We start from the raw sequence: 57,671 nt of genomic DNA on the forward strand, positions 1-57,671 counted from the left end.
CCCCCCCCCCCCCCCCCCCCCCCCCCCCCCCCCCCCCCCCCCCCCCCCCCCCCCCCCCCCCCCCCCCCCCCCCCCCCCCCCCCCCCCCCCCCCCGGGCGGCTCAGTCGGCGGTGCGCGGCTCGTCGAAGCTGGCGAAGTACGCGGCGACCATGTCCTCATCGGCATGCCCCTGCGCGGCGGCCCGGCTCAGGCGCTCGGCGCTCGCGGCGGCCACGTCGAGACGTACGCCGTTGCGCTCACCGGCCTCCACGATCAGCCAGGCGTCCTTCGCGGCGGTGGCCACGGCGAACTGCGGAGGGGTGAGGCGGTCGTCGAGGACGAGGCCGGCCTTGGCGCGCAGGTAGCCCATGTCGAGCGGGCTGCCGGAGATCAGCTCGAAGAAGGACTGCGGGTCGACGCCGAGCGCCTGCGACAGGGCCAGCACCTCGCCGGTCGCCGCGGTCGCCGCGATGACCCAGCTGTTGGCGACCAGCTTCAGCCGGGTCGCGGTGCCGGCCGCGCCGTCCTCGCCGGTCCACACCGTGCGGGCGCCGACCGCGTCGAAGACCGGCGTGAGCGTGTCCCGGCCCTCGACGGGACCGGCCGCGAGCACGGTGAGCTGGCCGGCCTCGGCGGGCTGGCGGGTGCCCAGCACGGGGGCGTCGTAGAAGAGCAGGCCGTGTTCGCGGGCGAGGGCGGCGAGGCCGCCGATCGCCTCGATGCCGGCGGTGGTGGACTGCATCCACGCGACGCCCGGGCGCAGTTCGGGGGCCGCCTGTCGCATGACGTCCAGGGCGGCGTCACCGTCGTAGAGCATGGTGAGGACGACATCGGCGCCCTGGACCGCCTCGGCGGGGTCGGCAGCGATGTGGATGCCGTCGGCGGCCAGCGGTTCGGCCTTGGCGCTGCTGCGGTTCCAGGCGCGGACGGTGTGTCCGGCGCGGGCGAGGTTACGGGCCATCGCGGCGCCCATGATGCCCGTACCCAGCACGCTCACGGTGAGCTTGTCGGTCATGTTCGTCAGCTTCCTGCTTGTCGTGCGTGTGGTCGCTGTCCTCGACCGTAGGGGCACGCCCCATCGGCAAACCCAGAGGAATCGCGATCTCCGTCATCGGTCATCCGATCTGCCCGGCCCGTCGGGCGAGGGGTGTCGGCCGTGGTCGGGGGCAGTCCCGCTTAAAGTTATCCGGTGAACGGCGACTGGCTCATACGCGGCCGCGACGGGCTGCTCAGTGTCTATGTGCCTGCGGACGACGGCGTCGTGTGCCGGGCGGAACGCGCACCCGGCGGCCCCTGGGACGCACCCCGCAAGGTGGGCGGCGACCAAAGACTCCACCCCGTCCTGGCGATCGGTCAGGGCGCTGACGGCTACGCCCATCTGGTGAGCTGGCGGCCGACCGTGCCCCGTGAGTCGGGCCTGGTGCACTCCACCCACTTCCGGCCCCGGCTCGCGGCGCTGGACTGGCACCCGGTAGGGCACCCCAACCGGACGGGCGACCGCACCGGCACCCCGGCCGTCGCCGTGGACGCCCAGGGGCGGGCGCATCTCTTCATCCCCAACAGGGGCGGCGGGGTCAGCATGCTGGGGCAGAAGGAGAAGGGCGGCTGGGGACCGTGGCGCGACCTCAAGGGGCGTGACGTGCGCGACGGTCTGGCCGCGGTGACGGGGGAGTCGGGCCGGGTCGAGCTGTACGCGGCGGTGCCGGACGCGATCCTGTACTGGCGTCAGGAGGAGCCGGGAACCCCGCCGGTGCTCCAGGAGGAGACGGAGGCGGCGATCCGCCCCGGCACGCTACGCGCGTTGGCGACGTCCCCGGACCGTACGACCCTCTTCTTCACCGACGACTCCGGCGACCTGTGCGCCTGGCGCCCCGGCGCCAAACCGGTCCCCGTCCTCGCGTCGGCCGGCCCCGGCCCCGTCTCCGCGATCCGCTGCGAACTCGACGGCTACGACTGCACGTTACTCGCCCAGCGCTCTTCGAGCGGCCGCGTCGCCTTCGCCGCGTATCCCACCGAACAGGAGGACGCCGGCGCCTGGTGGACCGAGTCCGGTCCCCAACTCCCCGCCGACGCCGAACTGTGCCTGGCCCTGGACGGCGACGGCCGCGTGGTCGCCGCGACTCTCTCCCCGTCGACCGGCCAACTCCTCATCACCCGACAAAAGAACGAGCCGGGCCTGGCGCTGACGGCTTGGCAGGAGGTGTGAGAGGGAGATTCCTTCATGCGTGGACGCTGCGTTAAGCAGTTGTCCACACGTTGCCAAGGACAGAAGCCAAGAGCCCCTGAAAGAGTGGAGAAGAATTCAGAACCAGTGCAGTCCCTCGGGATCGGACTGCCGGATCAACTTCGGCGTCCGCCGAAAACACACCGGCTGGAACGTCGTCGGCCACACCGACACGGCACCGAGGGCCAGCCCACGTTGCGACGCCTGAAAATCCGCCCGGTGCTCACTGTGCAGCTCCAGCGGCGCATGCGTCCGACTCACCAACTGACGCCAACAGTCGAACCGATCCGCCGCCGGTAGCTCATCGCTCCGGAACACGGTCTCGGTCAGCACGCACCCCTCCTTGACGTCACGTGTGGTGTCAGGCGTCCCGAGGCACGATGCTCACCGCTCGGTAGTCGTACCCGTCCTGCTGGAAGCCGGGTGCTTCCCATGTGAGGTCCACCTGTTGTCCCTGCGACAGCGTGCGGAACCCGTCCATCTCGATGCTGGAGTAATGCCCCCAGCAACCACCGGGAGTCTCAGCCGAGTCGAGCACGCCCCAGCCTTCCTCGTCATGCCATGCGCGGACCGTCGCAGTCACCATGGGCGGAACCTTACGGGTTCTGTCTGCGGGGCGTTGCGTGGTAGGCCGTCAGTGAGCAGCGCTCACTTACACAGCCACTCCGACTACATCTGGGTCAGGGCCAGGACCCCAGCGTGTGGACCGCCAGGAAAACGCAGAGCGTCAGCTGCACCGCCCCGATACCTCGGTGCCCGATCCGCAGCAGCACGACGGCCGTTACGCCGACCGCCAGGGCCAGAGCGCCGAAGCCCAGCACTGGCGCCCAGTCCAGGGGCGGCACGCTGGTCGCTGTCTGTCCGGAGCTGGCGTCCATCCGGCCCAGTCCCCGGACGGCGAGCACGATGACGACCAACAGGCCGGCCGCCACGTCCGCCACCAGTACGAGAAGCAGGAGACAACCTGCGGTGAGGGCACCCTCTCCGCTGGAGGGCTGCTTGTCGGCAAGTTCGGGCATGGCTCAACGATCGCCCGGAATCCACCCTTCCGAACGGCCCGTCGCCGACTCGCAACCCAGGCGTACTCCGCTCTTCAGGGGCCTACCCGGTCCCGGAGATCACTCAGATTCGGCCGCTGCCGCCCGGGCGGGCGCACATGGGGAGGGTGGCTCCCGGCCCAGGGGGCACGGGCCGGAATCCGCCGAAACGGGGTGGGCGATCAGGGACGGAGAAGCATCAGCAGCTGACGAGGCCCTGGAACTTCCAGTTGGTGCCCATGATCGGCTGGTCTTTACGGAACTGCGCCTCTTGCCCCGGCTGGAGCTCGTAACAGTCGGGCGCCGGCACCATCTCGAGGTTCCACGTCGGCTTGACCCGCTGCGTGGTCGTACAGTCGTTGGTCATCCAGACGGTCACGATGCGGAAGAAGATGACCGCTCCCGTTCCCTTGACACAGCTCGGCGCGGGGGAGGCCGCTGCCGCGGGGGCAGACGGCGCGGAGGCCGCGTGGGCCTGGCCGACGCCCAACAGTGCCGTACCTGCCAGGGCCGCCGCGGCGATGCCTGAAGCGAATTTACGCACGTTCTCATCCCATCTGTCTGCGGGCGATTACCTCATCTGCACTCTCACCGAGGCGAACGGTCCGCTCAACGCTGGATCAGAGACTTCGAAGGCACCGGGGCAGCCGCGCTCGCAGCACCCGCACATGCCGCCCGGCGGCGGCCTCAGCCGGCAGCACCCGGCCCCGCCGGAGAAGCCCAATGCCTTTGGCAGAGGTTGAGAAGGCCACCTATGGAGGTCGTAGGTGGCCTTTGGCGCGCCGGACGGCGGCGTCCCGCCACGGGGCGAAACCGGCGCCCACCCATCCGTCCCATCCCTTGCTTCACCTATCGATATTCGATAGATTCCCATCGTGACTCGATGGGAGGAGGGGGCATGGGAAAGCTGACCGTGGGTGCGCTGCGCGTCGTGCTCGTGGTGGTGCTCGTCGGCACCGTGTTCGTACAGGCATTGATGGTGTGGGCGTTGGCCACCGACCCGGAGGACGGGTCGCTCCCGCTGACCCCGCTGCGCGTGATCACTGTCCTGGGCCTGGTGTCGGTCCAGGTCGCCGTGGTCTGCGTAGGGCGGCTGGTGACGATGGTGCGACGCGGAACCGTGTTCTCCCACGCCGCCTTCCGGTACGTGGACGGCGTGATCGGCGCGATCGTGGCGGCTGCCCTCGTGTGGTTCGCGGTCACCATCCTCAATGCGCCGGGCCAGCGGGACGACCCGGGCGTCACCGTCATCATGGGCGGGGTCGGCGTGGCCATCCTGGGGGTCGCGCTCATCGTGCTCGTGCTGCGGATGCTGCTCGCCCAGGCCGTCGCGCGCGACGTCGAGGCGTCGCAGATGCAGGCCGAGTTGGACGAGGTGATCTGATGCCGATCGCCGTCGACATCGACGTGATGCTGGCCAGGCGGAAGATGTCCGTGGGCGAGCTCGCGGACCGCGTAGGGATCACGCCCGCCAACCTGGCGGTACTCAAGAACGGCCGCGCCAAGGCGGTGCGCTTCGCGACGCTCGCCGCGCTGTGCGAGGTGCTCGAGTGCCAGCCGGGCGACCTGCTGCGCTGGGAGGCCGAGGAAGCCGCGGGCGGATGACGTGGCCGGGGCGGGCGTGAAAACGCCTGGCACCACTGGCCCGTGACACGGCACGTGGATCGCCGATCAGCCGCAGCACCGTCCCGACCCCGTTGGGCAGATTCCGGTTGACCCGCACCGCACGGTCCTGGTCGACGATCGCGCTGCGCACGTGACCTCCCACCAGCAAGCCCCCGTCCTTCCAGCGCGGAAGGGCGGGGGTTCGGCGATCCCGACAACGCGGCGGGCGCGTGTGCCGGGCGTCGCAGGCAGGCGGGGGCTTTCGCCACACGCCCCTGGGCCGAAGCCCTGGTCAGAGGCGCGAGTCAGGAAGTGCCGCCCGTCGCCGGGGACTTCTTCGCTGACTCCGGGATGTCCGAGTCCGTGCGGATGGCCTTCCAGAGGGTGGAGGCCTGGGGCTCCGCGGCCACCACCCGGTTCGGGTCGACCTTGTCGTAGGCCACGGGGAGCATGATCGTGTCCATGTTGGCGGGGTCGATGCCGTTGAGGCTGCGGCCGAAGTCGGTGAGCTTGGTGAGGGAGGCGAGGTCGGAGTCGGTGGTGAGGGCCTCGGTGAGGTTGTCGGCGATCTTGTAGGCCTTGGTGGGGCTGCCCAGCAGGTCCTGCTTCTTGATCTCGGAGAGCAGGGCGATCATGAACTTCTGCTGGAGGCCTATGCGGCCGAGGTCGCTGCCGTCGCCGTAGCCGTACCGGGTCCGCACGAACTTCAGGGAGTCCGTGCCGTTCAGCTTGTGCGTGCCGGCGTCCAGCGTCAGGCCGGTCTTGCTGCCCTTGATGGGCTCGTCGAGGGTGACGGTCACGCCGCCTATCGCGTCCACCAGCCCCTTGAAGCCGGCGAAGTCGATCTCCATGTAGTGGTCCATGCGGACCCCGGACATCTCCTCCACGGTCTTGACCGTGCAGGCCGGACCGGCCAGCGAGTAGACGGAGTTGAACATCACGCGCTTCGCCGAGGCGACCGTGTCGCCGTCGGACTTGGTGCACTCGGGCCGGGTAACGAGGGTGTCGCGCGGGATGCTGACGGCGACGGCCTTCTTGCGGCCCTCGGGTATGTGCACCACGAGCGCGGTGTCGGAGCGCGCCCCGGAGACGTTGCCCTTGTCCAGCTCGCCGTTGGCGCCGGCGCGCGAGTCGGAGCCCAGGATCAGGATGTTCTGCCCGGACGTGGGCAGCTTCTCCGGCCGGTCGCCACCGATCGCCTTGTCGATGTCGACGCCCTTGATGTTGTTGTTCAGGTCGCTGTAGAGCCAGTAACCGGTGCCGGCCGCGGCCACGATGACGACGCCCAGGCCGATCAGGATCTTCCGGCCGATACGGCGGCCACCCGCCTTCTCGCGCTTGCGCCCTCGGCCGCCGCGGCGCCGGGACGGGGACGGTGCGTCGGAGTCGTCGCTGCGCTGGGGCGTCGAGACGTGGCTCATCCTGGTCCGAGTCCTTGTTGGTCGAGCCCCGCAGGGCGGTAGGTGTGGAGCTGGGGACTCGGGTGGGGGGAGGCCGGTCCGTATGCTGCCCGATCAGTCCCGCACTATAGGCAGCCGCACTATAGGCAGAGGATCGACCGATCATGCACGTAACGTGATGCATTTGTAAACATGAACCGAACAAATAGGATGCGGCTGCGTCTTGACCGATCAGGCCGACGATCAGTGTGACCGATCGGGACGCGACGGTCGGGCGCGGCCCGGCCGGGGCGCGTTCAGCACATTCAGCACGTTGGTGGAGAGGACTACGACGGACCATGCGGGCCAGCACCGCGCGTGACGACGGACGACGGCAGCGGCCGGCGAACGGCGAGGCCACGGACCTCACCGGCCGGTCTCCCGCCGTGCTGTCCGGACCGTGGCTGCTGCCCGGGCACGACGGCCGGCTCGTCGTCTACGCGCATGTGGACCAGGCCGTGCTGCGCTGGACCGAGAGCCGCCCCGGCGGCCCCGACTGGCTCGGCCCGGACATCCTGCCCGCCAAGAACGTGACCCGTCTCACGGTCGCCCAGGGCCGCAACCGCTACGCCCATCTGCTCGGCCGCCGGGTGCGCGGCGGCGACGGCCCGCTCACCGTGGACCTGGTCTACGCGATCCAGTACCAGGCGGGCCGCCCGATGAGCGAGTGGAGCTCTGTCGGCAACCCCCTTTCGGGGCCGGGGCGTTCCGCGTCGACAGGGCTGCCGGCCGCCGCGGTGACCACCGCGGGCACGCTGTACGTCGTCGCGCCCACCGCCCACGGCCATCTCGCCCTGCGCCGCGAGGACGCCCAGGGCCGCTGGGAGCCCTGGCTCGACCTCAAGGTCGCCGCCGCCCTCGACACCCCGGCCGCGGTGGCCACTTCCACCGGACACGTCGAACTCCTCGCCCCCGCTCGGGGCGGAGCCCTGACCTGGTTCCAACGGCAGCCCGGCGCGGCCCTGGAGCGCGGTCACGACCTCGGTGTGGTGCCGCTGCCCGGGTCCGTCACCGGCCTGGAGACCTCACCGGGCCGCGTGACCTACTACCTGACCGACGTCCAGGGCGGCCAGGTCGTCGCCGTACGCCCCGGGGAGTGGCCCGTGCCGGTGGGCGGGAGCCCGGGCGACGGACGCCACGCGGCGCTCGCCGCCACCATCGACGGCTACGCCTGCACCGTCCTCGCCCACCGCGACACCGAGGGCCGGGTCGTGGTCGGCCTGTGCCCGGCGGAGGACGAGCGGTACGGCGTGTGGTGGACCGACACCGGCACCGCCTGCCTGGGCGACCCGGTACTCGCCCTCGACGCGTTCGGACGCGTCGTCGTCCTCGCCGTGGCCGCCGACGGCACGCTCACCCTGGCCCGCCAGGACGACGGCTCCGGACTGACGCTCGGCGACTGGACTCGCATATGACCAGGCCGGGAATCGTCATCGCCAGGCCGGGAATCGTCACGACCAGGCCGAGAACCGTCCTCGCCATGTGGCGCAACGCTCCCGCACGAGGCGGACGTGAGGAGCGAAGGGGCGTGACGACATGAGCCGTAAGCCCGACCGAAGAACCGGAACCGCGGCCGATGTCGCCGCCGGCCCCGGGAGCGGTCGTACGCATGTCGTCGCCGTCGTCGTCACGGAACCCGCGGACGCCGTGCCGTTGGTCGCGCTGGAGCTGCCCGGTGCCGAGATCGCCGTCGTGTGTCTGCGGGCGGGCGGCAAGGACGGGCGGGCGGCGTTGGACCGGGCCCTCACCGGTGCCGCCGACCGGGGCTGCCGGGTGATCGGCGGTCCGAGGGTGCTCGGTGTCGACGGCACCGACGACCCCGCCACCGTCGCCGCGCTGCTGGACGTCCTGCGCGACCTCGAACCGGAGCGGCTGCACACGCTCGACCCCGATCCCGCGCACACGTCGTACGACCAGGCGAGCAGCATGCCGACGTACGACGTCCCGGCAGCGCACGGCGAGACCGCGGTCGGTGCCCTGGCCGCGGCCCGGGCCTGGCAGGCGGAGAGCGGGCGGCCGCTGTACGTGGACTGCCACCGGGCCCACGGGGACCCGGAGTTGGGCGCCACCGCCTGCCGCCGCTACCCGGCGCCCGCGAACTGGCTGTCCGCCGGGTTCGACGGCCGGCTGACCGCCTTCCTGCCGACGGCCGACGGGGTGGTGCGCCGGCACCAGGACACCCAGGGCCGGTGGATCGCCCCCGAGCCGGTGGAGGGGCCGGGGCTGCTGCCGGGGCTCCTCGTGGTGCGCGACCCGCACGGCTTCCCGCACTTGTTCGCACTGCGCAGGACCGCGCGCGACGACGGCGGGGCGGACGTCGAGGTCGTGCACGCGGCGCAGTACCGTACCTCGGAACCGCCCACCCCGTGGCAGTCGGTCGGCGGGCCGAACGCCGTCGACTGGCGGCGGGGACGTGCGGTCGGGTTCCCGGCGGCCGCCTTCGACGCGGCGGGCAACCTGTTCGTCTTCGTACGCAACTTCGGACACAGCATCAGCTGGCGCTGCCAGTCGGCCGACGGCGGCTGGACGAAGTGGCAGCACCTGAGCGGCCTGCGGGTCGCGGACGACCTCGTCGCGGTGACGGGCCCGCACGGCGGGGTCGAGGTCTACGGCCGCGTCCGCGACACCCCGGGCGTGGTCCGCTGGTACGCCGGACAGGGCGGCGCCTGGACCGAGGACCGTACGGTGCCGTTCGCCGCGCGTCCCGGCACCCTGACGCCGGCCCCCGAACCGGGTGCCGTCCTCTTCCGCGACCTGCGCACCAACGAGGCCTGCGTCTGGCGTCCGGGCGCGCAGGCGCCTTTCCCGCTGGGCGACGCCGGGGGGAGCGGGCCGCTGGCCGCGGTGCGGGGCGTCGAGATGGACGGCTGGGCCTACTCGGTGCTGGTGGCCCAAGGGGCGGGCGGCACCTGCGCGGTGGGCGCGTATCCCGAGGGCCGACCGGACACGGGCGTGTGGTGGCAGGACCTGGGGGCGCCCTCGTACGGCGCACCGGCCGCCGCCGTGACCCGGACCGGGCTGCTCACGCTGGGGGCCCGGACACCGGACCGACAGCTGCTGACCGCCCGCCGCGAGGAGCGCCCCGGCGCCCTCACGTTCACCGACTGGCGCCCCGCCCGCGGCTGACGCAAAGCAGTCGCCGACGGGCGGAACGAGCCCCAGGCGGGCCACCGTTGGTCGGAATCGAGCCATCGTTTGCCCTCTGCACCGGCCCTGACCACGGGTGATCCGTCCACGTGGGATGTACTTCGCCCGATCGCGAATGGTTGTAAGGAAAATGTGTGATCAAAGTCGCGGCCGGGCGCAAGTCAATGCGCGTCGACACCCGAATGAAGGATTGTTAAAGTTCAGCTCGCTCATGTGATCGGCCTGTGAAAGAAACCGTTCACCTTCGAGCACCCTGCGGCGCACCGAGGCGACCACGGGGCATTGTGTCCTGTCTTGCGTGTGACTGAGGGGTTATGGCCAGGCTATCGTTGCGGGCTGTCCAAAAACTGACCTGCAAGAAGCGCGACGCCTGGTGGACCGTCTTCCTGGTCGACCCCACCGCGACCCGCATGCTGCTGCTCTTCGCCCGCTTCCGCTTCATCACCCCCAACCGCGTCACCTGGGCCGCCCTTTTCATCGGTCTCGGCTCGGCCGGCTTCTTCCTCGAGGGCGACCGCAAGTCCCTGCTCATCGGCGCCGCGCTGTACCACCTGAGCTTCATCCTCGACTGCATCGACGGCAAGCTGGCCCGCCTCAAGGGCAACGGCACCGTCTTCGGCGGCTGGCTCGACTACGTCTTCGACCGCATCCGCGTCCTGTTCTGCGCCCTCGCGCTGATGGGCGGTCAGTTCCTGCGCACGGACGACGAGCGCTACCTGCTCGCCGCCCTCGTCGTGGTCTTCCTCGACATGCTCCGCTACGTCGACGCGCTGCAGATCTACAAGATGCGCATGTCGATGCGGACGAAGATCGAGAAAGTCACCAAGGAGCGCGCCGACGCCGAACGCGCCGAACGGGAGGCCGAGGCGAAGGAGCAGGCCCAGCCCCAGGGGGAGTCCGAGGGGCCGCAGATCGTCTTCATGGAGGACCTGCTCCGCGACAACCCGGGCACGCCCGCCGAGGTGCTCCGCGAGGAGGCCGGCGGAGACAACGTCGTCGACCTGCACGAGCAGTTCCGCGACCAGTTCCCGTGGTACACGCGCCTGCGCCGGGCGATGCTGCGCACCCGGATCCGTCCGCACCTGATCAGCGGCATCGAGTTCCAGATGTTCATCTTCATCGTCGGCCCGATCATCGGTCAGATCCTGTGGACCACGGTGGTCTCGGCGGCCCTGCTGATGCTCTTCGAGCTCGTGATCATGTACAAGTTCTGGCTCTCCACGCGTGACTTCACCCGCGTCATGGAGGAGATGAACGCGACCTCGGACACCGCCGGGACGATCGCCCCGCACCTGTACAAGGGCCGCCATCGCGGGGCCGCGCAGGAGGCTCTGCTGGCCGACGAGCGCTACCGGGCTCCGGAGCCCGAGGAGGATCCTTTCTTCCAGCCCTATCCGCAGCCGCAGTTCCACCAGCTCGACGAGCAGGACGCCCTCGACGTCTCCGGCGCGCAGGGCATTCCCACCCCGCGGGGTCATGAACCCGAGCCGCTGACCATGCCGATCCGGGTCCGGCGCTTCGACGCGCAGAGCCGCGCGGAGCAGGAGGGGCACTGGCGATGACCAAGCCGACCGGCTCCGACGCGTTCGACGAGGCGTCCGGGTACGGCGACCCGTCCGGCCACGACGAGCGATCCGGACATGACGACCCCACCGGCCTCGACGAGCAGACAGGCTTCGACGACCCCACCGGCCTCGACGAGCAGACAGGCTTCGACGAGCGGACGGGCTACGACGAGCAGTCCGCGTACGACGACTCCTCCGGCTACGACGACCGGCTCGGGCGCTCGACCTCCTCCTCCTCCTCCGCGCGGGTCGACACCGTCTCGTACCCCGACCCCTCCGCGTACACCGTCACGATCGTCGTCGCGGCCTACAACGCGAGCGCCACCCTCGACCGGGCCCTGCGCTCCACCCTGAACCAGACCCACCGAGGCGTCGAGGTGCTCGTCGTCGACGACGCCTCCACCGACGGCACCCTCGCGGTGGCCCAGGGCTACGCGCAGAAGGACTCGCGCGTACGGGTCGTCAGCCGTCACCAGAACAGCGGCGGTGTCGGCGCGCCCCGCAACAACGGCATCGAGGCGGCCACCGGCGAGTACCTGATGTTCCTCGACGCCGACGACGAGCTCCCGCACAAGGCGTGCGAGCTGCTGCTGGCCTCCGCGCTGGCCACCGGCGCCGAGATCACCGCGGGCCGGGCGCTGCGGGTCAACCTCGCCAAGGACGAGATCACCGTCTGGCAGCCGCAGCTCTACGGCACCGACCGCACGGTCACCGGCGGCCTCACCGCCGCGCCCGAGCTCTTCGAGGACCCGATCGCCGCGGCCAAGCTGTACCGCGTCGACTTCCTGCACGACAACGGCATCCGCTTCCCCGAGGGCGTCTTCTTCGAGGACACCTACTTCTCCACGGTCGCCAATCTCTGCGCGCACACGATCACCCTGCTCACCGCGCCCGTCTACCGGTGGATCTGGGAGCGGGAGACGGACACGCCCTCCATCACCAACCGGCGCGGCGAACTGCGCAGCATCCGCGACCGGGTGCTGGTGCACCAGTGGGCCGACGAGTTCCTCGCCCAGCACGGCGCGCGCGAGCTCGTCGCGCACAAGGCCGCCAAGTTCCTCTCGCACGACCTCAGGCTCTACACGCCCGAGCTGCGCTCCGGTGACGACGCGTTCCGGGACGGCTTCGTCGGGGTCGTCGCCCCCTACCTGCGCTCGCTGCCCCCGGAGACGTACGACCTGTGCGGCCCGCTGGAGCGGGTGCGCGCCTTCGGTCTGATGCACGGCCGGACCGACGTGGCCGTGTCCGTCGCCGACTACACCCAGCGGCGCAGCGTCCTCAGCTCCGACCTGGTGGAGAAGGACGGCAAGGTCTACTGGTCCGGCTCGCTGCTCGGCCGCCCGCACGCCGAGCGCTTCCTCGACGTCACCGACCTGGACCTCACCGGCACCTCGCTGTCGGACGCCCGCCTGTTCAACCAGGCGACCCGCGTGGAGATCAAAGGCGGCGAACTCCACGTCACCGGCTACATACGCAACCAGTTCGGCCGGGTCGGCCCCAAGGACAAGGTCGAGCTCATCGCGGTCCTGCGCCGCCGCAGTCCCAAGACCGACCACACCTTCAAGGTCACCGGCGTCGAGGTCGACGAGGAGCACATCCGCTTCCACACCACCGTCGACCTGGACGAGACCCTCGGCAAGGCCGGCCGCGCCGCGATCTGGAACCTGTTCGTCCAGATCCGGCACGCCGGACAACGGGCGACCACCACGGTGTGCGTGCGCGGCCTCGACCTGGAGCGCGAGCGCTACACCGGTGGCGGGACGACGTACGAGATCTACGAGACCGTCAGCGGCAACCTCGCGCTGCGCCAGGAGACCAGCGAGCAGCGAGCGAAGGCCGACCCGCGCGGCGAGCCGTGGCTGTGGTGGAAGGACCGGCAGCTGCCGGACTCGTTCGCCCCCCAGGAGACGTACGGTGCCGCCGTCGTCGTGCACTGCCACAACGACGAGTACAACCTGTACGAGTTCCTGCGCTCGCTCGCCGTACAGCGCGACTTCGAGCAGACGCAGGTGGTCCTCGTCGACGACGGTTCGACCGACTCCACCGCGGGGCAGCTGGAGAAGTTCGCCGCGCACTACCCGAACGCCCAGGTCGTCCCGCAGGTCTCCATGGGCATGCGGGCCGCCTTCGACCACGGCCTGCGCCACGTCCGCGCGCCCTACGTGATGTTCGCCCGCGCCCGCGACATCCTCGGCGCGGACAGCGTCAGCCATCTGCTGGCCGCCGCCCGGAAGGCCGACGCCGACGTCGTCGTGGGCAACCCCGACAACTTCCCCGGGCCGCGCAAGGGCGGCGACGAGCCGTGGAAGCGGTACTTCGGCAAGAAGCCGACCGCTGTTCAGCGGCTGCACAAAGCCCCGTACCTGATCTTCTCCACCGGACTCGGCGCGAAGCTGCTGCGGACCGAGCTGGTGCGCGAACAGCGGCTGCGCGCCGGCGGCGGCCCCGGCTTCGAGGACGCCTGGCTCGCCGTCCCCGCCCTGCTGCACGCCGACCGTGTCACCACCGCGCCGCGCGCCACCTGCTACGAGCGCGACCAGGAGCAGAGCGACTCCCTGTTCGACCTGCCCTGGAACGACCCGGTCAAGGCGCAGGAACTGATCCGCCTCGCCCGGCACCTCCTCAGGCGCACCGCCCCGCTGGACGAGCGCACCCGCCGCCTCGCCCAGCGCTTCGTGGTCCGCACCCTCCAGCCGTACCTGCGCAACCTGCACCGCATCATGAGCCGGGTCGAGCTGGCGGCGATCTTCCCCACGCTGCACGAGGTCTACACGGAGATACCCGACGACCTGATCCTGCAGTACGCCGTCGCCCCGGGCTCCCGGCTTCAGCACCACGCCGTGCGCACGGACAACCTCGACCTGTTCTGCGAGCCGCACGGCAAGCAGGCGTACCTGCCGCACCTGTACATCGACGACGAGGGACTGCACCGCAGGCTGACCGTCGACCGGGTGGAGACCGCGCTGCTGCGCGTGGAGCGGCAGAAGTTCGTCCTGGAGACCTGTCACGTCGATCCGCAGCAGGTCACCTTCGAGGGCCTGATGGTCCTGACCGGTGCCGACATCGACCAGGTCTTCGACAACCGCATCGAACTCGTCCTGAGCGACGGCCGCACCGAGCGCGCGCTGAGGGTCGAGCAGGTCTACCGGCGCGACCGCTGGCGCACCCGCAAGGAGCAGGACTGGTACTCCGGCTGGCGTGCCGTCGCCCGCCCCGAGGACTTCGCGTCCATCGACAACCGGGACCTCTCCCTCACCCTGCGCGTCCACGACGGCGACCGGCACCTCGACACCCCCGTCGACGCCCGCCAGATGCTGCACCGCTTCAAGGGCGTGCACCGGGCCGGCCGCGCCCGCGTGATCCTCTCCATCGACAAGAACGAGAAGGTCACCGTGCGGCGCGTCGCCGGGATCGTCAGCCGGCCCGCGCACAAGGTGAAGCGGTTCTTCCGGGAGCTGCGGGCCGCCCTGCCCGGCCGCCCCGGCTGGCGCACCCGGCTGCTGTACTGGCTGTTCCACCTCTGGCTGCGCGGCAAGGACATCTGGATCATCGGCGAGCGTGAGGACACCGCGCAGGACAACTCGTACCACCTGTTCACCTGGATCAGGCAGAACGAGCGGGGGCGCAAGGTGTACTACGCCATCAACGGCAACGCCGCCGACCGGAAGAAGATCGACCACCTCGGCAACGTCATCGACCGCCTGTCGTGGAAGTACCGCGTCTACCTGCTGCACGCGACCCGGCTCATCAACGCCTACGACCTGGAGGCCTATCTGGGCTTCCCGGGCCTGTCCAAGCGCGCCTTCCTCACCGGCTACGGCGACCTGATGCGCTACAAGCGGGTCTTCCTCCAGCACGGCGTGGTCTACAACGACGTGGCACCGTCCATCCACGCCCAGGTCACCAACGTCGACCTGGTGCTCACCACGGGCCGCAGCGAGCGCGCCTACTACGCCGAGCACTGCGGCTACGGCTACGACCGGGTCGCGGCCACGGGCCTGCCCCGCTTCGACGCGCTCGAGCCCGTGCCGGGGCTGCGCCGCATCCTCGTCATGCCGACCTGGCGACGGGACATCGTGGCGCCCTCGTACAACAAGGCGGCCAAGCCGGAGATCCCCTTCGCGGCCTCCGAGTACTACCGCTTCTTCTCGGCGCTGCTGCGCGACGAACGGCTGCTCAAGGCGCTCCAGTACCACAACGTGGAGCTGGAGTTCATGCCGCACTACGAGATCCGGCCCTACCTCAAGCACTTCCGGATCGACCACCCGTCGATCACGGTCTCCACGACCGGCCGAGACGTGCAGCTGGCGATGCGCGAGTGCTCGATGCTCGTCACCGACTATTCCTCGGTGTTCTTCGACGTCGCCTACATGGGCAAGCCCATCGTCTACACCAACTTCGACGACGAGGCGTTCTACAGCAAGCACTACAAGCGCGGCTACTTCGACCTGGCCCGGGACGGCTTCGGCCCCACCTGCGGCACGGTCGACCGGGCGGTGGACGAGATCATCGCCTCCATCGAGCGGGGCTTCCAGGTGGAGCCGCGGTACCGGCAGCGCGCGGAGGAGTTCTTCGTGCTGCGCGACACCCACAACTGTGAGCGGGCCTTCGACGTGATCGACACCATGGACGTGTCCGTCGTCGGCGATCCGGGTCCGCCTCCCGCGCCCCTGGTCATGGGGCGGCCGGGCGAGCAGCAAGGAAGGGGCTGACGCCGTGCAGCACACGAGAGTCTTCCTGGCCGGCGACTCCAGCGTGACCAGCCGGCCGCACAGCATGGCCCCCATGGTCGGCTGGGGCCAGGTGCTCCAGTTCTTCGTCCAGGGCGCCGAGGTGGTCAACGCGGCCCGCGCCGGGTCCAGTTCGCGCAGCTTCCTGGAGCGCGGCCGGCTCGCCTGGATCCTGGAGAACCTCACCCCCGGCGACCTGCTGCTGGTCTCCTTCGGCCTGATCGACATGAAGCCGGGCGACGGCCGTTTCACCGAGCCGTTCGGCGACTTCCAGCACTTCCTGCGCCAGTACGTGCACGGCGCCCGTGAGCGCGGCGCCCACCCGGTCCTGGTGACCAGCCACGAGCGGCGCGTCTTCGACGACTACGGCAACATGCGCCGCCCCCTCGGCCTCTACCCGGCGGCGATGCGGGAAGTCGCCCTGGGCCTGTCCGTGCCGCTGATCGACCTCAACGAGTGGAGCGTCGCCTGGTGGCGCCAGGCGGGAGCGCAGGGCACCAAGGAGCTGTTCCTCTACCTGGAGCCCGGCGAGCACCCCAACTACCCCGACGGCATCGCCGACAACACGCATCTGCGCGGCCACGGCGCCCTGGAGTGCGCCCGGTTCGTGGCGGGCGAGATGCAGGGCAAGGGCCTGCTCACCCCGCCGTACTTCCGCAACCTCGACGCGCACATCCCGGAGACCGCGATCGAGTTCCTCGACGACCACGTCTTCGAGCAGCTCACCAAGGAACGCGTGGGCGGACGCGGCGCCCTCGCGGGGAGTGGGGCACTGCGATGAGCGACTGGTACCCCATCGCCCGCGCCTGGGTGACCAACCCCCAGGCACCCCAGATCGGCGGCACGCTGGACCTGTTCGCCGACACCGACCCCGCCCACCCCGTGGCGCCCGGCCAGGAGATCACCTTCACCCTGGCCGTCACGCCCACCGGCGGCGCCTACCGCACCTACGGCTACCTGCTCGACGACTTCCTCGGCGACATCGCCACCATGGCCCGCCACCAGGGCATGAGCCACCTGACCAACGGCCGCTACGCCACCTACGCGAGCGACGCGACGCCCCGCACCGTCACCTGCACGGTCAAGGTCAACGACGACGCCCAGGACGGCGCGGTGCTGCTGCCCCGCATCATCATCGGCCTGATGCCCGCGCAGGGCGACAAGCTGATCCCCTCGACGGCGATCTCCGACGCGGGCTACCGGGTACGGCGCCACTGGCTGCCCGGCCAGAGCCTCACCCTGCCCCCCGGCGGACACGCCGTCCTGCCCCCGGGCCACATCCACGCCCCCGGCCTGCGCTTCATGGGCGTCAGCATCGCCCGGCACGGCGTCATCACCTGCACGCCCGACGGCAGCGTCACCTACCAGGCGGACCCCGCCCACCTCGGCTACGACCGCTTCGAGCTCGCTTTCGAGGACGAGCGAGGAAACCGGGTGTGGTCCGAAGTGACGGTCCACATCGGCGACTTCGGGGCATCGCCGGGAGCGCTCGCGACGTATGGGTAAGCCCTGGGGAGCCGTTCTGGCCGCCGTGCTCTGCCTCGCCCTGACGGGCTGCACCTCGCCGTCGGACTCCTCCGACAAGCCGACGGGTTCGGCCCCGGTGACGCCGAAGCCCACGCCCGCCCTGCTCGCCGGGGTGACGTACCAGGAGCTCACTCGGAGCGTCGGCTCCGGCGACCCCGTGCGGCTGCACGTGCTGCGGGTCGCGCCCGACGCGCGGGTGCGGGTCACCGGTGTGCACGGTGACGGGATGACCGAGGCGCACACCGTCCGCTCCCTCGCGAAGGCGGCGGGGGCGATCGCCGCCGTCAACGGCACGTACTACGACATCCATACCGGCCGTGACTACTCCGGCTACGAGGGCGACCCGATCGGGCTGTACGCCGAGAGCGGCCGGGTGCTGAGCGAGGCACTCGCCGGACGGCCCGCCCTCCTCCTCGGGCACGCGGACAACGGCAGGCTCATCGCCCGCGTCGCCGAGGCCTCCACCATCGGGCGGCTGCGGGCCGCCGACGGGGCACGCCTCGTGCTCGACGGCGTCAACCGGGTCGCGGGCCGCATCCTGGGCTGCGGCGGAGTGGGCGGCGACCGGATCGCCACCACCGGCGCCCTGCGGGGGACGCCGTACAACGGACTGTGCGTCGACCCCGACGAGGTCATCTCCTACACCAAGGAGTGGGGCACGGACACCCCACCGGGACCGCCGGGCAGCACGGAGGCCCTGCTCGCCGCGGACGGGACGGTCCGCGGGACGCGCTCCCCGGCGGGCGGCCCACTGCCCAGGGGCGGCAGCTCGCTGTACGGCATCGGCACCGGCGCGACCTGGCTGCACGCCCACGCCGTGCCGGGCACGCGCATGGCCGTGTCCGTGCGGATGACCGACCCGAAGGGGCGGGATCTGAGCAGTCCGCTGGAGACGGCCCTCGGCGGCAGCGCGCGGCTGCTGCGCAACGGCGCCGTCGACCCGGACGTGAAACAGATCGGCAGTGACCGCGAGCCCAGGACCGTCGCCGGGATCACGACGGACGGCACGCTGCTCCTCGTCACCGTCGACGGCCGTGACAAGGGCGTGAGCGTCGGCGCGACCCCCACCGAGGCGGCCCGGCTCGTGAGGGCCCTCGGCGCGGTCGACGCGGTCAACCTCGACGGCGGCGGCTCCACCACGTTCGTGCTGGACGGGCAACTCCGCAACAGTCCGCGCGCCACCGACGAGGAGCCCGTGATCGAACGACCGGTGGCGGACGCGATAGCGGTTCTTCCGGGACTCAGGAAAGAGTGATGCCCCCGGCCGACGCCGAGAACAGCGATCCTCCCGTGCTCATCGAGATGAACACCTCGTAATCCCCCGGAGCCGCATTCGGGAGGGCCACCCCCTTGTATCCGGACGTGGCGAAGTAAGCGAAGTCGTACGTTCCGAAGTCACCGCGCCGGACATGCGGACGCACCGCCGCCGGCTTGCGCGACATGCCGAGCCGGAAGGAATACGTGGACTGGCCCCGCAGCACCAGGTAGTAACTCGCGTGACCGTGCGCGGCCGCCTCGATCCCGTGGACGAAGAACACGCCCTCGACGTGCAGCGTCCGGTCCTTCAGCCAGTTCTTCTCCAGCGAGAAGGCCGTCTCCTGGGAGAAGTGTCCGATGACGGGACGCCGGATCAGCCGTACCCGCTTCTCGTCCCCGATGAGTGAGATCTCGAGACCGCCGAACGGCCGCCGCAGATCGAAGGGCCGGCGCGCCACGAGTTTGGTGCGCCGGTCTATTCCCTCGGCGGGGCTGCTCACCCGCACGGAAAGCTCGTAGACACCCCCGGACATCCCCGCCATCGATATCCCGGTCTTCTCCTGCGGTTCGAATCCGCCGTCCGCGTAGTCGCGGGCGAACCGGTCGAAGTACAGGCTGTAGGTGTGCTTCGCCTCGGCCGTGGCGAGCGGGAACTCCCAGTGGCGTCCGCCGCCTTCGGCGATCAGCGTCTTGATCGACGGGAATTCCCCGTGCGGCGACTCGCCCGGGATGAAGGCGTGGCCGCTGAGAATCAGGTTGTTGCCGCGGATGTCCTGCTTGTTGAGTACGGCCGTCAGCGCCTCGGTGCCGCGCAGCTCCGCCAGATAGTGCTGCCGCTCCACCGGGTTGACCTGACCGTCCCCGTTCTCCACGAAGCCGAGCCGGGGCTGCGCGCCGTCCGACAGCGCGGCCAGGAGGCCCAGGACGAGGGGGAGATTGTAGCCCGAGACCTCGCCGTGCTGGCGCACCAGTTCCGAACGGGTCCGGATCAGGTTGAAGTTCTCGCACGCCCAGAACAACTGGAGATGCGGATTGATCTCGGTCAGGTACTGCTCGTCGGCCTCCGACGTGAACAGGTAGATGTTGTGGCCCTGTCCGCCGTACTGCTTCAGCAGTTCCGGAATGGCGCCGTCGAGCAGGTCGACGTGGTACTGCGGCATGTCCGCGCCCAGCATGTAACGGCCGGTCTCCGCGCGGTCGCGCACATAACTTCCGACGAGGAACTGCGGGACCACGGTGACGATGTTCCGGAATCCGTACTTCAGTCCGAAGTACAGGGCCGCGCTGCCGCCCTTGGACACCCCGAGCAGACTGACCTGCTCGCGCGTGAGCCCGAGCTGGCCCATGGTGTTCTCGATGAGCGCGTGCACGGAGGCCTCGATGTCGAAGTTCATCGAGCGGCACATGTAGTAGCTGTAATGCCCGTCGAAATCGTCGCGGATCCACAGCACATTGGCGCGAAGATCGTTCAGCGACTTTCCGGCGAAGTGATATCCGTTCGGGGCGGCGAACCCCGAGAAGACCACGATCAGATGACGTACATCACCTTCGGCGGCCCGGAACCGGTACTCCACCGGAACGGCCCCCCTGGTGTCCGTTCCGGTCGCCACGCTCCGCCGGTCGACGGCCGCGAGGTTCGGCGCGAGTGCAGGGAGTTCCGTATTCATGAATCGTCGAGCCCGCTTCTGTGTGATGTCCGCCCCCGGCTTCCCCAAGGTTCAAGGAAGCTTCGAAAGTGTATCCGGCAGTTGTTCGAGAGGCGACAGTGAGAAAAGCCATGCGGTGCACGACGACAGAGGGCCTCCGCCGGTCGGCGGAGGCCCTCTGGGACGTGTTGCGCCCTAGGCGCGTACGACGGTTACGCGGGCACCGACGCCACACCCGGCGCCAGGAACTTCTTGCCGTTCACGCGCTCCGAGACGCCCTCGCGGTCCAGGTACGGCGTGATGCCGCCCAGGTGGAAGGGCCAGCCGGCACCGGTGATCAGGCAGAGGTCGATGTCCTGGGCCTCGGCGACGACGCCCTCGTCGAGCATGAGCCCGATCTCCTGGGCGACGGCGTCCAGGACGCGGTCACGGACCTGCTCCTCGGTCAGGACGGTGTCGCCCTGCTTCAGCAGCGCGGCGACCTCGGGGTCCAGCTCCGGCTTCCCGCTGTCGTAGACGTAGAAGCCGCGCTTGCCCGCCTTGACGACGGCCGCGAGGTTCGGGGAGACCTTGAAGCGGTCCGGGAAGGCGCCGTTGAGGGTCTCGGAGACGTGCAGACCGATCGCGGGACCGACCAGCTCCAGCAGGACCAGCGGCGACATCGGCAGGCCGAGTGGCTCGACCGCCTTCTCGGCGACCTCGACCGGGGTGCCCTCGTCGATGACGTTCTGGATCTCGCCCATGAAGCGGGTGAGGATGCGGTTGACGACGAACGCCGGGGCGTCCTTCACCAGAACCGCCGTCTTCTTCAGCTTCTTGGCGACCGCGAACGCCGTGGCCAGCGAGGCGTCGTCGGTCTTCTCGCCGCGGACGATCTCCAGGAGCGGCAGGATCGCGACCGGGTTGAAGAAGTGGAAGCCCACGACCCGCTCGGGGTTCTTCAGCTTCGACGCCATCTCGGAGACGGACAGCGAGGAGGTGTTGGTGGCGAGGATCGCGTGCGCCGGGGCGACCGCCTCGACCTCCGCGAACACCTGCTGCTTGACGCCGATCTCCTCGAACACGGCCTCGATGATGAAGTCCGCGTCCGCGAAGCCCTCGGCCTTGTCCAGCACACCGGTGACCAGGGCCTTCAGGCGGTTGGCCTTGTCCTGGTTGATACGGCCCTTGCCGAGCAGCTTCTCGATCTCGGCGTGGACGTAGCCCACACCCTTGTCGACGCGCTCCTGGTCGATGTCGGTCAGCACGACCGGCACCTCCAGGCGACGCAGGAACAGCAGCGCGAGCTGCGAGGCCATGAGGCCCGCGCCCACGACGCCCACCTTGGTGACCGGGCGGGCCAGGTTCTTGTCCGGGGCGCCCGCGGGACGCTTGCCGCGCTTCTGCACCAGGTTGAACGCGTAGATGCCGGAACGCAGTTCGCCACCCATGATCAGGTCGGCGAGGGCCTTGTCCTCGGCGTCGTAGCCCTGCTGGAGGTCGCCGTTCTTGGCGGCGGCGATGATGTCGAGGGCGCGGTAGGCGGCCGGGGCCGCGCCGTGCACCTTGCTGTCCGCGACGAAGCGGCCCTTGGCGACGGCCTGGTCCCAGGCCTCACCGCGGTCGATCACCGGGCGGTCGATGACGATCTCGCCCTTGAGGACGGACGCCGTCCACAGCAGGGACTGCTCCAGGAAGTCCGCGCCCTCGAACAGCGCGTCGGCGATGCCCAGCTCGTAGACTTGCGCGCCCTTGAGCTGCTTGTTCTGGTTGAGCGAGTTCTCGATGATCACCGAGACGGCCTTCTCGGCGCCGATCAGGTTCGGCAGCAGGGTGCAGCCGCCCCAGCCGGGGACCAGACCGAGGAAGACCTCGGGGAGCGAGAAGGCGGGGAGGGCCGCGGACACCGTGCGGTAGGTGCAGTGCAGACCGACCTCGACGCCGCCGCCCATCGCGGCACCGTTGTAGTACGCGAAGGTCGGGACCGCGATGCCGGCGAGGCGCTTGAAGACCTCGTGGCCGCCCTTGCCGATGGCGAGCGCGTCCTTGTGCTCCTTGAGGAGCTCGACACCCTTCAGGTCCGCGCCGACGGCGAAGATGAACGGCTTGCCGGTGATGCCGACACCGACGATCTCGCCGGCCGCGGCCTCCTTCTCGACCTGGTCGATGGCGGTGTTGAGGTTCGCCAGCGACGCCGGGCCGAAGGTGGTCGGCTTGGTGTGGTCGAAGCCGTTGTCAAGGGTGATGAGCGCGAAACGCCCAGCGCCGAACGGCAGGTCGAGGTGGCGTACGTGCGCGGACGTCACGACCTCGTCGGGGAACAGCTCGGCTGCGCCCTTCAGGAGTTCGGTGGTGCTCACTTGTTGCCTCCGTCGAAGTGCGGGTTCTCCCAGATGACCGTCGCGCCCATGCCGAAGCCGACGCACATCGTCGTCAGGCCGTAGCGGACGTTCGGCTGCTCCTCGAACTGGCGGGCCAGCTGCGTCATCAGCCGGACGCCGGAGGAGGCCAGCGGGTGGCCGAAGGCGATGGCGCCGCCGTACTGGTTGACGCGCTCGTCGTCGTCGGCGATGCCGTAGTGGTCGAGGAAGGCCAGGACCTGGACGGCGAAGGCCTCGTTGATCTCGAACAGGCCGATGTCGGAGATGGACAGACCCGCCTGCGCGAGGGCCTTCTCCGTGGCCGGGATCGGGCCGTAGCCCATGACCTCCGGCTCCACGCCCGCGAAGGAGTAGGAGACCAGGCGCATCTTGACGGGGAGGTTGTTCTCCCGCGCGAAGTCCTCGGAGGCGATGAGCGAGGCGGTGGCGCCGTCGTTCAGACCGGCCGCGTTACCGGCGGTGACCCGGCCGTGGACGCGGAAGGGGGTCTTCAGGCCGGAGAGGTTCTCCAGCGTGGTGCCCGGGCGCATCGGCTCGTCGGCGGTGACCAGGCCCCAGCCCGTCTCACCGGCCTCCGGGTTCGTGCGGCGTACCGAGATCGGGACCAGGTCGGCCTGGATCTTGCCGTTGGCGTACGCCTTGGCGGCCTTCTCCTGCGAGCGCACCGCGTACTCGTCGGCGCGCTGCTTGGTGATCTGCGGGTAGCGGTCGTGCAGGTTCTCCGCGGTCATGCCCATGAACAGGGCCGACTCGTCGACCAGCTTCTCGCTGACGAACCGCGGGTTCGGGTCGACGCCCTCGCCCATCGGGTGGCGGCCCATGTGCTCGACACCGCCGGCGACGGCGATGTCGTAGGCGCCGAAGGCGACGGAGCCGGCGACCGTGGTGACGGCGGTCAGGGCGCCGGCGCACATGCGGTCGATGGAGTAGCCCGGAACGGACTGCGGGAGACCGGCGAGGATCCCGGCGGTGCGGCCGATGGTCAGGCCCTGGTCACCGATCTGGGTGGTCGCGGCGATGGCGACCTCGTCGATCTTCGCCGGGTCGAGACCGGGGTTGCGGCGCAGCAGCTCCCGGATCGCCTTCACGACGAGGTCGTCGGCACGGGTCTCGTGGTAGATGCCCTTCGGGCCCGCCTTGCCGAACGGGGTGCGGACGCCGTCGACGAAGACGACGTCCCTGACGGTACGAGGCACGATGGCTCTCCTCCAGGGTGCGGGATCTGCACTGCTGCGATGCGCTGAGCGCGCGCTCAGGACCCATGCTACTTATGGGTAACGTAGCTGCACAGTCCTGCCCCGTACAGCGGCGAAGGTCACACCGATGGAGGAGCCGTCGAGCCCCTCGGGGTGAGCACCGGAGTCGGCACCGGATGCGACCCCGGCCCCTTGCCGGTGATCACCCCGAACAGCGTCCGCGCCGCCTCCGCCCCGAATCCGTGCACGTCATGGCTCATGGCGGACAGGGGCGGATGGGTGAGCCGGCACAGCTGGGAGTCGTCCCAGGCGAGCAGTGAGACGTCGTCCGGAACCCGTAGGCCCATCTCGGCGGCCACCGACAGCCCGGCCACCGCCATGATGTCGTTGTCGTAGACGATCGCCGTGGGCCGGTCCGGTGGCGCGGTGGTGAGGAGCGACCTTGTCGCCCGGGCCCCCGCCTCCCCGGAGTAGTCCGTGGCGACCTGCAAGGCCCCGGCCAGCCCCACCGCCCGCGCCGCCTCGTCGAACGCGGCCGTACGCATGACCGTGTGCCCGAGCCCCGGCGCGCCGCCGACCCGGGCGATCCGCCGGTGCCCGAGCGCCGCGAGGTAGCGCACGGCCTCCGTCACGGCCGTGGCGTCGTTCGTCCACACCGAGGTCAGGCCACCGGTCAGCGACGGATGCCCGACGGCGACCACCGGCATGCCGAGCCGCTCGGCCGCCGCCACCCGTGGGTCGTCCGTGCGGAAGTCGACGAGGATCGAACCACCGACCTGCCGCCCCCGCCACCACGACTCCTGGACCCCGACCTCCTCCTCCATGCTCCGCACCAGCCGCAGCAGCAGGGAGCAGGAGTGCTCGGTCAGCACGCTCTCCACGCCCGAGACGAACTCCATGTAGAACGGCTCCAGGCCCAGCATCCGGGCCGGCCGGCAGATCGCGAGCCCCACCACGTCCACCCGCGAGCTCGACAGCGACCGGGCCGTGAGGTTCGGCGACCAGCCCAGCTCCCGCGCCGCCGCGAAGATCCGCTCCCGGGTCGCCTGCGACAGCCCCGGTTTGTGGTTGAAGGCGAGCGAGACGGCACCCTTGGACACACCGGCGCGCGCGGCGACGTCCTTGATGGTGACGCGGGGTGCGGTCATTCGGTGGGCTCCACGCAGTACAGGGCGGCACGGGCGGCGGCCGCGTCCGGAGTCTTCCAGCCACTGACCCCGATGGTCACCCGCTCTCCGGGCAGCAGCGTGACCAGCCCCCGGTCGGCCCGTGCGTCCGGGCCCAGCCGGTCCGCCTGGAGCAGCAGGTCCCGTACGAGGGTCCGCGCCGTCACCGTGACCGTGCCCGGAGCCACCGCCACCTCGAACTCCGGCCGGGGGTAGGGGATCTCGCGGTCCGGCGCGGGGAAGTGCAGGGCCCGCAGCCCGTCCACGTCGGCGACGAGGAACTCCTTCGGGCCGGCCGGCACCAGCTCCCGTGGCACCCGCACCTCGGCCACGGCCCGCGCCCCCGCCGCGAAACCGGTGCTCACCCTGCCGATCACGCCACCGTCGACGGACATCCGACGCAGGACCAGCGGACCGGCCCACTCCGCACCCGCCTGGTTCACGGCCGCCACCACCAGCTCCTCGCCCCGCGACTGGAGGGTGAGCAGGCGGTCCGCGTACAGCCGCCGCAGCTCGTGGTACAGCGGCTTCTCCCGTCCGTCCCCGTCGATCGCGGCCCACGACGTCACCGGCCAGCAGTCGTTCAGCTGCCAGACGATCGTGCCCGCGCACACCGGCCAGTGCGACCGCCAGTGCTCGATCCCGGTGGCGACCGCCCGGGCCTGGTTGACCTGCATCAGGTAGTGCCAGCGGTCGAAGTCACCCTCGGGGAAGGCGAAATGCCGCTCCAGGCCCCGTCGAAGCTTTCCGTTGCCGTCCTCGGCCTTCTGGTGGTGCAGCACGCCGGGGGAGTCCGCCGCGAGCGCCTCACCCGGCAGGGCGCGCCGCAGGGTGGCGTACGCGGGCGGTGCCTGCCAGCCGAACTCGGCCATGAACCGCGGGACGCTCAGCCGGTAGTCGGTGTAGTCCTCCCGGTTCCACACCTCCCAGGAGTGGTGCGTGCCGTGCGCGGGATCGTTCGGGTGGTGGTCCCACGACCCCGACCAGGGACTGCCCGCCGTGTACGGCCGCGTCGGGTCCAACTCGGCGACCACCCGCGGCAGTACGCCCAGGTAGTACCCCTCGCCCCAGGAGTTCCCGCCGAGCTGCTCCTCCCAGCCCCAGTCGCGAAAGCCCCACAGGTTCTCGTTGTTGCCGTTCCACAGCACCAGCGAGGGATGCGGCATCAGCCGTACGACGTTCTCCCGGGCCTCCGCCTCCACCTCGCCCCGCAGCGGCTGCTCCTCCGGGTAGGCCGCGCACGCGAACGGGAAGTCCTGCCAGACCAGCAGGCCCAGTTCGTCGCAGGCGTCGTAGAAGTCCTCGCTCTCGTAGATTCCGCCGCCCCAGATCCGTACGAGGTCCACCCCCGCCTCGGCCGCCTGCCGCAGCCGCTCCCGGTAGCGCTCGCGGGTGATCCGGGACGGGAAGACGTCGTCCGGGATCCAGTTGACGCCCCGCGTGAAGAGCCGCTCCCCGTTGACGACGAGAGTGAAGCCGGTGCCGTGCGCGTCGGCTGAGGTGTCCAGTCCGACGGTCCGGAAGCCGACGCGACGCCGCCAGGTGTCGAGCGGTCCGTCACCGTTGACCAGGGTCAACTCGACGTCGTACAGAGGCTGTTCGCCGTATCCGCGCGGCCACCAGACCGCCGCCTCCGGCACTTCGAGGCGTACGACCCCGTGCGTGCGGTCGATCTCCGCCCGCGCCCGCACCCCGGCGACCCGGGCTTCCACGGCGAGTTCGGCCTCGACGCGGCTGCGCTCGACGTCGACGTGCACCTCGACGACCCCGGTGCCCTGTTCGAGGGTGACGAGGGGGCGCACCCGGGCGATCCGGGCCGTCGACCAGTGCTCCAGACGGACCGGCCGCCAGATCCCCGCCGTCACCAGTGTCGGTCCCCAGTCCCAGCCGAACGAGCAGGCCATCTTGCGGATGTACTGGAACGGCTCGGCGTAGGCGGCGGGTCGCTCGCCCAGTCGCTCGCGCACCGCGTCGGCCTCGGCGTAGGCGGAGGCGAACCGCACCGAGAGCCGCCCGGTGAGGCCTGTCACGTCGAAGCGGTAGGAGCGGTGCATGTTGCGCACCCGCCCCAGGAGCCGGCCGTCCAGCAGGATCTCGGCGGCCGTGTCGAGGCCGTCGAAGACCAGATCGGTCTGCTCGTGGCCGGACGGCGCGGCCCGCAGCTGCGTCTCGTACGTCCACTCCCGCCGACCCACCCAGGCGACATCGGCCTCGTTACGGCCGAGGAAGGGGTCCGGGATCACCCCTGCCGCCAGCAGATCGGTGTGCACGCAGCCCGGCACCACGGCCGGGAGCGCGTCCCGCCCGTGCCGCAGGACCCATCCCTCGGTGAGCGGTGTGGCCTCCAGCATGCGCACTCCCTAAACCGGTCAACGGCAGTATTGAGCGCCATCGCTTCATCGTTGGCGGGAATGGGACTTTACCGGTTGAGGAAAGCGCTGTCAGAGTGCCGAATCAGCCAACCCGCAAGTGCTCTTCCGTCCCTCCTGTGAACGGAGCTGATGCACATGAACCGCCGTACAGTCCTCGCCATGGTCGTGGGAGCCGCACTGTTGCTCCCGGGCTGCACCGGTACCGGAGGCACCTCGAAGGGGGCGGACGCCAAGGCGCCCGACGACCCGTCGAAGGTGAGCGGCACCATCACCGTCCTCACCGTGCGCACCGACCTCGTGCAGGACGGCACGATGAAGAAGTACGCCGCAGAGTTCAACAAGATCTACCCCAAGGTGGAGGTCGAGTTCCAGGCCCTCACCAACTACGAGGCCGAGATCAAGATCCGGATGAACACGGAGGACTACGGCGACGTCCTCCTGATCCCGGGCGTCATCAAGAAGAGCGACTACCCGAAGTTCTTCGCCTCCCTCGGCACCGAGGCCGAGCGCAGCAAGAAGTACCGCTTCACCGACTTCACCACCGTGGACGGCAAGGTCTACGGCCAGAGCCCGGTCGGCGTGATGCCCGGCTTCATCTACAACAAGAAGGTCTGGAAGGAAGCCGGGGTCACCGAATGGCCCACCACCCCGGCCGATTTCCTCGCCGGCCTGAAGGCGATCAAGGCGAAGACCGACGCGATCCCCTACTACACCAACTTCGCCGCCCAGTGGCCGCTGACCTCATGGACGTTCGTCAACGGCTCGGTCCACTGCGACCCGCAGGCCACCACGAAGATCGCCGAGGGTGACCCGTGGGCGAAGGGCTCCGACCTGCGCGTCGGCGACACCCTGCTCTACGACATCGTGAAGCAGGGCCTCGCCGAGAAGGACCCGACGACCAGCAACTGGGAGGAGTCCAAGCCCCGGACGGCCAAGGGTGAGATCGCCACCCAGTGGCTCGGCACCTGGGCGATCGTCCAGTTCCAGGACGCCGCAAAGAAGGCCGGCGTGAACCCGGACGACATCGGTTTCATGCCCTTCCCGGCCCAGACGGACGGAAAGTACTGCTCGACCATCGGGCCCGACTACAACCAGGCCGTCAACGTCCACTCCAAGCACAAGGAGGCGGCCCGCGCCTGGATCGACTGGTTCACCGACAAGTCCGGCTACGACAAGGACAACCTGGCCATCTCGCCGCTCAAGGACGCACCGATGCCCGAGGTGCTGAAGCCGTACGACGAGGCCGGCGTGAAGCTCATCGAGCTGGACGACTCCGCGGGCGCCAAGGTCAAGCTGATCGACGACCAGTCCGAGGTCGGCATCAACAAGCCCGAGTACCGCCAAGACCTCGTCGACCTCGCGCGCGGCGCCAAGAAGGGCAGCCTGGACGACTTCCTCGCCGGCCTCGGCAAGAAGTGGACCGAGACGCAGAAGACCGTGGGCGACTGATGACGGACACCACCGAGAAGGCGGCCTTCGAGGCCGGGGCCCCGGCCCTGAAGGCCGCCACCCCCGCACCGGCCCCGCGCCGAGCGCGTGTGTGGCGCCTCGTCACTCCCTGGCTGTTCCTGCTCGCCCCGCTCGCCCTGCTGATCACCTTCACCTACGCGCCGATCGCCAACATGGTCGCGTACAGCTTCACCGACTGGGACGGCGTCAGTCCGGAACTGCACTACACGGGCGGCGAGAACTACTCGGAGATCTTCACCCGGGAGGACCTCTTCCAGGTGTTCTTCGTCAGCGGCTACTACCTGGCCGCCTCCGCCGTCCAGATCGCCGCCGCGCTCTACTTCGCGACGATCCTGAGCTTCAACGTCCGCTTCCGGAACTTCTTCAAGGGCGTGCTCTTCTTCCCGTCCCTGATCAACAGCGTCGCGATCGCCTTCGTCTTCCTCTACTTCTTCCAGGACGGCGGCACCTTCGACACGGTGCTGGGCCTGTTCGGCTACCACACCGACCACGCGTGGCTCGGCACCCCGGTCTCCGCGAACGTCTCCCTCGCGAGCGTCTCTGTCTGGCGCTACATGGGCATGAACTTCGTCCTGTTCCTCGGCGCCATCCAGTCCATCCCGGGGGAGGTCTACGAGGCGGCCGAACTGGACGGTGCGAACCGCTGGCACCAGTTCCGCCACATCATCGCGCCCGGCATCAAACCGGTGCTGACGCTGACGGTGATCCTCTCCGTCTCCGGCTCGCTGTCGGCCTTCGAGATCCCGTACATCATGACCGGCGGGGCGACCGGCACCGAGACCTTCGTGATCCAGACCGTGAAGCTGGCCTTCCAGTTCAACAAGACGGGCCTCGCGTCGGCGGCAGCCGTGGTCCTGCTGCTGATCATCCTGGTGGTGACCTGGGTGCAGCGACGTCTCGTCCCCGACGACAGGGTGGACCTCGTATGACACGCCGAGCCGTTGCCCGCGCCCTCGTGTACCTGTCGCTGGTTCTCGCCGCGCTGGTCGTCCTGCTGCCGCTCGCTGTCGTCTTCCTGACCTCGCTCAAGACACCGGAGGAGACGGCGCGGGGCGGCGGCGCGCTCACGTTCCCGCACGACCCGTTCAACCTCCACAACTACGTGACGGCGTTCCAGGACGGCCAGATGCTCGCGGCGTTCGGCAACACCGCCTTCATCCTGCTGGTCTCCGTCGGCGGCACGGTCCTCATCGGCTCGATGACGGCGTACGCCATCGACCGCTTCACCTTCCGCTTGCGGAAACTGGTGCTCGCCCTCTTCCTGGTCGCCGCGCTCGTCCCCAGCGTGACCACCCAGGTGGCCACCTTCCAGATCGTCCACAGTTTCGGCATGTTCGACACCCGCTGGGCTCCGATCGCCCTCTACATGGGCACGGACATCGTCTCGATCTACATCTTCCTGCAGTTCGTCCGCTCGATCCCGACCTCGTTGGACGAGGCCGCCCGCCTCGACGGCGCCAACGCCTTCACCATCTACCGGAAGATCATCTTCCCGCTCCTGAAACCGGCGATCGCGACGGTCGTGATCGTGAAGGGGATCGCCGTCTACAACGACTTCTACATCCCCTTCCTCTACATGCCCTCCCAAGATCTTGGCGTGATCTCGACGTCCCTCTTCCGCTTCAAGGGCCCCTACGCCGCTCACTGGGAGACGATCTCAGCGGGAGCGGTCCTGGTGATCCTCCCCACCTTGATCGTCTTCCTGTGCCTCCAGAGGTACGTCTACAACGGCTTCACACAAGGAGCGACCAGGTGATGTGCCTTTAAGGGGCGCGGGGAACTGCGCGATCAACCACGACGAACCCGCAGCCGCCGCACGACACGAAGCTCCACGGCGGCTGGGCGTGTTGCGAAAGTCCCTCGTCCGCCCGCAGGGCAGGCGGGACTCTCGCAACACGCCTCAGACCACCTTCGCCGACAGCGCCTCCACCAGCACAGGCGTCACCAACTCCACCTGCCAGCCCCGAGCCCCGTGCCCGGCCAACGCAGCCCCCACGGACTCCGCGTCAACCAGCTTCGGCGGCTCCCAGCACACACGGCGAACCGTGTCCGGCGTGATCAAGTTCTCCTGCGGCATGTTGAACCGCTCGGCCAGCGCAGACACCGCCGCCCGTGCCGCCGAGAGGCGAGCCGCAGCCTCAGGATCCTTGTCGGCCCAGGCCCGCGGCGGTGGCGGCCCAGCCACGGGCTGCCCCGGCTGCGGCAACTGCCCGTCGGACAGCTCCTTCGCCCGGTCGACGGCCGCCTGCCACTGCTCCAGCTGCCGACGCCCCATCCGATGCCCGAACCCGTTCAACGCGGCCAGCGCGTGCACGTTGCCCGGAACGGCGAGCGCGGCCTCCACGATGGCCGCGTCCGACAGCACCTTGCCCGGCGACACGTCCCGCCGCTGCGCGATGCGGTCCCGCGTCTCCCACATCTCACGCACCACGGCGAGCTGCCGGCGCCGGCGCACCTTGTGCATCCCGGAGGTCCGACGCCAGGGGTCCTTGCGCGGCTCGGCGGGCGGCGCCGCAGCGATCGCGTCGAACTCCTGACGGGCCCACTCCAGCTTGCCCTGCCGGTCCAGCTCCTTCTCCAGCGCGTCCCGCAGGTCGACGAGGAGCTCGACGTCGAGTGCGGCGTAGCGCAGCCAGGGCTCGGGCAGCGGGCGGGTCGACCAGTCGACGGCGGAGTGCCCCTTCTCCAGGACGAAGCCGAGGACGCCCTCGACCATCGCGCCGAGGCCGACCCGGGGGAACCCGGCTAGGCGGCCCGCCAGCTCGGTGTCGAACAGCCGGGTCGGCACCATGCCTATTTCGCGGAGACAGGGCAGGTCCTGGGTGGCGGCGTGCAGGACCCACTCGGCGTCGGCGAGCGCCTCGCCGAGGCCTGACAGGTCGGAGCAGGCGACGGGGTCGATCAGTGCGCTGCCCGCGCCCTCGCGGCGCAGCTGGACGAGGTAGGCGCGCTGGCCGTAGCGGTAGCCGGAGGCGCGCTCGGCGTCGACGGCGACGGGGCCGGAGCCGGCGGCGAAGGCGGCGATCACCTCGGCGAGGGAGGCCTCGTCGGCGACCACGGGCGGAATGCCCTCGCGGGGCTCCAGCAAGGGGATCGGATCAGGATTCGGCGCCCCCGTAGCAGTAGATCCGCCGTCGTCCGGAGGGGCGCCTCCGGTGGTTCGCAGTGAACTGTCTGCTGCGGTGTCTTGGGCGTCGGTCACCTGTCAAGGGTATCCGTCCGGGACGCCCTCTTGACCTGCGCTTTCAGCCGAGCTGTGAGTGACCTGCGCAAACAGGTGGATGCCGGTGCCCGTGGTGCCACCGATCGGCGTCGTCACTCCGCCTGGGGGTGAGCGCCGGGTGCCCCAGGCGCTGCTGCCGCGCCGGGGGCACGGAGCGGGCGTGGCTGAGACCCGTTGCCCGCGGTTCGCCGAGGCGGTGCAGTTCGGCGGCACCGTGACGCGTCACGGTGCCCGCGCCACCGCCGAGTCATGGCATTCCCGCGCCCGTCGACGGAACGTTCCGTCGACGGGCGCGCGGGGAGCTGGAACTGGTCGGAACCGGGCTGGCGGAATCAGCGGGAACGGGGGAGTGGACGCGGAGGCGGACGGCGGAACGGGCGGGGTGGAACGGACGTAGGAGTGGTGGAAGGAAGGGGAAGCAGGGGGAGCAGGGGAAGGTGGGTCGGCAGGAGTCGTCGTAGTTCGGGTGTGCGCAGGTCACTGCCCGCCGATTCAGTGGATGATGCCGGTCCGCAGCGCGACCGCGACCATCCCGGCCCGGTCGCCCGTGCCGAGCTTGCGGGCGATGCGGGCGAGGTGGCTCTTGACGGTCAGGGCGGACAGGCCCATCGAGACGCCGATCGCCTTGTTGGACTGGCCCTCCGCGACGAGCCGCAGGACCTCCACCTCGCGGCCGGAGAGCTCGCGGTAGCCGCCCGGGTGGCTCGGGGCACCCGGGGGGCGGCGGTGGAGGCGGGCGGCGGCCGCGCCGATGGGGGCGGCACCGGGTCGGGTGGGGAGCCCGAGGTTGGTGCGGGTGCCGGTGACGACGTAGCCCTTGACGCCGCCCGCGAGGGCGTTGCGCACGGCTCCGATGTCGTCGGCGGCGGAGAGGGCAAGCCCGTTGGGCCAGCCCGCGGCGCGGGTCTCCGACAGCAGGGTGAGGCCGGAGCCGTCGGGCAGGTGGACGTCGGCGACGCAGATGTCGCGGGGGTTGCCGATGCGGGGACGAGCCTCCGCGACGGACGAGGCCTCGATGACATCGCGCACACCGAGCGCCCACAGATGGCGGGTGACGGTGGAACGGACGCGCGGGTCGGCCACGACCACCATGGCGGTCGGCTTGTTCGGGCGGTAGGCGACCAGGCTTGCAGGCTGCTCGAGGAGAACGGACACCAGGCCTCCTGGGGGTGCGGGACGGGGCCGGCTCATGAGGTTTGAAGCCGGGACGAACCGTGCTTTCAAGGTCACAGTCGTCTTCGGCAGCAACCCCGTCCGCCTTTAGAGAATGATCACGATCTGGTGAGTAACAATCCGTGCAATTCGGACACGCGATCGATCATCCGAAGATCGAGTCGGTTCGGTCGAGTCCTGTTGGGGTTCAGAAAGTGGCCGTATCGACAAAGAGATGGTCAACCGGGCACCCGGAAGGCCCTCAATGGGGTGATGGTCGGATGGTCCGTCAGGAGATCGACGCACAAAGAAGCGCCCAGTGCGCGGAGGCGCTGGGCGCTACGGGGTGGTTCGGGCGGTCAGAGCGACTGCGGTCAGGGCGACTGCGGTCCCCGCCGCTGCGGCAGGGTCACCACCGAGGCGTCGCCGGGGCCGGCAGGCGGCAGACCCGCGATCTGGGCCAGCAGATCGCACCACGCGGTGAGATGGGCGGCCGTGTCCGGGACCCCGCCCGGCCCCTCCCGGGGCGTCCAGGACGCACGGATCTCGATCTGGGAGTTGGCCGGACGCTCGGACAGCCCGCCGAAGTAGTGGGAGCTCGCGCGCGTGACAGTGCCGCTGGGCTCGCCGTAGGCCAGGCCCCGTGCCTGGAGCGCGCCGGTCAGCCAGGACCAGCACACGTCGGGCAGCAGCGGGTCGGCGGCCATCTCCGGCTCCAGCTCCGCGCGCACGAGGGTCACCAGACGGAACGTGCCCTGCCAGGCGTCGTGCCCGGCCGGGTCGTGCAGCAGTACCAGTCGGCCGTCGGCCAGGTCCTGGTCGTCGTCGACGACCGTGGCCTCCAGGGCGTGCGCGAACGGCGCGAGACGCTGCGGGGCCGGGGTCGACTCGACTTCGATGTGTGGCCGCAGCCGGGCCGCCCTCAGCGCCTCGACGGCGTCCCGGAACGGTGGCGGAGCGCCGTCGCCCGCATGCCGCTCCCCCTCCCCGGTCTCCTTCGCGTCGTCCATTCCGCCAGCGTTGTCCGACAGTCGTCCCTGAGCCGCAGCCATGCGGGGAAGAGTAAGGGGAACCGGGCTCGGGCGCAGGGAGGGACACCCCTTGCGGCCCCACCTGCCCGCAGCCGCGTAGGGTTTCCGGCCGTGCGAGACTTGCCGTCGTGAGCGTGAACGAGGGCCCGGCGGGCCGGCAGCCGACAGCGACGTACGACAGCCCCTTCCTGAAGGCGTGCAGGCGCGAGCCCGTGCCCCACACGCCCGTGTGGTTCATGCGGCAGGCCGGGCGCTCACTGCCGGAGTACCGCAAGGTGCGCGAGGGCGTCCCGATGCTCGAGTCCTGCATGCGTCCCGAGCTGGTCACCGAGATCACCCTCCAGCCGGTGCGCCGGCACAACGTGGATGCGGCGATCTACTTCAGCGACATCGTCGTCCCGCTCAAGGCCATCGGCGTCGACCTCGACATCAAGCCCGGCGTCGGCCCGGTCGTCGAGCGCCCGATCCGCACCCGCGCCGACCTCGCCCAGCTGCGTGACCTCACCCCCGAGGACGTCTCCTACGTCACCGAGGCCATCGGCCTGCTCACCCGTGAGCTCGGCGCCACCCCCCTCATCGGCTTCGCCGGGGCGCCCTTCACCCTCGCGAGCTACCTCGTCGAGGGCGGCCCGTCCCGCACGTACGAGAACGCCAAGGCGATGATGTACGGCGACCCCGAGCTGTGGGCCGACCTGCTCGACCGCCTCGCCGAGATCACGGCCGCGTTCCTGAAGGTGCAGATCGAGGCGGGCGCCTCCGCCGTCCAGCTCTTCGACTCCTGGGCCGGCGCGCTGGCCCCGGCGGACTACCGGCACTCCGTGCTGCCCGCCTCCGCGAAGGTCTTCCGGGCCGTGGAGTCCTACGGTGTCCCGCGCATCCACTTCGGCGTCGGCACCGGCGAGCTGCTGGGCCTCATGGGCGAGGCGGGCGCGGACGTCGTCGGCGTCGACTGGCGTGTCCCGCTCGACGAGGCCGCCCGCCGCGTCGGCCCCGGCAAGGCGCTCCAGGGCAACCTCGACCCGACCGTCCTGTTCGCCGGCACGGAGGCCGTCGAGACCAAGACCCGCGAGGTCCTCGACTCCGCCGCCGGCCTGGAGGGCCACGTCTTCAACCTCGGCCACGGCGTCATGCCGTCCACCGACCCGGACGCGCTGACCCGCCTCGTGGAGTACGTCCACACCCGCACGGCCTAGGAACGGCCCCCTCCCTGTGCCGTAGCCCCCTCCGGCGGGGCCCGCGTCGCCAACATCGCGTGAACGTGGGATGCCGTCGGGGGGCCCGCGACGCGAGGCTGGCTGCATCGGGCCGTTCAAGGGGAGGCTGGCTGATCATGACCACGGCTACGGGGAACGTCACGTACTTCACCACGGTGGACGGTGCGCCCGACGCGTCCTGGTTCATCGAATTCATGGATGTCGCCAACGCTCTGCCGGAGTACCGGCGCATCCGTCAGACCCTCGCCGACCAGCTCGGCGACCTCACCGGAGCGTCCGTCCTCGACGTCGGATGCGGCACCGGGGACGACGCCCGCGAACTGGCCGCGCTCGTCGGCGCCGACGGAAAGGTCGTCGGAACCGACCTCAGCGAGGCCATGATCCAGGAGGCGCGACGGCGCGGCGAGGGCTCGGCCCTGCCCGTCGAGTTCCGCACGAGCGACGCGGGAGGACTCGACTTCGCCGACGGGGCCTTCGACGCCGCCCGCGCCAAGCTGGTGCTGATGCACTGCGCGGACATCGGGACGGCGGCCGCCGAACTGCTCCGCGTGGTCCGTCCCGGCGGCCGGGTCGCCGTGTTCGACTACGACTTCGAGTCCACCATCGTCGACCACCCGGACGTGTCCGCCACCCGCGAGGTGGTCCGCTGCTGCGCCGACGGGCACCCCAACAAGTGGAGCGGCCGCCAGCTCGCCCGTCGGTTCCTGGACCTGGGCGCCCGCGAGGTGTCCGTGACACCGCACACCGTGGTCATGCCGCTCGCCTTCTTCCGACGGTCGGTCGGCGGCAGGCTCGCCGCCGCACAGGCGGACGGGAAGCTCGCGATGACGGCGGAGGAGCTCGACGCCTGGTGGCAGACGCTGGCCGAGGCCGACGCCAGGGGCCGGTTCTTCGCCTCCCTGACGGGATTCGCGCTCGGCGCGACCCGCTGAGCAGCCGGTGACGACGGTGGGCCCCCGCCGGGGCGGGGGCCCACCGTCGTCAGTCGGGATTCAGATCCGTTCGAGGAGCAGATCCGCGAGCCGGTCCGGCTGCGACAGGAACGGCGAGTGCCCGCTGCGCAGTTCGACGACCTCACAGCCCGCCATGGCGGCCATCCGGCGCTGCCCGTCCGGCGCGATGGCACGGTCCTCGGTGCACACGATGTACGTGGAGGGCAGCTGCCGCCACGCGGTCACCCGCACCTCCTGCTGGAAGGAGACCGCGGACTGCGGCGCGAGCTGGCTCTCGGCCTTGGCCGCGACGTCCGGCGGGCAGTCGCTGTAGAACAGCTTCTCGCCCCAGCCCGGGGCGACGGACATCAGCCCGTCGGCACGGTGGATCCACGGGGCGTTCCCACCCCCGGTGATCTTGACCATCGAATCGCCGGCGCCGGGCAGGAATGCGGAGAGGTAGATCAACCGCGTGACGTTGTCGAGTCCCTCGGCGCCCTCGGTGACCACCAGTCCGCCGTACGAGTGGCCCAGCAGCACCACGGGCCCGTCCACCGCCCGCACCGTACGGCGCAGCAGCTCCACATCGGAGCGCAGGTCGCCCACGACGGCTCCCCGCGCGCCGTGGCTGGTCAAATCGAGGGCGTGGACGGGTACGTGGCGTTCGCGCAGCTCGGCCTCGAACGCCGACCAGCACCACGCGCCGTGCCATGCTCCGTGGACGAGGACGACGGTGGGGGTGAGCGGATTGGGCACAGCGCCTCCTGTTGCTCGGTTGGGGGTGACCGGTAGGGGAGCGGAGCTCCCGCGACCGGTGGGAACGGGGCCGGGAGCCGGGATCAGCCGTAGAACCGCGCGACCGCGGCCTCGGCCCTGCGGACGTCCTCCGTGGTCAACCGGGGCGCGGGTGCGTCGGCCTCGGCCGGCCGGCTGATCTCGATGAAGAACCGCTCGTGGCCGCCGGGGGTGTAGACGCGGATCATGCGGGCGGTCTGGGTGCCCCGGTTCTTCCAGATGTGCGGCGTGCCGCGCGGCACGAACGCGTAGTCGCCCGGCCCCAGGACGAACGCCTTGCCGCCGGCACGCACCTCGAACTCCCCGTCGAGCACGTAGAAGGACTCGTCCGCGTCGTGGTGCATGTGCTCCGGCGGGCCGTTCCCCGGCGGCACGACGGTGTCGACGACGGCCAGCGCGCCGTCGGTGTTGTCCGCGGTCGCAAGAAACGTGTACGTGGACATCTCCGGGCCCTCCCCGTCGACCAGGTCGGCCGGCGGTTCCTCGGGCACCCACAGCGCGATTCCCTCCCCCTTCGGCACGTACAGCACCTCCGGTTCGGTCTTCGTCCGGGAGTCGTTTTCGGAATTCATCGTCACCACCTCTGAAAGCTGCCAGGAATGTGTCGGCCTGTCCGCAGCCCAAGCGTCGCGTGGCCTCGCACCGCGGGACATCCCCGGTTCACGCGATATTCGCGGCACACCCCGGCCGCCCGCACCCATCACGTGAAGACGTGATGTCCCTTGACGGCGGACGCCGACACCCTTGAACGATCGACGGACTGTGCGGTTGGACGGGGCTGCGATCGGCGCGTCCCGCGCGGACAGGGGGAGCTTGCGCGATGACACAAACCGAGTTCGACCGGGCGGGGACGGACCCCGCGGGGCACAGCAGGTGGGCGATCTTCTCGCTGCTCGTGGTGGCGCAGTTCATGGTCGTCCTCGACACCAGCGTGGTCTACGTGGCGCTGCCGTCGATCCAGAGCGACCTGGGTTTCTCGGCGGCGGGCCTGGCCTGGGTGATGGACGCCTACATGCTGGCCTTCGGAGGGCTCATGCTGCTGGGCGGACGGGCCGCCGACCTGCTGGGCCGGCGCCAGGTGCTGATCGCCGGACTGCTGCTGTTCGCGGCGGCCTCGCTCGCCTGCGGGCTGTCCCTCGACGCCTGGCAGCTCGTCGCGGCCCGCGCGGCCCAGGGACTCGGCGCCGCCGTGGTCTCCCCGGCGGCGATGGCCCTGGTCACCGACATTTTCGACGAGGGCCCCGACCGCTTCAAGGCCCTCGGCATCTTCGGCGGCATCGGCGGCCTGGCGGGGGCCACCGGCGTGATGCTCGGCGGACTGCTGACCGCGGTCGCCTGGCAGCTGGCGTTCCTGATCAACGTACCGATCGTCCTGGCCCTGCTGATCGTGGGCCGGCGCATGCTGCCCGCGGGATCTCCGACCGCCCAGGGCGGCGTCGACGTGGCGGGGGCGCTGGTGGGCACCGGCGGGCTGTGCGCCCTGGTCTACGCGGTCGTGCACGGCGGCAGCGTCGGCTGGACGTCGGGCGGCACCCTCACGGCGTTCGCCTGCTCGGCGGTGCTGCTCGCCGTGTTCGTGGTCCGGCAGCTCAAGGCCGCGGCGCCGCTCGTGCCCCGGCTGCTGTTCCGGGCCCGCAACGTGGTGCTGGGCAACGCCGCCAACGCCGCGACCGGCGCGCTGATGTTCGGCGTGTTCTTCCTGATCACGCTCTACCTCCAGCAGGTGCGCGACTACAGCCCCCTGCAGGCGGCGGTCCGCACGGTGCCGGTCAGCGTGGCGATCTTCGCCGGCTCGCAGATCACCTTCCGGCTCTTCGCCCGGATCAGCCCGGTCAGCGCCCTGGCCGGTGCCGCGGGCGTACAGGCCGCGGCGCTGGCCTGGTGGGCCGCGGCCCACGACGCCCACGCCGGGATCCTGGTCACGTTCGTGTTGCCCGGCACCCTGTGGGGGCTCGGCATGGGCGGCGCGATCGTGGCGGCGTACGTGGTGTGCACGAGCGGCCTGCACGGCGCCGTCCAGGGCGCGGCCTCGGGCCTGGTCAACACCACGCTGCAGATCGGCGGCGCGGTCGGAGTGGCGGTGCTGGGGACGGTCGCCGACAGCCGTACGGCCGCCGCCGTCGCGGAGCACGCCGGGGACCCGGCGGGGGCCATGGCGTCCGGGCAGGCGTACGCGCTGGCCGTCGCGGCGGCGCTGGCTCTCGTGACGGTGCCTCTGATGCTGTGGCTGCGTGCCTCGTGGCGGCCGGGCGCGGACCACTGAGCGAGGTCGCGCGATTCCCTTACCCATTCGAGTAGTCCCCCCGTGACGGTCACTCAACTACGTTTGGGTGCGAAGGCGGCAGCGGTGTTCGCGCACCTTCGGAGCATGCTGTTCAAACGGGGGGAACGACGATGTTCAGTAAAACCGAGCAGGAAATCTCAGGGCGATTCGATTCCCGTATTTCGCGGAGTGAACTCGCCTACTGGAAGGCGATTCCGGCGGGGCAACAGCCCGACTGGGGAGACGAATGGCTGATCGGCAATGTGCGTGCCGATCTGGCCGGACTGCCGCCGCTCGTGCGCTGGGACGAGGTCCAGGCACTGAGGATCGTCCTGGCCCGGGCGGCCGCGGGCGAACTGCACCTCGTCCAGGCGGGCGACTGCGCCGAGGACCCGGCCGAGTGCGCCCCGGACCCCCTGGACCGCAAGGTCGCCCAGCTCGCCGCGCTGGCCGACGTGATGCGCCTCGGCACGGGAACGCCGGTGGCCACGGTCGGCCGTATCGCCGGACAGTTCGCCAAACCGAGGTCACGGCCCACGGAACGCCACGGCGACACCGAACTCCCCGCGTTCCGCGGGCTGTTGGTGAACAGCCCGGAGCCCGACGCGGACAGCCGCCGTCCCGACCCGCTGCGGCTCCTGGCCTGCTACCGGGCCGCGGAGGCGGCGACGGCCCACCTGCGCTCCGTCGTACCGGCGGTACCGGACCGGTCGGCCGTGTGGACCAGCCACGAGGCACTGGTGCTCGACTACGAAGTGCCACTCCTGCGCCGCGACGGCGACGGGCGCCTGCTGCTCACCTCCACCCACTGGCCGTGGATCGGTGAGCGTACCCGCGACCCGCACCAGGCCCACGTGAGCCTGCTGGCCGCCGTGAGCAACCCGGTGGCCTGCAAGGTGGGGCCCTCGATCGGCGCGGACGAACTCGTGGCGCTGTGCGAGCGACTGGACCCCGAGCGGGAGCCCGGCCGGCTCACGCTCATCGCCCGCATCGGCGCGACCCTGACGGCCGAGCGGCTTCCCCGCCTGGTGGCCGCCGTCCGGTCCGCCGGACACCCCGTGCTGTGGATGTGCGACCCCATGCACGCCAACACCGAGACCACGGCGGACGGCCGCAAGACCCGGCTGCTGCGCACCATCCTGCGTGAGGTACGCGACTTCAGGGCGGCCGTGACGGCGGAGGGCGGCGTGGCCGCGGGGCTGCACCTGGAGACGACGCCCGACCCGGTCACCGAATGCGTGGCCGACGAGTCCGCGTACGCGCGGGTCGGCGAGAACGGCTACACCACGCTGTGCGACCCCAGGCTCAACCACGAGCAGGCGCTGGCCGTGGCGGCCGCGTGGGGACGGTGATGCGGTGTCGTGGCGCGGGCGGGCGTGCGGGGACGGTGGTTCCGTGTCGCGACGCGCCCGGAGTCGGCTCATCGGACCTGCCCCCGGGAGCGCCGACGGACGGTAGTCTCGGGGCCCGCCCCGGCTCCGCCTCGTCGGCACAGGGGGCGGACCGCGCGTACACGGGGGAGCTCAGGGGGTTGCCGTGCGGCTGACCGGCGCCGAGTTGGTGGGCAGGGAGAGCAACCTCGCCACGTTGTCCGAGGCGCTCGCCGTCACCGCCGAGGGCGGCGGAGTCTGCGCGGTCGTCGAGGGGCCGGCCGGGATCGGCAAGAGCCGGCTGCTGGCGGCGGTCGCCGAGGAGGCCCGGGCGCGCGGCATGGCCGTCGTGGCGGCGCGCCCCGCCGAACTCGACCGGATCGCACCGCTCAGCGCCCTGCTGCGCGCGTTACGGGCGGGAGACCCACCGGTCCTCGACGAGGCCGCGGTCGCCGAACTGGCCCGCCAGGAGAGCAGCCGGTTCTGGCTCCTCGACCGGCTGGGCGAGCTGATCGAGGCGTACGCGACCCGGCGACCGCTGGTGATCTCCCTCGACGACACCCAGTGGGCCGACGAACTCACCGCGCTCGCCCTGCGCACCCTGGTGCCCGCGCTGAGCGGTTCACCCGTGCTGTGGCTCATCGCCCGCCGCCCGGCCGTGGCCGCGACGCCCGCGCAGGACGCGGTCGACTGGCTGTTGGCGGAGGGCGCGCGGCCCGTCCTCGTCGAGCCGCTGTCCGAGCCGGACGTCCGGCGGTTCTGCAGTACGGCGCTCGCCGCCACGCCCGACGCGGCGGTGCTCGCGCTGGCCGAGCGCAGCGGGGGCAACCCGTTCCTCCTCGAGCAACTGCTCAGCACCCTGGTGGCGGAGGGGCGTGTGGTCGTGGAGGACGACACCGCCAGCGTCATCGAGGGGGACCTGCCCGACCGTCTGCTGAACGCCGTGAACCGGCGGCTGCGCGACGTCACCCCCACCGCCCGCCGCCTGCTCGACGTGGCGTCGGTGTTCGTCCGCCCCTTCACCCTGCACGAGGCGGCGGGAGTGGCCGGGGTACCGGCCGTCCAACTCGTCGCCGCGGCCGATGAGATGGTACGGGCCGGTGTGCTCGTGGACTCCGGGTCCGAGCTGGCCTTCGGCCACGACATCACCCGGGAGGCCGTCTACCAGGCGCTCTCCGGACCCGTACGGCACGCCCTGCACCGGGAGGCGGCGATCGTGCTCCAGCGCGAGGGCCGCCCGGCGGTGGACATCGCCGAACATGTGCTGCGCAGCGCCCGCAAGGGGGACCAGCGGGCCGTGCAGGTGCTGCGCGAGGCGGCCGCGGCCATCGCGCAGAAGGCACCGGACACCGCCGCCGACCTGCTGCTGCGCACGCTCGACCTACTGCCGGACGAGGACCCGCACCGGCCCCGCGTCCTCGCCGACGCGGTACGTCTGCTCGCGTCCGTGGGCCGCCTGGTCCAGGCCCGGGAACTCGGTGACGCCGCCCTGCGGGACGGACTGGACGCCGAGACCGAGGCGGCGATCCTGCTCGGCCTCGCCGAGGCGCAGAAACACGCCGGTGAGGACTCGGCGGTGGTGGAGTCGACGGCGCGTGCGCTGGGCCGACCCGGTGTCCCCGACGCACGGCGCGCGCAGCTGCTGGCGATCCGCGCACACGGTCTGCTGTTCGTCGACGACATGGACGGCGCGGACCGGGCGGGTGAGGAGGCGGCGCGGCTGGGCGCGGCGGTCGGCGAGGACGCCGCCGTCGTCTTCGGCGATGTCGCCCGCAGCGTGGTGGCCAGGTCCCGCGGGCAGTTGAGCGAGGCGGTCCGGCTCTGCCGGGAGGCCGTGCGCCGGGCCGAGGCGGCCGGCGGCGAGGCACGCGGCCGCCACCCGGCGCTCTGGCTCGGACGGGCCCTCGTCGCGGCCGACCGGTTCACCGAGGCGGACGCCGTGTACGAGATCGGCGAGCGGGAGGCCGAGGACCTGGGCACCGCCTGGTCACAGCCGCTGTGGCACTTCTACCGGGCGGAACTCAGACTCGCCGCGGGCCGCCTGGACGACGCCGAGGCCGAGGCGGAGGCGGGTCTGTCGGTCACCGAGCGGCTCGCGGCACGGGCCCTCGCGGTGCCGCTGCTCGGGAAGGCCGCCGAGGTGGCCCTGTGCCGCGACGACCTCGCCGGGGCCGTGGCCCACCTCGACCGCGCACGCTCTCTCCTGGCCGAGGGCATCGGCGCCATGCCGGAGGACCTCGACTGGGCGACCGCCCTCGTGCACGACGCGGGCGGCGACGGCGAGGCCGCGCTGCGCGTGCTCAAGGGGCACTTCATGGCGCTGCCCGAGCGGATGGCACTGCTGGTCCAGGAACCCGCGGCCGCACCGCAGATGGTCCGCCTGGCCCTGCGGGGAGGCGCCCGGCAGTGGGCGCGGGCCGCGGCCGGGGCGAGCAGGCTCCTGGCGGAACGCAACCCCGGGGTGGCGTCGCTCGCGGGTGCCGCCGCGCACGCCGAGGGCCTCCTCAACGGCGACCGCGGCGCACTGCGGCGAGCCGTCGACGCCTACCGCACCGGCCCGCGCCCGCTCGCCCGCGCGTCGGCCCTTGAGGACACGGCACAGGCGGAGAAGGCGACCGGACGCCGCGCCGACGCGGTGACCCTCCTGGAGGAGGCACTCGAGGTCTACGAGCGCTGCGCCGCCCCACGCGAACGCGCCCGCGTCCTGCGCGCCTTGCGCGGCCTCGGCATCCGCCGCCGCTCCCTGTCCCACCAGGCCCCGGCGAGAACCGGCTGGGAGAGCCTGACCGAGGCGGAGCTGAGAGTCGTCCGCCTGGTCGCCGAGGGTCTCACCAACCGCGCCACCGCCGCCCGTCTCTTCCTCTCCCCCCACACCGTCGACACCCACCTCCGCCACGCCTTCGCCAAGCTCGGCGTATCCAGCAGGGTGGAACTCACGCGACGCGTACTGCGCGAGGGGGCGTAGCGCTCCACGGGAGGGCTGGAACGGGGGTACGGGGCGCAGGACGGTGGGGCTTGAGGTGCCTGCGCAGGTGGAGTGTGGGCTCGGGACGGGGCCGGGTGGCTCTGAGCGGGCGCGTGGCTCGGCGTTGGCCGGGTGGCTCCGGGCGGGTGGCTCCGAACGGGTGCATGGGCGCGGGGCCGCGTGGCCCAGTGGTTCGCCTGGCTCCCTCGCGGGGTGCGTTTCCGGGTGGGGCGCTTGGCTCCCAGTGGTTCGCCTGGCTCCCTTGCGGGGTGCGTTTTCGGGTGGGGCGCTTGGGTTATGGCGGGCGGCCCACTGGGCGAGGCCCCACAGGACGGGCGTGGACGGGACGCCGAGTGCGAGCGCGGGCGGGGTGCGGCCCAGCGATAGCCCGCGAGGGCGTCGGCGGCCAGAGCGCACAGGGCGAAGGCGACCGTGGTGGGGCCGTTGGCGTGGAAGGTCCACCCGTCCCCGGCGGTTCGCGTGGCTCCGGGCGCGTCGAGCGGGTCCCTGGCGAGCCGCACACTCCCCACTTTCACGTGTTTCCCTGGCGGTTCGTGTGGCTTGGGGCCGGTTGGGTTTCCCTGGCGGTTCGCGTGGTTTGAGGCCGGTAGTGCCTCCCCGGCGCTTCGCGTGGCTCGGGGCCGACCGTGTCTCCCCGGCGGGGCGCGATCCCCCCGGCGATCCGCGCGACGCCCGGCCTTTCGCGTGTCCCCGGGATCCGCATGGCCGCTCTGCCGTCGCGCGACTCCCGCCCCGCCCGCCGACCTGATCGTCCGAGCGGAAACGGCTCGCCCCCCACGTGCACGCCGGCGCCGCCCTCGCAGTATCACGCGAAGACGTGATGCCCGTGCGCCGCGCCGACTGACACGCTGCTGAGCGGACGGGCCGCCGCCGGGCCGTGGGGGGTCGGCGGCGGCCGGGGCCGCGAGGGAGCGGGGGAGCCCGCGCCGCACGGGGGGCCGTATATGAGTGTCGAGACAGCGGGTGGGGTCGAGGTGCCGGTTCTGGTGGTGGGGGCGGGGCCGGTGGGGGCCACCCTGGCGCTGGAGCTGGCGTACCACGGCGTGGCGAGCGTCGTCGTCGAGCGCTCGCCGCGGGCGTCGCGGCATCCGAAGATGGACTTCGTCAACGCCCGCAGCATGGAGCTGCTTCGGCGGCTCGGACTGGCCGACGCCGTCCGCGAGTTGGGCGTTCCGTCGGACCACGCGTTCAACTTCCTGTGGACGCGGGGCTTCGACGAGGCGCCCGTCGACGAGTGGACGTACCCCTCGGTCGATGAGCTGCGTGACCGGATGGCGGCGGTCAATGACGGCTCCATGCCGCGTGAGCCGTACCAGCGGGTGCTCGGCTCGCTGCTGGAGGAACTGGGGCGCCGGCGCTGCCGGGAAGACGCACGTGTCGACCTGCGGGAGGGCTGGACCTTCGAGTCGCTGACGCAGGACGAGTCCGGGGTGAGCGCGCAGGTGGTGGAGACGGCCAGCGGCCGTCGCCACCACATCCGCGCCCGTTACCTGGTCGGCTGCGACGGCGCGGGCAGCGCGGTGGGCCGCGCCGTGGGCATCCCCGCGGACGAACTGGGGCCGCGGGCACAGCACTGCGATGTGTACTTCCGCAGCACCGACCCGGCGCTGCACCGCCACGGCCGGTTCTTCCTGGCCGTCTCCGCACGGGGACTGACCCTGGTGTCCCGGGACGGCTCGCGCACCTGGACCGGCACCTTCCCGCTCACCGGCGAAGAGGGGCCGGACCTGGACCCGCCGACGGTGATCCGCGAGCGACTCGGGGTCGACTTCGTGATCGACGAGGTCCTCACGACCGCCCACTGGGAGGGTCGCCTCGCCGTCGCGCGACGCTACGCCGAGGGCTCGGTGTTCCTCGCCGGGGACGCGGCGCACCAGTTCTTCCCCACGGGCGGACACGGCGCCAACACGGGGCTCGGTGACGCCGTCGACCTGGGCTGGAAGCTCGCCGCCGTCCTCAACGGCTGGGGCGGCACGGGGCTGTTGGACAGCTACGAGGCCGAACGCAGGCCCGTCGCCCTGTTCAACCGGGAGATGTGCTTCAACCTCCTCGAGGTGTGGCGGCGCTTCCCGGCGCTGCACGCCGGCGGCGCGAGCCGGCCCCAGCTGGCCGGCTTCCTGGAGCACGAGCGCTACCAGATCAGCAACATCGGGATCCATTTCGGATACCGGTACGACACCTCACCGGTGGTCTGCCACGAGGACGGCCCGCAACCCGCCTGGGAATGGCAGCGGATCGTCCCGACCACCTGGCCGGGGTCCCGGCTGCCCAGCGTCCGCCTCGGTGACGGCGCCGAACTCTTCGACCTGCTGGGCCGCGAGCTGACCCTGCTGGACGCCTCCGGCTGCGACGCCGGCAAGCCGCTCGCCGACGAGGCGGCGCAGCGGGGCCTCCCGCTCACCCTGCTCACCGTCGACGACGCCGACGTCAGGACAGTCCTGGAGCGCGACCTCGTCCTCGTGCGCCCCGACCACCACGTGGCGTGGCGCGGCGACAGCGCGCCCCCGGACTGCGCCTCGGTGCTCGGTCGGGTCAGCGGACGCTGAGGACCGGCCGGTTCGACCGTACGCACGAACACCTCTCGGATTCACGAAGGGAACCGACATGACCACCGACCACTTGGTGATCGACAAGACCGCGCAGGACGTGCTGTTCCGCGAGGCACGCACCGCCAACGCCTTCACCGACGAGCCGGTGACCGACGAGCAGGTCCGCGCTCTGCACGACCTCGTCAAGTGGGGGCCGACCGCGTTCAACCAGCAGCCGCTGCGCGTGGTGCTGGTGCGCTCGGAGGAGGCGCGTAACCGCCTGGTGCCGCTGATGTGGGAGAACAACCAGGAGAAGACGCGCAACGCCCCGCTCGTGGCGATACTCGCCGCGGACACCGCGTTCCACGAGAACCTGCCCGCCCTGTTCCCGGCGTTCCCACAGGCCAAGGACGTCTTCTACGCGGACCCCGCGGTCCGAGAGGAGTCGGCCCGGCTCAACGCGGCCCTGCAGATCGCCTACTTCATCATCGGCGTGCGCGCCCTCGGCCTGGCCGCGGGCCCGATGAACGGATTCCGCACCGACGCCGTCGACAAGGAGTTCTTCCCCGGCGGCGCCCACCGTTCCATGGTCGTGGTGAACATCGGCAAGCCGGCGCCCGGCGCCTGGTGGGACCGGCTTCCGCGGCTCGAAATGGAGCAGGTGTTCACGACCGTCTGAACAGCGCTCGGAAAGTCATGGGGGAGCGCCCCGGCACACAGCCGGGGCGCATTTCGTGCTGGCATTTTCCGCACGCGCGGGCCGGTTCCCGGAAAAGGCCGCTCGAATGAGTAGTTGTTACTGACGGAATGACCGACGATGATGAGGGGAGAGGGCTTTCGATTCAAGCCCGACAGCTCATTCGTGGATCGGGGGAACCACATGAGTGTCGCTCTTCTCGACCGTGTCCGGGGGCCGGAGTGCCCGCCGTTCGCCCTGCTGCACCGGCCGGAGTCCGGCGCCGCCGGACGGGTGGAAGTGCTGCTGTGCGAGGCGACGGAGGTGGCCGGCCTCGCCGACCTGCCGGTGGACGCCACCCCGGCCACGGGGCGCCAACAGCCGGGGCACGACCTGCTCGTGGCCGTTCCGTACCGGCAGATCACCGAACGGGGCTTCGACTGCCCCGACGACAAGACGCCGTTGGTCGCCCTGCGGGTGACCGAGCAGGCGGAGCTCGCGCTCGACGACTTCGTCCGGGCCGTTCCCGACGTGACCGTCACCCTGCGCGAACCCGGCTTCGACCTCGACGCCGAGGAGTACGCCGAACTCGTCCGCCGCGTCCTGGCCGACGAGATCGGCAGCGGACAGGGCGCCAACTTCGTCCTCAAGCGCTCCTTCCTCGCGACCGTCGAGGGCTACTCGACAGCCACCGCCCTCGCCGTGTTCCGCCGCCTGCTCCAGGAGGAACTCGGCGCCTACTGGACCTTCGTGGTCCACACCGGCGACCGCACCCTCGTCGGCGCCTCACCCGAGCGCCACATCAGCGTGGCCGGCGGCACGGCGACGATGAACCCCATCAGCGGCACGTACCGCTACCCGGCCGACGGCGTCACCGTCGACGGGGTGCTGGGCTTCCTCGGGGACCGCAAGGAGTCCGACGAGCTGTACATGGTGCTCGACGAGGAACTCAAGATGATGGGCCGGGTCTGCGAGCAGGGCGGGCGGGTCATCGGGCCGAGGCTGAAGGCGATGTCCCGGCTCGCGCACACCGAGTACCTCATCGAGGGCCGCACCCGGCTCGATGCCCCGACCGTCCTGCGCGAGACCATGTTCGCGCCGACCGTGACCGGGAGCCCGCTGGAGAGCGCCTGCCGCGTGATCGCCCGCTACGAGCCCGCCGGCCGCGGCTACTACAGCGGCGCCCTCGCGCTCATCGGCCGCGACGCCGCGGGACGCCGTACGCTCGACTCGGCCATCGTGATCAGGACCGCAGACATCGACCCCGCGGGACGGCTCAGGCTCGACGTCGGCGCGACGTTGGTACGTCACTCCGACCCCCGCTCGGAGGCCGAGGAGACCCGCGCCAAGGCGGAGGGCATGCTCGCGGCGTTCGGCTTCCGGCCGGCCGGCGAGAGTGGCCGCGTCGCGACCGCGGCCGTCCGCACCGGCGAGGAGTGGGCAGCGGCGCCCGCCGTCCGCGAAGCGCTCCACGCACGCAACCACGGCCTCGCCCGCTTCTGGCTCGACCCCGGGAGCGGCCCCGCGGCCGGGCCGGGACCGGCCGGCGGCCGCCGGGCCCTCGTCATCGACTGCGAGGACACCTTCACCTCGATGCTCGCCCACCAACTCGGCTCGCTCGGGCTCGAGGTGGAGGTCGTGCGCTACGACGAACAGCCCCGCACCAGCGGCCACGACCTGGTGGTGCTCGGCCCCGGGCCGGGTGACCCGCGCGACCACGGGCACCCCAAGATCCGGGCGATGCGCCGACTGGCGGCGCGCGTACGGCAGGAGGGCACCCCGCTGCTGGCCGTGTGCCTCGGCCACCAGGTGCTGTCCTGCGTCCTGGGACTGGACATCGTCCGGCGGCCGGTGCCCAACCAGGGCGTGCGGTTGCCGATCGACCTGTTCGGACGTACCGAGTGGTGCGGGTTCTACAACACCTTCGCCGCGAGGAGCGTCCACGAGCGGTGGGACGCCGAAGGCCCGTGGGGCACCGTGGAGGTCTCCCGCGATCCGCTGACGGGAGAGGTCCACGCCTTACGGGGCCGTGGATTCGCCTCGCTGCAGTTCCACCCCGAGTCGGTCCTCACCGAGAACGGCGTGGAGATCCTCGGGGAACTCGTCGACGCGCTGTCGGCCGAGCCGATGCTCAAGGTGTGAGGGACGGCCGTCGCAGGAAAGCACCGAGCGCGGTAAACCAACGGGGGAGAGACAAATGGAGTTCACGGATTCCGGGGGGACCGGAACGGACACGGAGACGGAACCGCTGCTGAACGCCGACCGGCGGACGGTGACGGTGTGGTCGGACCTGGGCTGCCCCTGGGCGACCCTGGCGCTGCACACCCTGCGGGAGCGCGCCCGGGAACGCGGGCGGGACATACGGATCGACCACCGGGCCTTCCCGCTGGAACTGTTCAACCGGATGCCCACACCCAAGGGCATCCTCGACGCCGAGATCGTCACCATCGCCGGACACCGCCCGGAACTGGGCTGGCGGCTGTGGCCCGGACCGGACTCGCACTACCCGGTCACCATGCTGCCGCCGATGGAGGCCGTCCAGGCCGCCAAGTCCCCCGAGATCGGAGGCCTCCTCGCCTCCGACGAACTGGACGAGGCACTGCGCAGGGCGTTCTACGTCGAGGGCCGGTGCGTCAGCATCCACGCCGTGATCCTCGATGTCGCCGAACAGTGCGCGCACGTGAACACGGAGCAGCTGGCTGCGGCGCTCGCCCGAGGGGACGGGCGTGCCGAGGTGTACCAGCAGTGGAAGGTCGCTCAGGGGCCCGAAGTCCAGGGCAGCCCCCACCTCTTCGCGGCCGGCGGCTTCGCCGTGCACAACCCCGGCGCGACCTATCACTGGACCGCGGCACCCCCGTCAGGCTTCCCACGGCTCGACGCGTACGACCCGAAGTGGGCGGACGACCTGCTGGACCTGCTCGACCGCTGAGCCCTGTCCCAGTCATTCCCTTTTTCCGAGCAGCCCTTGGGGGCATTTTCTCTCGGACCGCCGTCCTCTTCGGTATTTCCCTTTGCCGTTTTCCCGTTGACATTCCAGTCGAGGAAAAGCAGATGCGCATTCTGGTACGCAAGTACGGGGGCACGTCGGTGGCCGACGCCGACCGAGTCCGTGACGTCGCGCGGTCGCTGGCCGAGGTGTGCCGCGACCGGCCCACCGTCGTGGTGGTGTCCGCGCAGGGCGGCACCACCGACGAACTGCTGCGGAAGGCGGCCGACGTCGGCGGGAGCGCCGCGGGCCGCGAGATCGACCAACTGCTCGCCACGGGCGAGTGCGCCTCGGCCGCACTGCTGGCCCTGGCCCTGACGGCACTGGGCATACCCGCGGTGTCCCTCACCGGTGGTCAGGCCGGCATCTCGGCGATCGGCCCCGCGGGGGAGGGCCGGATCGCCGCGGTGGCCACCGACCGCATCCGACGGCTTCTGGAGCGGGGACAGGTCGTCGTGGTCGCGGGATTCCAGGGCACCGACGCCGACGGTGACGTGCTCACCCTGGGCCGGGGCGGCTCGGACACCACCGCCGTCGCCCTGGCCACCGCCCTCGGCGCGCCCGGCTGCGAGATCTACACCGACGTGGACGGCGTCTACAGCGCGGACCCCCGCATCGTGCCGACCGCCCGGCCCCTGCCGGAGGTCGCCATCGACGTGATGGTCGAGATGGCCTTTGCCGGCGCCACGGTCCTGCACTCCCGGGCCGTGGAACTCGCCGCGGCCCGCGGCGTCGAGGTGCGGGTGCGCAGCTCCTTCCACGACGGTCCCGAAACGGTCATCCCGAAAGGAAGTGGTTCCCCCATGCTGGAGCGTTGCGGTGTCCTCGCCGTCGCCCACGATCTCGACGTCACACGGGTGCTGATCCGCTGCGACCGCACGCCTGAGGACCCCGCGGTCGCCGTGCTCGACGTCTTCGCCCGCCACCACGCCCCCGTCGACCTCGTGGCCCGCTCGGGGCCCTACGAGGACGAGTTCCGGATGGGCTTCACCATGCGCCGCAGCGACGTGGCACGCGTCGCCGCCGACCTGCACCAGGTGGTCTCCGCGGCGGGCGGATCCGTTCGCCTCGACGAGGAGGTCGCCAAGGTCTCCCTGATCGGCACCGGACTGCTCAACCGCCCCCAGTACACCGCGCAGATGCTCTCCGCCCTCGCCGACGCCGGGATCGCCACCAGCTGGGTCTCCACCTCCCAGCTGCGCACCTCGGTCACCGTGCCCGGCCACCGCGCACAGGACGCCGTGCTCCTGCTGCACAAGGAGTTCGAGCTCGACCGCGAGCCGCTCGACGCCGACTCCATGACCCACGCCTGATCCCACCTGATCCTCACCACGGAAGGAGCACCCGGTGCAGGTCAACGGATCCTTCGCCCGCCAGGTGCGGCTGGGCCGGCTCTTCCGGCACAGCGACCGACGGCTCTTCGTCGTACCCCTCGACCACTCGGTCACCGACGGCCCCGTCACCGGCGGCCGGCGCGTCAACCAGCTCGTCGGACGCCTCGCCGGCAACGGCGTGGACGCGGTGGTGCTGCACAAGGGCAGCCTCCGCTACGTCGAAGCACGCTGGTTCGCCACCACGTCGCTGATCGTCCACCTCAGCGCGAGCACGGTGCACGCCCCCGACCCGGACGCCAAGTACCTGGTGGCCAGCGTCGAGGAGGCGCTGCGCCTGGGCGCCGACGCGGTGAGCGTGCACGTGAACCTCGGCTCCCTCGACGAGGCCCGGCAGATCGCCGACCTGGCCCGGACCGCCGACGCCTGCGACCGGTGGAACATGCCGCTGCTCGCCATGGTGTATCCGCGCGGCCCGCGCATCGACAACCCGCGACGGCCCGAACTGGTCGCCCACGCGGCCACCCTGGCGGCCGACCTGGGCGCCGACATCGTCAAGACGGTCTTCCTCGGCTCGGCCGACGAGATGGCCGCCGTCACCCGGGACTGCCCGGTGCCGCTCATCGTCGCCGGAGGCCCCCGCCGGGCCGGTACCGCCGACGTGCTCGCCCACGTCGACGAGGCGCTGCGGGGCGGCGCCGCCGGTGTCGCCATGGGCCGCAACATCTTCGAGGCGGACGACCCCGCAGGCCTGGCCCGGCGGCTGTCCGAACTCATCCACAGCGACCGCGTGCCCGGCCCGGCGACGGAGGCCCGGCTGGACTCGCTGGAGGTCGCGGCGCTCTGAACGCCTTGCACCACCCACCCGACACCGCACCGCAACACCGCACCCAGAAGAGAAGAAGAGGAGCACACCATGAAGCTCTGCTGGCTGGACATCCGGTCCACCGCCGCCGGCCTGCGTGAGGCCGTCGTCGAGGAGGCCGTGCACCAGCGCATCGACGGCATCGTGGCCGCCGACCCCGCACAGCTGGAGGGACTGCCGCCCACCGTGCGGAAGGTCCTGCTGTCCCAGGGTTCCGACCTGCCGGGCGACTTCGGCCCGGCCGACATCGTCGTCGTCGACCCCGCACGGCACGGCAGCACCGCCGAGCTGAGCGCGCGTCACCCCGGCACCGAGTTCGGCCGGTTCGTCGAGATCGTCGACGCCGAGACGCTGGAACTGGCCTGCGAGTCGGCCCGTACCGAGCGGTGGAGCGTCCTGCTGTTCCGCGACCCCACCAAGATCCCGCTGGAGATCGTGATCGCCGCCGCGGCCCGCGCGGAGGGCAACATCGTCACCGTCGCCGGGGACGTGGAGGAGGCCGGGATCATCTTCGGCGTGCTGGAGCACGGCTCCGACGGTGTGATGCTCGCACCGCGCTCCGTCGGCGACGCCACCGCGCTCAGGGCAGCCGCCGAGGACAAGCCCGCCCCCCTCGAACTGGTCGAGCTGAAGGTCACCGGAACCAGCCACGTCGGCATGGGGGAGCGTGCCTGCGTGGACACCTGCACCCACTTCCGCGAGGACGAGGGCATCCTGGTCGGTTCGCACTCCAAGGGCATGATCCTCTGCGTCAGCGAGACCCACCCGCTGCCCTACATGCCCACCAGGCCGTTCCGGGTCAACGCCGGGGCGATCATGTCGTACACGATGTCCAAGAACGGGCGTACCAACTACCTGAGCGAGCTCAGGGCGGGCAGCAAGGTCCTCGCCGTGGACGTCAAGGGGCAGACCCGGGTGGTCACCGTCGGCCGAGTGAAGATCGAGTCCCGTCCGCTGATCTCGGTCGACGCCGTCGCGCCCGACGGCAGGACCGTCAACCTGATCCTCCAGGACGACTGGCACGTACGGGTGCTCGGCCCCGGCGGCGCCGTGCTCAACAGCACGGAACTCAGGCCCGGCGACACCGTGCTCGGCTACCTCCCCGTCGAGGACCGGCACGTCGGCTACCCCATCGACGAGTTCTGCCAGGAACAGTGAGCGGCCACGGCGGGGCGGGCCCGCACCCCGTGTTCGACTTCCACGCCCGTCTGGTGCCCCGGCCGGGAGCGGCCGAGCGGCTCCTGGAGGTCCTGGACGCGTCCCGCATCGAGCGGGCCGTGGTGTGCGCCGGCGGTGTCATCGAGCTGATGCGGCTCTCCCGCCAGCTCGTCCTGGGCGGCCACGTCGAGACCGACGCCGACAACGACGCGCTGCTGCGGGCCTGCCGGACGAGCGCGGGGCGGCTGGTCCCGTTCTGGTTCGCCAACCCGCACCGGGAGGCCTCGCACTACCGGGCGCGGGCGGCGGAGTTCCACGGGCTGGAGATCTCGCCCGCCGTGCACGGAGTGGACCTCACCGACCCACGCGTCGCCGAACTCGTCGCCGTAGCCGCCGAGTTCGGGCACCCGGTCTACACGGTCTGCCTGGACCGCGCCGGCAGCGCCGTCGCCGACCTGGCGGACCTGGCCCGCCGCTTCCCGGACGTCACCTTCGTCCTGGGCCACAGCGGCGTCGGAAACATCGACTACTACGGCGTCGAGGTGATCGCGCCCGTCGCGAACGTCCTGCTCGAGACGTCCGGCGGCTACACCACCGTGCTGCGCGCGGCGATCGAGCGGCTCGGCGCGGACCGGGTGCTGTTCGGGACGGAGTTCCCGCTCCAGCACCCCGACGCCGAACTCGCCAAGTACGCCGCACTCGACCTGCCCGCCGCGCAGTGGCGCCGGATCGCCTGGGACAACGCCGTACGACTCCTGGAGGGGAGCAACAGCCATGACGCAGACCATCAGCCGGCTGCCGCAGCTCGGTGACTGGGAGGACCCGGACCGGCTCGCCGAGATCCAGGACACCCAGCTGCGGCAGACCCTGACCTGGGCGGCCCGGTCGCCGTTCTACCGGGCCAGGTTCGCCGGGACGGCAGTCCCGCGGGACCGCGACGACCTGTCGTCGCTGCCCCTGACCACCAAGCAGGACCTGCGGGACAACTACCCGTTCGGCATGCTGGCCGTGGACCGGGCGCGCCTGGCGACCTACCACGAGTCCAGCGGCACCGCGGGCAGCCCGACCCCCTCGTACTACACCGAGCAGGACTGGATCGACCTGGCGGAGCGGTACGCCCGCAAGTGGACCGGCATCTCGGCGGCGGACACCTTCCTGGTGCGCACGCCCTACGCGCTGATGATCACCGGGCACCTCGCGCACGCCGCGGCCCGGCTGAGGGGCGCCACCGTGGTGCCCGGGGACAACCGGTCGCTGGCGATGCCGTACTCGCGGGTCATCCGGGTGCTGCACGACCTCGGCGTCACGCTCACCTGGTCCATGCCCACCGAGACCCTGCTGTGGGCGGCGGCGGCGAAGGCGGCGGGCTGGGACCCGGCCGTGGACTTCCCGGCGCTGCGGGCCCTGTTCGTCGGCGGGGAACCGCTCAGCGCCGCCCGCCGGGCCCGGATCAGCGAGATCTGGGGCGTGCCCGTGGTGGAGGAGTACGGCTCCACCGAGACCGGCAGCCTGGCCGGCGAGTGCCCCGAGGGACGGCTCCACCTGTGGGCCGACCGGGCCCTGTTCGAGGTGTACGACCCGGCCACGGGCAAGGTCACGCGGGACGGCGCCGGACAGCTCGTCGTCACCCCGCTGTTCCGGGAGGCCATGCCCCTGCTGCGGTACAACCTCGAGGACGACGTCGAGGTGTCGTACGACGACTGTCCCTGCGGTTGGAACCTGCCCACCGCCCGGGTGCTGGGCCGGGCGGCCTTCGGATACCCGGTGGCGGGCCGGAAGGTCACCCAGAACAGGATCGAGGAGCTGGTCTTCGGCCTTCCCGCCGCCCACGGGGTGATGTTCTGGCGGGCCAGGGCCGACGCCCGACTGCTGCGGATCCAGATGGAGGTGCGCGCGGACGCGCGGGCCACGGCCTGCGCGGAACTCACCCGGGCGGTGGAGGACGCCTACGGGATTCCCTGCGAGGTCACCGCTCTCGACGAGGGCACCCTGGTCCCGCACCGGGCACTCACCGCCGTGCACGACGTCGTCAAGCCGCGCAGTCTCTTCGGCGCGGACGAGGACTGGGACAAGGCCCTTCTCTACTACTGACCCACCACTGACCTCTCTCCGACCGGCCAGTGCGAGACGCCGAGGATTTCTCATGAGCACGAGGACGAACGAACCGCGGATAGCCGTGGTGGGCGCCGGGATCGCCGGCCTGACCCTGGCGGCCGCGCTCTCCCGCGCCGGAGTGCGCTGCGAGGTGTTCGAGCAGGCTTCCCTGCTCTCCGAGGTCGGGGCCGGCGTCCAGGTCGCCCCCAACGCGGCCCGGCTGCTGCACCGCCTCGGCCTGGGCGGCCACCTGGCGGCGGTCGCGGTGCGGCCCCGCGCCATCCGGATGAGCCGCTGGGACGACGGCCGCACTCTCATGCGCACGCCGCTCGGCGCGGAGTGCGAGCGGCGCTTCGGGGCTCCGTACTACACCGTGCACCGGGCGGACCTCCACGGTGGCCTGCTGGAACTGCTCCCGCAGGGAATCCTCCGCCTCGGGCTGCGCTGCGTCCGGGTGACCGAACGGGCCGAGGACGTGGAGCTCGAGTTCGCGGACGGCCGCGTCTCCACCGCCGACGTGGTGGTCGGCGCCGACGGCATCCGCTCGGTGGTCCGGCACCTGCTCGTGGGCGACACGCCCAGGTTCTCCGGCCAGACGATCTACCGGGGCCTGGTGTCCGCCGAGCGCGTGCCCTTCCTGGCTCACGATCCCCATGTGCAGCTCTGGCTGGGGCCGGGACAGCACTGCGTGGCCTACCCGGTCTCCCGCGGCCGCCGGATCAGTTTCGGTGCCACCACCGCGGCACCGGAGGACGGCGGGCACGCCGAGTCCTGGTCGGCGCAGGGGAAGACCGCCGACGTCCTGGCCGCGTACCAGGGCTGGCACCCGCACGTGCGGGCGCTGCTCGCCGCGGCCGACTCGGTGGGCCGGTGGTCGCTGTACGACCGGGACGCCGTCCCCCGCTGGAGCACCGCGCGCATCACCCTGCTCGGGGACGCGGCCCATCCGATGCTGCCGTTCCTGGCGCAGGGCGCCAACCAGGCGATCGAGGACGCCGTGGTGCTGGCGGCCTGCCTGCGCCGCACCGGCACCGACGGCGTCGCCGGCGCCCTGCGCAGGTACCAGGAGCTGCGCAGGCCCCGGACCGAGGAGATCCAACGCAGGTCACGGGCGAACGTCCGCAACCTGCACGTCGCCGACGGCGACCACCAGCGCCGCCGGGACGACGACCTGGCGGACGGCGCGGACCTGAGCAGCCAGCAGTGGCTCTACGGCTACGACGCCGAACTCGCCGCGCACTGAACGACCGAACGGCACCACAGCACGACGTACACGAGAAGCACAGCGAAACGGGGGATCCGGGAATGCCCGGTACAGCAGTCACAGCAGTCACAGCAATCGGGGGGAACCGCGACGCGGTCGCGGCGGACATCGGGATCGACGGCAGGGTGGCCCTGGTCACCGGCGCCGCCCAAGGGATCGGCGAGGCCGTGGTCCGGGCACTCGCCGAGCGCGGCGCGCGGGTCGCCGCCCTGGACCGGCACGCCGAAGCACTGGTCAAGACCGTCGCACGGCTGCGGGACGACGGCTTCGACGCGACCGCCCACGCCACCGACGTACGCGACAGCGCCGCGGTGGAGCACACCGTCCACCGCGTCGAGGAGGAACTCGGGCCGATCGACATCCTGGTCAACGTGGCCGGCGTGCTGCGCCTCGGCGCGGTGGTCGACCTCACCGACGAGGACTGGTCGACGGTCTTCGAGGTGAACACCCAGGGCGTCTTCTACACCTCGCGGGCCGTGGCCCGCCGGATGGTGCCACGCGGCCGGGGCTGTGTCGTCACCGTCGGCTCCAACGCCGGGTCCGTGCCCCGGGCCAAGATGGCCGCGTACGGGGCGTCCAAGGCCGCCACGGCCTCCTTCACCAAGTGCCTCGGCCTGGAACTGGCCGCCCACGGCATCCGCTGCAACGTCGTGTCGCCCGGGTCCACCGAGACGCCCATGCTGCGCGCCATGTGGACGGACGAGTCGAGCGTACGGGCCACCCTCGACGGCTCTCCGGGCGAGTACCGGGTCGGTATCCCGCTGCGCAAGCTGGCCACCCCCTGGGACATCGCCGAGGCGGTCGTCTTCCTGGCCTCGGACCGGGCCGGACACATCACCATGAACGACCTGTGCGTCGACGGCGGAGCGGCGCTCGGGGCCTGACCGCGGCAGCGACGCAGGAGGGGAGACGAGAGATGGCGATACCCACGATCAGCCCGTACGCGCTGCCCGCCGAGGGGGATCTGCCGGTCAACCGGACCGGGTGGCGGCTGGACCCGCGGCGCGCGGTGCTGCTCGTCCACGACATGCAGCAGTACTTCGTGGACTTCTTCCCGGCAGGGCAGGCGCCGATGGCCGACG

Annotated in this window: 45 protein-coding genes and 1 pseudogene (1 of these 46 running past the window's edge); 30 read left to right on the forward strand and 16 right to left on the reverse strand. The window is 71.3% G+C overall.

Translation table 11 applies throughout. The features are described 5' to 3' along the window. Positions 1 to 101 precede the first annotated feature (101 nt). On the reverse strand, positions 102 to 995 hold the full coding sequence (locus AC067M_RS19460) for an NAD(P)-dependent oxidoreductase (protein ID WP_478698230.1): 894 nt from the start codon (positions 993 to 995) through the stop codon (positions 102 to 104). A gap of 174 nt (positions 996 to 1,169) precedes the next feature. Between AC067M_RS19460 and AC067M_RS19465 the strand changes: the two genes are divergently transcribed. After that, entirely contained in the window at positions 1,170 to 2,186 is a 1,017-nt protein-coding gene (locus AC067M_RS19465) for a hypothetical protein (RefSeq protein WP_478698231.1), read from the forward strand. Positions 2,187 to 2,291: 105 nt separating this feature from the next. Here the strand turns inward: AC067M_RS19465 and AC067M_RS19470 are convergent. From AC067M_RS19470 to AC067M_RS19485, 4 genes and pseudogenes are all read right to left on the reverse strand, one after another. Next, a pseudogene (locus tag AC067M_RS19470) lies at positions 2,292 to 2,537 on the reverse strand (AraC-like ligand-binding domain-containing protein); the annotation flags it as partial. 28 nt (positions 2,538 to 2,565) lie between these two features. Then, positions 2,566 to 2,790: a cold-shock protein gene (locus AC067M_RS19475; RefSeq protein ID WP_478698232.1), complete on the reverse strand. Its 225-nt coding sequence runs from the start codon at positions 2,788 to 2,790 to the stop codon at positions 2,566 to 2,568. Between the two features lie 94 nt (positions 2,791 to 2,884). Further along, positions 2,885 to 3,223 (reverse strand): inner-membrane translocator, encoded by a 339-nt coding sequence (locus AC067M_RS19480; RefSeq protein ID WP_478698233.1) that lies wholly within the window; start codon positions 3,221 to 3,223, stop codon positions 2,885 to 2,887. A gap of 217 nt (positions 3,224 to 3,440) precedes the next feature. Then, positions 3,441 to 3,785 carry a hypothetical protein gene (locus AC067M_RS19485; protein ID WP_478698234.1) on the reverse strand — a complete coding sequence of 115 codons (345 nt, stop codon included), beginning with the start codon at positions 3,783 to 3,785 and terminating at the stop codon, positions 3,441 to 3,443. A 354-nt stretch (positions 3,786 to 4,139) separates the two neighbouring features. Here AC067M_RS19485 and AC067M_RS19490 point away from each other — a divergent pair, with 354 nt between their 5' ends. Together AC067M_RS19490 and AC067M_RS19495 are read left to right on the forward strand one after the other, a co-directional pair. Next, positions 4,140 to 4,625: a DUF2975 domain-containing protein gene (locus AC067M_RS19490; RefSeq protein ID WP_478698235.1), complete on the forward strand. Its 486-nt coding sequence runs from the start codon at positions 4,140 to 4,142 to the stop codon at positions 4,623 to 4,625. Continuing rightward, entirely contained in the window at positions 4,625 to 4,846 is a 222-nt protein-coding gene (locus AC067M_RS19495; RefSeq protein WP_345511106.1) for a helix-turn-helix domain-containing protein, read from the forward strand. The genes AC067M_RS19490 and AC067M_RS19495 overlap by 1 nt, the downstream gene beginning before the upstream one ends. A 305-nt stretch (positions 4,847 to 5,151) precedes the next feature. Here the strand turns inward: AC067M_RS19495 and AC067M_RS19500 are convergent, their stop codons facing one another. Further along, a complete protein-coding gene (locus AC067M_RS19500; RefSeq protein ID WP_478698236.1) occupies positions 5,152 to 6,267 on the reverse strand; it encodes an LCP family protein in 1,116 nt (371 codons plus the stop codon). A 317-nt stretch (positions 6,268 to 6,584) separates the two neighbouring features. Here AC067M_RS19500 and AC067M_RS19505 point away from each other — a divergent pair, with 317 nt between their 5' ends. From AC067M_RS19505 to AC067M_RS19535, 7 genes are all read left to right on the forward strand, one after another. Next, on the forward strand, positions 6,585 to 7,700 hold the full coding sequence (locus AC067M_RS19505; protein WP_478698237.1) for a PLL family lectin: 1,116 nt from the start codon (positions 6,585 to 6,587) through the stop codon (positions 7,698 to 7,700). Between the two features lie 121 nt (positions 7,701 to 7,821). Next, positions 7,822 to 9,411, forward strand: a complete 1,590-nt coding sequence (locus AC067M_RS19510) for a PLL family lectin (protein ID WP_478698238.1) — start codon at positions 7,822 to 7,824, stop codon at positions 9,409 to 9,411. A 335-nt stretch (positions 9,412 to 9,746) separates the two neighbouring features. Further along, a complete protein-coding gene (locus AC067M_RS19515; protein ID WP_478698239.1) occupies positions 9,747 to 10,994 on the forward strand; it encodes a CDP-alcohol phosphatidyltransferase family protein in 1,248 nt (415 codons plus the stop codon). Next, entirely contained in the window at positions 10,991 to 15,709 is a 4,719-nt protein-coding gene (locus AC067M_RS19520) for a bifunctional glycosyltransferase/CDP-glycerol:glycerophosphate glycerophosphotransferase (protein ID WP_478698240.1), read from the forward strand. The genes AC067M_RS19515 and AC067M_RS19520 overlap by 4 nt, the downstream gene beginning before the upstream one ends. A 4-nt stretch (positions 15,710 to 15,713) precedes the next feature. Further along, positions 15,714 to 16,508 (forward strand): rhamnogalacturonan acetylesterase, encoded by a 795-nt coding sequence (locus AC067M_RS19525; RefSeq protein ID WP_478698241.1) that lies wholly within the window; start codon positions 15,714 to 15,716, stop codon positions 16,506 to 16,508. Continuing rightward, a complete protein-coding gene (locus AC067M_RS19530) occupies positions 16,505 to 17,233 on the forward strand; it encodes a hypothetical protein (RefSeq protein ID WP_478698242.1) in 729 nt (242 codons plus the stop codon). The genes AC067M_RS19525 and AC067M_RS19530 overlap by 4 nt, the downstream gene beginning before the upstream one ends. Continuing rightward, positions 17,226 to 18,509: a phosphodiester glycosidase family protein gene (locus AC067M_RS19535; RefSeq protein WP_478698243.1), complete on the forward strand. Its 1,284-nt coding sequence runs from the start codon at positions 17,226 to 17,228 to the stop codon at positions 18,507 to 18,509. The genes AC067M_RS19530 and AC067M_RS19535 overlap by 8 nt, the downstream gene beginning before the upstream one ends. Here AC067M_RS19535 and AC067M_RS19540 read toward each other — a convergent pair. The 5 genes from AC067M_RS19540 to AC067M_RS19560 all read right to left on the reverse strand — a co-directional run bounded on the left by AC067M_RS19540 (position 18,496) and on the right by AC067M_RS19560 (position 27,230). Then, a complete protein-coding gene (locus tag AC067M_RS19540; RefSeq protein ID WP_478698244.1) occupies positions 18,496 to 20,178 on the reverse strand; it encodes a hypothetical protein in 1,683 nt (560 codons plus the stop codon). The genes AC067M_RS19535 and AC067M_RS19540 overlap by 14 nt on opposite strands. A gap of 191 nt (positions 20,179 to 20,369) precedes the next feature. Beyond that, positions 20,370 to 22,496, reverse strand: coding sequence for a 3-hydroxyacyl-CoA dehydrogenase NAD-binding domain-containing protein (locus AC067M_RS19545; protein ID WP_478698245.1), 2,127 nt, complete (start codon positions 22,494 to 22,496; stop codon positions 20,370 to 20,372). Continuing rightward, complete coding sequence (locus AC067M_RS19550) at positions 22,493 to 23,713, reverse strand: thiolase family protein (protein ID WP_478698246.1); 1,221 nt, start codon at positions 23,711 to 23,713, stop codon at positions 22,493 to 22,495. The genes AC067M_RS19545 and AC067M_RS19550 overlap by 4 nt, the downstream gene beginning before the upstream one ends. A 119-nt stretch (positions 23,714 to 23,832) precedes the next feature. Continuing rightward, a complete protein-coding gene (locus AC067M_RS19555; protein WP_478698247.1) occupies positions 23,833 to 24,861 on the reverse strand; it encodes a LacI family DNA-binding transcriptional regulator in 1,029 nt (342 codons plus the stop codon). Continuing rightward, positions 24,858 to 27,230: a glycoside hydrolase family 2 protein gene (locus tag AC067M_RS19560; RefSeq protein ID WP_478698248.1), complete on the reverse strand. Its 2,373-nt coding sequence runs from the start codon at positions 27,228 to 27,230 to the stop codon at positions 24,858 to 24,860. The genes AC067M_RS19555 and AC067M_RS19560 overlap by 4 nt, the downstream gene beginning before the upstream one ends. A 156-nt stretch (positions 27,231 to 27,386) precedes the next feature. Here AC067M_RS19560 and AC067M_RS19565 point away from each other — a divergent pair, with 156 nt between their 5' ends. The 3 genes from AC067M_RS19565 to AC067M_RS19575 are packed head-to-tail and all read left to right on the forward strand — an operon-like array spanning position 27,387 to position 30,477. Beyond that, the gene (locus tag AC067M_RS19565) at positions 27,387 to 28,700 is read left to right on the forward strand and encodes an ABC transporter substrate-binding protein (protein ID WP_478698249.1); all 1,314 of its coding nucleotides are present in this window, start codon (positions 27,387 to 27,389) and stop codon (positions 28,698 to 28,700) included. Further along, positions 28,700 to 29,650 (forward strand): carbohydrate ABC transporter permease, encoded by a 951-nt coding sequence (locus AC067M_RS19570; RefSeq protein WP_478698250.1) that lies wholly within the window; start codon positions 28,700 to 28,702, stop codon positions 29,648 to 29,650. Before AC067M_RS19565 ends, AC067M_RS19570 begins: the two co-directional genes overlap by 1 nt. Next, positions 29,647 to 30,477, forward strand: a complete 831-nt coding sequence (locus AC067M_RS19575) for a carbohydrate ABC transporter permease (RefSeq protein ID WP_478698251.1) — start codon at positions 29,647 to 29,649, stop codon at positions 30,475 to 30,477. Before AC067M_RS19570 ends, AC067M_RS19575 begins: the two co-directional genes overlap by 4 nt. 144 nt (positions 30,478 to 30,621) lie before the next feature. Here AC067M_RS19575 and AC067M_RS19580 read toward each other — a convergent pair whose 3' ends face one another. The 3 genes from AC067M_RS19580 to AC067M_RS19590 form a co-directional block, all read right to left on the reverse strand. After that, positions 30,622 to 31,923: a ribonuclease D gene (locus tag AC067M_RS19580; RefSeq protein ID WP_478698252.1), complete on the reverse strand. Its 1,302-nt coding sequence runs from the start codon at positions 31,921 to 31,923 to the stop codon at positions 30,622 to 30,624. Positions 31,924 to 32,436: 513 nt separating this feature from the next. Further along, positions 32,437 to 33,099: a response regulator transcription factor gene (locus AC067M_RS19585; protein WP_037671863.1), complete on the reverse strand. Its 663-nt coding sequence runs from the start codon at positions 33,097 to 33,099 to the stop codon at positions 32,437 to 32,439. A 371-nt stretch (positions 33,100 to 33,470) separates the two neighbouring features. After that, positions 33,471 to 34,148 carry a DUF3000 domain-containing protein gene (locus AC067M_RS19590; protein WP_478698253.1) on the reverse strand — a complete coding sequence of 226 codons (678 nt, stop codon included), beginning with the start codon at positions 34,146 to 34,148 and terminating at the stop codon, positions 33,471 to 33,473. A 107-nt stretch (positions 34,149 to 34,255) separates the two neighbouring features. On the opposite strand from AC067M_RS19590, the gene hemE reads away from it, so the two are divergent. After that, positions 34,256 to 35,320: a uroporphyrinogen decarboxylase gene (gene hemE / locus AC067M_RS19595; RefSeq protein WP_478698254.1), complete on the forward strand. Its 1,065-nt coding sequence runs from the start codon at positions 34,256 to 34,258 to the stop codon at positions 35,318 to 35,320. A gap of 137 nt (positions 35,321 to 35,457) precedes the next feature. Continuing rightward, positions 35,458 to 36,273, forward strand: a complete 816-nt coding sequence (locus tag AC067M_RS19600) for a methyltransferase domain-containing protein (RefSeq protein WP_478698255.1) — start codon at positions 35,458 to 35,460, stop codon at positions 36,271 to 36,273. 60 nt (positions 36,274 to 36,333) lie between these two features. Here the strand turns inward: AC067M_RS19600 and AC067M_RS19605 are convergent, their stop codons facing one another. Together AC067M_RS19605 and AC067M_RS19610 are read right to left on the reverse strand one after the other, a co-directional pair. Continuing rightward, positions 36,334 to 37,029, reverse strand: a complete 696-nt coding sequence (locus AC067M_RS19605) for an alpha/beta hydrolase (protein WP_478698256.1) — start codon at positions 37,027 to 37,029, stop codon at positions 36,334 to 36,336. 83 nt (positions 37,030 to 37,112) lie between these two features. Beyond that, positions 37,113 to 37,640: a quercetin 2,3-dioxygenase gene (locus tag AC067M_RS19610; RefSeq protein ID WP_478698257.1), complete on the reverse strand. Its 528-nt coding sequence runs from the start codon at positions 37,638 to 37,640 to the stop codon at positions 37,113 to 37,115. Positions 37,641 to 37,888: 248 nt separating this feature from the next. On the opposite strand from AC067M_RS19610, the gene AC067M_RS19615 reads away from it, so the two are divergent. The 15 genes from AC067M_RS19615 to AC067M_RS19685 form a co-directional block, all read left to right on the forward strand. Next, positions 37,889 to 39,331, forward strand: coding sequence for an MFS transporter (locus AC067M_RS19615; RefSeq protein ID WP_478698258.1), 1,443 nt, complete (start codon positions 37,889 to 37,891; stop codon positions 39,329 to 39,331). A gap of 131 nt (positions 39,332 to 39,462) precedes the next feature. Beyond that, positions 39,463 to 40,683: a 3-deoxy-7-phosphoheptulonate synthase gene (locus AC067M_RS19620; RefSeq protein ID WP_478698259.1), complete on the forward strand. Its 1,221-nt coding sequence runs from the start codon at positions 39,463 to 39,465 to the stop codon at positions 40,681 to 40,683. Positions 40,684 to 40,867: 184 nt separating this feature from the next. After that, a complete protein-coding gene (locus tag AC067M_RS19625) occupies positions 40,868 to 43,666 on the forward strand; it encodes a helix-turn-helix transcriptional regulator (protein WP_478698260.1) in 2,799 nt (932 codons plus the stop codon). Positions 43,667 to 44,631: 965 nt separating this feature from the next. Then, positions 44,632 to 46,233: an FAD-dependent monooxygenase gene (locus tag AC067M_RS19630; protein ID WP_478698261.1), complete on the forward strand. Its 1,602-nt coding sequence runs from the start codon at positions 44,632 to 44,634 to the stop codon at positions 46,231 to 46,233. A gap of 58 nt (positions 46,234 to 46,291) precedes the next feature. Then, positions 46,292 to 46,894, forward strand: a complete 603-nt coding sequence (locus tag AC067M_RS19635; protein ID WP_478698262.1) for a malonic semialdehyde reductase — start codon at positions 46,292 to 46,294, stop codon at positions 46,892 to 46,894. A 201-nt stretch (positions 46,895 to 47,095) separates the two neighbouring features. Beyond that, a complete protein-coding gene (locus tag AC067M_RS19640; RefSeq protein ID WP_478698263.1) occupies positions 47,096 to 49,033 on the forward strand; it encodes an anthranilate synthase family protein in 1,938 nt (645 codons plus the stop codon). A 55-nt stretch (positions 49,034 to 49,088) separates the two neighbouring features. After that, positions 49,089 to 49,820 carry a DsbA family oxidoreductase gene (locus AC067M_RS19645; protein WP_478698264.1) on the forward strand — a complete coding sequence of 244 codons (732 nt, stop codon included), beginning with the start codon at positions 49,089 to 49,091 and terminating at the stop codon, positions 49,818 to 49,820. Positions 49,821 to 49,942: 122 nt separating this feature from the next. Continuing rightward, positions 49,943 to 51,190 (forward strand): aspartate kinase, encoded by a 1,248-nt coding sequence (locus tag AC067M_RS19650; RefSeq protein WP_478698265.1) that lies wholly within the window; start codon positions 49,943 to 49,945, stop codon positions 51,188 to 51,190. Positions 51,191 to 51,224: 34 nt separating this feature from the next. After that, entirely contained in the window at positions 51,225 to 52,055 is an 831-nt protein-coding gene (locus AC067M_RS19655) for a 2-amino-3,7-dideoxy-D-threo-hept-6-ulosonate synthase (RefSeq protein ID WP_478698266.1), read from the forward strand. Positions 52,056 to 52,124: 69 nt separating this feature from the next. Next, complete coding sequence (locus tag AC067M_RS19660; RefSeq protein WP_478698267.1) at positions 52,125 to 53,231, forward strand: 3-dehydroquinate synthase II family protein; 1,107 nt, start codon at positions 52,125 to 52,127, stop codon at positions 53,229 to 53,231. Continuing rightward, complete coding sequence (locus tag AC067M_RS19665; RefSeq protein ID WP_478698268.1) at positions 53,228 to 54,043, forward strand: amidohydrolase family protein; 816 nt, start codon at positions 53,228 to 53,230, stop codon at positions 54,041 to 54,043. Before AC067M_RS19660 ends, AC067M_RS19665 begins: the two co-directional genes overlap by 4 nt. Continuing rightward, positions 54,006 to 55,322, forward strand: coding sequence for an AMP-binding protein (locus tag AC067M_RS19670; protein WP_478698269.1), 1,317 nt, complete (start codon positions 54,006 to 54,008; stop codon positions 55,320 to 55,322). Before AC067M_RS19665 ends, AC067M_RS19670 begins: the two co-directional genes overlap by 38 nt. 52 nt (positions 55,323 to 55,374) lie before the next feature. Further along, entirely contained in the window at positions 55,375 to 56,568 is a 1,194-nt protein-coding gene (locus tag AC067M_RS19675) for an FAD-dependent monooxygenase (protein WP_478698270.1), read from the forward strand. A 134-nt stretch (positions 56,569 to 56,702) separates the two neighbouring features. Next, on the forward strand, positions 56,703 to 57,473 hold the full coding sequence (locus AC067M_RS19680; RefSeq protein WP_478698412.1) for a 2,3-dihydro-2,3-dihydroxybenzoate dehydrogenase: 771 nt from the start codon (positions 56,703 to 56,705) through the stop codon (positions 57,471 to 57,473). 32 nt (positions 57,474 to 57,505) lie between these two features. Further along, on the forward strand, positions 57,506 to 57,671 hold the 5' portion of the coding sequence (locus AC067M_RS19685; protein ID WP_478698271.1) for an isochorismatase family protein. 485 nt of this gene lie beyond the right edge of the window; 166 of the gene's 651 nt are visible here — the first part of the coding sequence; the start codon lies at positions 57,506 to 57,508; its stop codon lies beyond the right edge, outside the window.

The sequence above is a fragment of the Streptomyces sp. NPDC043427 genome (genome assembly GCF_056436655.1).

Bases quoted from the DNA above. Each gene is read 5' to 3' on its own strand.
- AC067M_RS19460 (WP_478698230.1), bottom strand. From the start codon at position 995: ATGACCGACAAGCTCACCGTGAGCGTGCTGGGTACGGGCATCATGGGC.
- AC067M_RS19475 (WP_478698232.1), bottom strand. From the start codon at position 2,790: ATGGTGACTGCGACGGTCCGCGCATGGCATGACGAGGAAGGCTGGGGC.
- AC067M_RS19480 (WP_478698233.1), bottom strand. From the start codon at position 3,223: ATGCCCGAACTTGCCGACAAGCAGCCCTCCAGCGGAGAGGGTGCCCTC.
- AC067M_RS19490 (WP_478698235.1), top strand. From the start codon at position 4,140: ATGGGAAAGCTGACCGTGGGTGCGCTGCGCGTCGTGCTCGTGGTGGTG.
- AC067M_RS19495 (WP_345511106.1), top strand. From the start codon at position 4,625: ATGCCGATCGCCGTCGACATCGACGTGATGCTGGCCAGGCGGAAGATG.
- AC067M_RS19500 (WP_478698236.1), bottom strand. From the start codon at position 6,267: ATGAGCCACGTCTCGACGCCCCAGCGCAGCGACGACTCCGACGCACCG.
- AC067M_RS19505 (WP_478698237.1), top strand. From the start codon at position 6,585: ATGCGGGCCAGCACCGCGCGTGACGACGGACGACGGCAGCGGCCGGCG.
- AC067M_RS19510 (WP_478698238.1), top strand. From the start codon at position 7,822: ATGAGCCGTAAGCCCGACCGAAGAACCGGAACCGCGGCCGATGTCGCC.
- AC067M_RS19515 (WP_478698239.1), top strand. From the start codon at position 9,747: ATGGCCAGGCTATCGTTGCGGGCTGTCCAAAAACTGACCTGCAAGAAG.
- AC067M_RS19520 (WP_478698240.1), top strand. From the start codon at position 10,991: ATGACCAAGCCGACCGGCTCCGACGCGTTCGACGAGGCGTCCGGGTAC.
- AC067M_RS19530 (WP_478698242.1), top strand. From the start codon at position 16,505: ATGAGCGACTGGTACCCCATCGCCCGCGCCTGGGTGACCAACCCCCAG.
- AC067M_RS19535 (WP_478698243.1), top strand. From the start codon at position 17,226: ATGGGTAAGCCCTGGGGAGCCGTTCTGGCCGCCGTGCTCTGCCTCGCC.
- AC067M_RS19540 (WP_478698244.1), bottom strand. From the start codon at position 20,178: ATGAATACGGAACTCCCTGCACTCGCGCCGAACCTCGCGGCCGTCGAC.
- AC067M_RS19555 (WP_478698247.1), bottom strand. From the start codon at position 24,861: ATGACCGCACCCCGCGTCACCATCAAGGACGTCGCCGCGCGCGCCGGT.
- AC067M_RS19560 (WP_478698248.1), bottom strand. From the start codon at position 27,230: ATGCTGGAGGCCACACCGCTCACCGAGGGATGGGTCCTGCGGCACGGG.
- AC067M_RS19565 (WP_478698249.1), top strand. From the start codon at position 27,387: ATGAACCGCCGTACAGTCCTCGCCATGGTCGTGGGAGCCGCACTGTTG.
- AC067M_RS19570 (WP_478698250.1), top strand. From the start codon at position 28,700: ATGACGGACACCACCGAGAAGGCGGCCTTCGAGGCCGGGGCCCCGGCC.
- AC067M_RS19575 (WP_478698251.1), top strand. From the start codon at position 29,647: ATGACACGCCGAGCCGTTGCCCGCGCCCTCGTGTACCTGTCGCTGGTT.
- AC067M_RS19590 (WP_478698253.1), bottom strand. From the start codon at position 34,148: ATGGCTGCGGCTCAGGGACGACTGTCGGACAACGCTGGCGGAATGGAC.
- AC067M_RS19600 (WP_478698255.1), top strand. From the start codon at position 35,458: ATGACCACGGCTACGGGGAACGTCACGTACTTCACCACGGTGGACGGT.
- AC067M_RS19610 (WP_478698257.1), bottom strand. From the start codon at position 37,640: ATGAATTCCGAAAACGACTCCCGGACGAAGACCGAACCGGAGGTGCTG.
- AC067M_RS19615 (WP_478698258.1), top strand. From the start codon at position 37,889: ATGACACAAACCGAGTTCGACCGGGCGGGGACGGACCCCGCGGGGCAC.
- AC067M_RS19620 (WP_478698259.1), top strand. From the start codon at position 39,463: ATGTTCAGTAAAACCGAGCAGGAAATCTCAGGGCGATTCGATTCCCGT.
- AC067M_RS19630 (WP_478698261.1), top strand. From the start codon at position 44,632: ATGAGTGTCGAGACAGCGGGTGGGGTCGAGGTGCCGGTTCTGGTGGTG.
- AC067M_RS19635 (WP_478698262.1), top strand. From the start codon at position 46,292: ATGACCACCGACCACTTGGTGATCGACAAGACCGCGCAGGACGTGCTG.
- AC067M_RS19640 (WP_478698263.1), top strand. From the start codon at position 47,096: ATGAGTGTCGCTCTTCTCGACCGTGTCCGGGGGCCGGAGTGCCCGCCG.
- AC067M_RS19645 (WP_478698264.1), top strand. From the start codon at position 49,089: ATGGAGTTCACGGATTCCGGGGGGACCGGAACGGACACGGAGACGGAA.
- AC067M_RS19650 (WP_478698265.1), top strand. From the start codon at position 49,943: ATGCGCATTCTGGTACGCAAGTACGGGGGCACGTCGGTGGCCGACGCC.
- AC067M_RS19660 (WP_478698267.1), top strand. From the start codon at position 52,125: ATGAAGCTCTGCTGGCTGGACATCCGGTCCACCGCCGCCGGCCTGCGT.
- AC067M_RS19670 (WP_478698269.1), top strand. From the start codon at position 54,006: ATGACGCAGACCATCAGCCGGCTGCCGCAGCTCGGTGACTGGGAGGAC.
- AC067M_RS19675 (WP_478698270.1), top strand. From the start codon at position 55,375: ATGAGCACGAGGACGAACGAACCGCGGATAGCCGTGGTGGGCGCCGGG.